This is a genomic window from Chryseobacterium gleum, assembly GCF_900636535.1.
In the GTDB taxonomy this organism is placed as follows: domain Bacteria; phylum Bacteroidota; class Bacteroidia; order Flavobacteriales; family Weeksellaceae; genus Chryseobacterium; species Chryseobacterium gleum.
The window spans coordinates 3,229,601-3,287,271 of the sequence record NZ_LR134289.1 but is presented as its reverse complement, the minus strand read 5'-3'; the positions used below and the strand labels follow the sequence as shown (position 1 = coordinate 3,287,271).

Below are 57,671 nucleotides of genomic sequence, written 5' to 3'. Positions count from 1 at the left end.
TATTGTATCTGTAGATGTTGTAGACTTCCCTGAATTAGGAATGGAAGCCGTAAGAAAAATTGAAGTAAAAGACTTCCCAGCATTCATCATTACTGATGATAAAGGCAACGATTTCTTCGCAGATCTTGCCCATTAATTAGTTTAAAATTAAAATAAATAACAAAATAGAACGCTGATCTTTTGTGTAAAAAGGAAAAAAGTTCTATTTTTGCCTAAAATCTTTAAGAGAATGATAACGATTTTATCAGCATTTTGGCCGTTCTACCAGTTCCTATGGACTGTTTTCTTCATTACTATGTTCTTAGTAGGATTCTGGTGTATTTTTATGTTCTTCGGATTAGTAATCCCAATGTGGCTAACTGAAGGTTTGAAAGAGTATTTCGGAAAAGTAAAACCTTTCGATCCTGAAGACATCAGAAGAAAGCTTATTACTGAGCAGGAAGGTGTAGAGGTTATTTATAACGAGCCTAAAGGGAACGGACCTTTCATTCACGATCACGGACATCATCATTAATTGATTGTCATTGCTTTTTCACCTGAATTCTGAAAAAGTAATATCAAAGCAAAACAACATATATGAACCGCTTAATTTTTAAGCGGTTTTTCTATTTGATATTTCCCAGGCTTCTCATGAATTTTTCTGGATTATTTTCCCCGAAAACTGAAATATTTACCAGCGACTGAATAAAAACAGGCAATATGAATAAAAATTAATCCTATATTCGATAAAAAAATAGGACATGAGAAAATTTTATTCCGTTGCTTTTCTGCTGATTGCCATGTGTGTTTTTGGACAGATCAGTTATACAATTTCACCCAATCCGTTTAATGAAACAGATGCTATTACGCTTACAGTTCCCGGAGACCAGATTGACGAATCTGCCTGGGGCGTTTCCAATAATGCCATTTACATATGGACCTGGTCTTTGGATACCAATTATCAGAACAGCCAGGATTGTCCAACCAATGGAAGCTGGAACAACTCCAATGATTTAAATAAGCTGAATTATAATGCAGCAACGGACAGCTATTCGCTTACCTTTACTCCAACTGCCTTCTTTGGTAGAACAGGAATCGGCAGGTTCGGGTTTTTATTAAAAGATAAAACAGGATCACATCAGACCTCGCCGGACATTTTTGTCAATGTGGGGATTTTAAGCTTAAGTCTTACCAATCCTCTGGCAAACAGCCTGACCTCTGTTCCGGCAGGTAATTCCATCAATATTACTGCTACAACCAATGTCAACGCAACATTTCAGTTAAAAGCCAACGGAACTGTTGTAAACTCTACCACAACACCATCTCAATCCTATTCTTACAGTTATACCGTTACTCAGGATGCAAGCATGGAGCTTACAGCAACACAGGGATCCAGTTCAAAAAGTGTCGCATTTATTCTCCAGGTTCCGAGAAATGTGGTTTCTGAAGCAATACCGAACTGGATAAAACAAGGAATCAATTATCACCCGACAGATCAGACCAAAGCAGGGCTTGCCTTATATGCTCCAGGAAAAAGTTTTGTCCATGTTATCGGAAGTTTCAATAACTGGATGGTCAATGATAATTATTTAATGAAAAGAGATACCACCAATCCTGATCTGTACTGGATTGAATTGATTGGTTTGACTCCTCAGCAGCTTTATACCTTTCAATACAGGACAAATGATCTGAGAAAAGTAGCAGACCCTTATTCACCACAAATCTTGTCTTCTTATGATGATCAGTGGATTTCAACTGCCACTTACCCGAACTTACCTGCATTTCCGGCAGGGCAGGGTTTTGAAGTTTCAACATTTAAAACCGGGCAGACAGCTTATAACTGGCAGGTGACCAACTTTCAAAGGCCGGCAAAAGAAAACCTGGTAGTCTATGAATTATTATTAAGAGACTTTACACAGGAAAAGAACTGGCAGTCATTGATCAATAAAATTTCTTATCTGAAGAATTTAAAAATCAATGCTATTGAATTGCTTCCCATCATGGAATTTGACGGAAACCTTTCATGGGGATACAATACTTCCTTCCATTATGCATTGGACAAAGCTTATGGAACTCCTGAAAAATTCAAAGAATTTGTAGACCTGTGCCATCAGAACGGAATTGCTGTTATTCTTGATGTTGCATTTAATCACGCTACGGGACGTTCCCCTTTGGTAAGGCTTTGGAATATAGATCCGGATGGCGACGGTTATGGAAATGTAGCTCCGGACAATCCTTACTTTAATCAGGTTCCGAAACATTCATATAATGTATTCAATGACTTTAACCATACAAGTCCTTCAACGCAATATTACGTTGAAAGATGCCTTCAGCAATGGCTGACAGAATATCACATAGACGGATTCCGCTGGGATCTAACCAAAGGATTCACTCAGAGCTGTTCTGAAAATGATGAAGCCTGTACCAATGCCTATCAGCAGGACAGAGTGGATATTATGAAACACTATGCAGACAGGCAATGGGCAATCGATCCGAATTCCTACATGATTTTTGAACATTTGGGAACAGATGCGGAAGAGCAGCAGTGGGCCAACTACAGAATAGCCGAAGGAAAAGGCGTTTTGCTTTGGAATAAACAGACAGATCCTTATAATCAGAATACGATGGGATATAAGGAAAACAGTAATTATGACCGTATGAACCACAGCCTTCACGGTTTTACCAACATGAGTGCTGTAGGCTATGGAGAAAGTCATGATGAAGAAAGGCTGATGTTTAAAAACCTTGCCTATGGTGCAGTAAACGGAAGTTATGATGTTAAAAATCTGAATACTGCTCTTGACAGAATGAAAACTTTCGGTGCAACTTTCTTTACTATTCCCGGCCCGAAAATGATCTGGCAGTTTGGAGAATTAGGCTATGAATTCAGTATCAACAGATGTGCAGACGGTAGTATCAGCAGTGGCTGCAGAACCGATGAGAAACCTGTTGCATTTACGCTGGGATATGATACCAATGCCAGCAGAAAAGCAGTATATGATACCTGGGCTAAAATCATTACCATCAGAAATGCCCATCAGATTTTTAAAACCAAAACATACAGCATAGAATCCAATAACCTTACGAATGACCCCAACGGGCTGATCACCAGAATTTACCTGTACGATACATCTATTACTACAGGAATAAAAAATGTTGTGGTATTGGCCAATTATACAACTTCCGCACAAAACGTGGTTCCTTATTTCCCTTATACAGGCCAATGGCAGAACCTGATGGATGACAGTATTTCGGATGTGGTTTCTACAACGGCTCCCATCACTTTGCAGCCGGGAGAATTCAGAATCTTTGGAAATTATGCAGGTGCTTTGTCTGCAGCAGATATAAATGCAGGCAACAAATTATCACTTCAGATTGCGGATAATCCGGTACAAAACGGTACGGCAAAATTAATTTTTAATAAAGTGAAAAACGGAGAAATTTCCATTTTTGATATGACCGGTAAAAGGTTGAGTTCATTCAAACTGGATAAAGAAAACGGCACATATGAGGTCAAAGTGAACTATCCAGCCGGGACCTACCTGGTACATCTGAAATCAGACACAGGAATAGCAACTCAAAAAATGATTGTTAAGTAAACTAAAAGGCAGATTTGCAGACAGCAGATCTGCCTTTTTTGTCCATTTAAAAAAATAGTCTACTTTTGCAGTAGATTTATCAAGAAAGGTGGAGGGATTTGGCCCGGTGAAACCTTAGCAACCTGCACGGTTCCGGAAGTGCGAAGGTGCTAATTCCAACCCGAGGGGAAGATAAGTGAAATGAATACTCTATATGAATCCCGTTTCTTGAAGTCTTATGTATCTGCGGAAAAGACCGCCGGATAAATTATGATCAATTGGGAAGAACAAAATGAAAAAAATAAGTACAGCTGTATTATTGCTTGGAGCAATCTGGGTTGCTGCTCAGGAGAGCGGGAATAAAGAAAAAGAAATTGAAGATATTATCATCGTTGGAAACCGTAATGTCAAAAGAACAAAGCTGGAGACACCGGTTCCGGTAGATGTTATTAATATCGACAAAATTCAGAGGAGTGCTCCGCAAATGACTGCTCAGGATCTGCTGAACTATGTGATTCCGTCATTTAATGCAGTAAGACAGTCCGCTTCAGATGGTACAGAGCATATTGACCCCGTTACCTTAAGAGGAATGGGGCCGGATCAGGTTTTGGTATTGCTGAACGGAAAAAGAAGACATACAACATCTTTGGTCAATTATCAGAACACAGTCGGGAATGGTTCTGTGGGAACAGACCTGAGTACCATCCCGGTGATTGCCATTGACAGAATTGAAGTTCTCAGAGACGGAGCAGCTGCACAGTACGGATCTGATGCCATTGCAGGAGTCATCAATATTATTCTTAAAAAGAATGCCGGGGCATCAGCAAGCCTTACCTACGGTGTAAGCGGCAGAAATGATGGCGATACGTATCAGGCAGGAGCAAACTACGGAGCTTCATTAGGAAAGAAAGACGGCTACATCAATCTTTCAATGCAGTTAAGCCACAGAGGAAAAACAACAAGAACACAAAATCATGATCTGGATATTTTCGGGGATAATTTTGCCTATGAATTTGCAGATAATCCTGAGATAGCAAGAGCAGAAGATGATGCAGAAATTCAAAAAAGAGGATTGACGCGTGATGATTTTAATTTTCAGATCGGGGATGCACAGATCAGACAGGGACAGCTATTTTTCAATGCAGAATATCCTTTTAATGACCATTTTAAACTGTATTCTTTCGGAGGATTCAGCATCAAGGAAGGAAAAGGTTTTGGTTTCAGAAGGCTTCCGAGCGAAAAATCCAATGTAGTTTCGTCCATTTACCCGAACGGTTTTCAGGCAACGCTGGCATCCCAGATATACGATGTATCTTATGCTGTTGGGGCAAAATATAATATCAATGACTGGCTTCTTGATCTTAGCAATACATTTGGAAGCAACACTTTCAATTACAATGTAAACAATACGAATAATGCTTCATTGGGAGCAAAATCTCCAACGAGTTTTTACGCCGGAGCACACAGCTTCCTTCAAAACACCATTAATCTTGACGTTTCCAGAAACATAAATCGTTTCAATATCGCCTTCGGGGGAGAATTCAGATTTGAACAGTATCAGATCAAAGCGGGTGATGAGGCTTCTTATGCCCAGTATGATATCAACGGGAACATTGCCACCGAAGGTTCTACAGTGCTCGGTGCAGGCGGATCCCAGTCCTTTATCGGATTTTCCCCGGATAATGCACTCAGGAAAGACAGACATTCCACAGCCGTATATGCAGATGTTTCCTATGATCTGGACAAAAAGTTGAACATTGATGCTGCTGCAAGATTTGAAAACTATTCAGATTTCGGAAATACCTTGAATGGAAAGCTTGCTGTACGATATGAATTTGTAAAAAATTATGCAGTAAGAGCAGCTGTGGGAACAGGATTCAGGGCTCCTTCTCTTCAGCAGCAGTATTTTAATAATTCTTATGCAGATATTTCTACTTCCGGCGAGAAGATTGTTACCAAAGGAATCTTTAGTAATGATAGCAAAGCTGCAGAAATTCTTGGATTTGATAAGCTCAAGCAGGAAACTTCAGTCAATGCAAGTGCCGGATTTACCCTGAAACCTTTAAACAATCTGACCATCACTATAGATGGATACTGGATCAAAGTGAAAGATAGAATTGTTATTACAGGAAATATAACAGATTCAAGATTATCTGACCCTGCTGTAGTAGGCAATGGAAATGAGGTTGAAAGCGGAAGATTTTTCGCCAATGCCATTGATACAGAAACTAAAGGTGTAGATGTAGTGGTCACATATGACTGGATTCTTGGTAACGGAAAATTGAATATGAATCTTGCAGGAAACTATACAGAAACAAAAATCACAGACTTTCATTTTCCGGAAAATTTAGGAACGCCTCAGGAACAGTTTTTTGGCCCGGATCAGATCAATATCATTGAAACGCTGTCTCCTAAAACAAAAGCTTCATTAGGATTAAATTATGGAATCGGGAAGTTTAATTTTCTCGTAAGAAATACCTATTTTGGCAAAGTCATAAGAGATGGCTATCCGTTTGGAGAAGTACAGGAGTTCTCTCCAAAAGTCGTTACTGACATCAGTGTTGGGTATGATATTACAAAAAGTATCAACTTTACGGTAGGAGCCAATAATATTTTTGATGTTTTCCCGGATCGCCAGATTTACAGAAATTCATACTATGGGGTATTCAAGTATGCTCCGGTGCAGATGGGAACGCTGGGAAATTATTTCTTCGGAAGACTTAATTTTAACTTTTAATCATTAAATGAGTACTACCTCACATCAGATTGGCTGGAAAACAGCTGCCGCAATTGTTGTTTCCAATATGATCGGAACAGGGATTTTTACCACTCTCGGATTTCAGCTATCCGATATTACCAATACCTACAGTATTTTCCTGCTGTGGATCATTGGAGGCATCCTGGCTCTGTTTGGTGCTTTTTGCTATGCGGAATTAGGATCACATTTTAAAGGAAACGGAGGCGACTTTATTTATCTGAAAGAAACCTATCATCCTTTATTCGGGTATCTCATAAGCTGGATTTCGCTGATTATCGGATTTTCTTCTCCTGTAGCTTTGGCTGCATTGGCTATGTCGAAATATCTTTCTGTATTCAACTATTCTTTCGGAAACGGCTTTGCTATTGCTGCTATTTTTCTGATTGCAGTTACTTTGTCATTCAGTTTGAAAACATCCAGCCGGTTTCATAACTTTTTCACTTTCATTAAGATAGCGTTTATTGTTGTACTCATTATCCTGGGCGTCTGGCTTTCAGATTCACCACAGATTGGCAGCAGTTTAAATTTCAGTGACAGCTGGCAGAATGAGATCATGCTTCCGGCTTTTGCTACATCGCTGGTATTTGTAACCTATTCTTATACAGGCTGGAACTCTGCTTCTTATATTGCAGGAGAAATTAAAGATGTCCAGAAAAATCTTCCGAAATCACTCATTATAGGAACTGTTTTCGTGACGGTAAGTTATATTCTGGTGAATTATATTATGCTGAAACATGCTCCCGTGAGTCAGTTGGCAGGAAAAGAGGATGTCATGGGAGAGGCGGCTATCAATATGCTTGGTCCTGCTTTTGGAAAAATCGTTAATATTTTCATTGCTTTGCAGCTGATTGCAACAATTAGCGGATATTTATGGGTGGGTTCAAGATTAACCCAGGCTTTTGCAAAACATACCCATATCTGGAAACCATTATCAGTTGGAAATGCAAAAGGAATTCCGGTAAGAGCCATTTTTGCTCATGCTGTGATTGCGGCTATTATTATTTTAACAGGAAGTTTTAAAGAGATTTTTGTTTACACTGCTTTTATTTTACAGCTTTTTGCAAGTCTGGCAATTTCTACCGTATTCTTCCTGAAGAAAAAGGACAGGAAAATCTTTAAATCAAATGCTTTTTACATTTTCCCGACAGTTTTTCTTTTGTTCAGTATGTATATTCTCTATTTTACATTTATTCATAATCCTAAAGAAAGTCTTATAGGACTGGGAATTATCGCTGTAGGAATTGTTTTATATCTTATTGACAGAAGGCTTTCTAAAGAATCTCAGGCTCAGTCTTAATCATAGGGAAAGACGAATTAACAAATTGGCTATTCGGCCTTTTTGCAGTTTTGTCTCCTTTTCCCCTAAAGCTCAAAAATTTATGCTGATCCGGAATTTTAATTTTGAATTAATAATTCTTATCTTTGCACCCACAAAATTTCTACAATGTCTAAATCATTAATTCCAAAATTAGAAGCTATAAAACAAAGATATAATGAGGTTGCAGACCTTATTATACAGCCTGATGTCATTTCAGACCAAAAAAGATATTCTTCTTTGAACAAAGAATACAGTGATTTGGGGAAAATTGTAAGAGTTTACGATCAGTATAAAGGGGCATTGGACAGTATTGCAGAATCTGAAGAAATCATTGCAGATGGTTCAGACAGAGACTTGGTAGATTTGGCTAAAGAAGAAAAGCTGGAAGCTCAGGCTAAAATTCCTGGACTGGAAGAAGAGCTGAAAGTATTATTGATCCCCAAAGATCCTGCCGATGATAAAAACGTTATCGTGGAATTACGTGCGGGAACAGGAGGTGATGAAGCGGCTATTTTCGTAGAAGATATCTACAGGATGTACACTATGTACTTCAAAGCCAAGGGATGGAGACATGAAGTAACAGATTCCAATGAAGCTGCAAAAGGATACAAAGAACTGATAATGAAAGTGGAAGGTGAAGGAGTTTACGGAATCATGAAATTCGAATCGGGAGTTCACCGTGTACAGCGTGTCCCTGAAACAGAATCCCAGGGAAGAGTACATACTTCAGCAATTACAGTAGCGGTTTTACCGGAAGCTGAAGAGGTGGACGTAGAGATCAACCCTGCTGATATCGAAATGCAGACTTCACGTTCAGGAGGTGCCGGAGGTCAGAACGTAAATAAGGTTGAAACAAAAGTTCAGCTTACCCACAAGCCTTCAGGACTTGTGGTAGTGTGCCAGCAGGCTCGTTCCCAGTTAGCTAACCGTGAATTGGCAATGGAAATGCTTCGTGCCAAATTATACGATATTAAACTTCAGGAAGTTCAGGGAGATATTGCTGCTCAGAGAAAAACGATGGTATCTACAGGAGACCGTTCTGCAAAAATTAAAACTTACAACTATCCTCAGGGAAGAGTGACAGACCACAGAATCAACAAGTCTATGTACAATCTTGATGCTTACATGAATGGTGATATTTCTGAAATGATTGATGCAGTAATCATGGCAGAAAATGCAGAGAAAATGAAAGGGGAAGAAGAAAATTATTAAAAATTATAATAGATAAGCAAAGCCTCTGATCCTTCAGAGGCTTTGTTTTTTAATACCAAAACATAAAATATAAACTATGAAAAATTACAAAATTATTTTGTTATTGCTGCTTACGATGATCGGGCAGAACGTATTTGCTCAGACTGAAGTAAAGAAACCGAAAGAAGCTTTTGAATTGTTCTTCGGAACTTTTGTCAACAATGATGAAACAGCTTTGAATAAGCTTAATGAGTACCTGAAACCTACCGTTGAAGGACAGAATGCTTATCAGGTAGATTTCAAGGAAACTTCCAAGGAAATGATGAATGGCAGTGTTGAAAATTTCCTTGCGGCTTTCCCCAAGGCTACCGCTGCAGCTTGCAAAAAAGAAGCAGAAGATTATTTTACTGCCATGCTTGGAAATTTTAAAACCGGAAAGCTAACGGTTAAAAATGTAAAAGTAGTCCCGAATGAATATCTTAAGGACGAAAAAATAGCAGAGATAAGTTATTCTGTGAGTTTCCTTGTCCCATCAAAATTAACACCCGGACCAAAAGGTGATCTCAATAAAATAAAACCGGAAGAACTGAAAAAATATTTGATTCAGGCTGCCCAGGACTTCAAAAATGCAGATAAAACTGTTACAACTGAACAGAATTTTAATCTTTACGAATTGAAGGAAGGAGGAAAAATATACTATTGGAACGGCAGCCCGGATGAAATTGTTACCAATCTTACCGATTTCTATTTTGAAAGTTTCGGAGCAAATGAATAGTTGGAAAATACACCTATAAAGAATGAAAGTCCCCGTTTAAAGGGACTTTTTTTATTTCACATACTTTACGTATTTTTGAGAAAACCGATCAGTATGAATTTTAAACCTATATTGTTAACTGCTGGAGTATTGTTTTCAGCATCTTTTTATTCTCAGAAAATGAATTATCCTAAAGCATTAAAAGGAAGCCAGACAGATACCTATTTCGGAACCGCTGTTTCGGACCCTTTCAGAGATCTGGAAAATGATTCTGAAGCCACTAAAAAATGGGTAGATGAAGAAGTTGCTTACAGTCAGAATTACCTTTCTAAAATTCCGTTCAGAGACAAAATTAAAAACCAATTGAAAGATATCTGGAACTACGAAAAAATTTCAGCACCTTTCAAAGAGGGAGATTATACCTATTATTATAAAAATGATGGTTTGCAGGCTCAGTCTGTATTGTACAGAACCCATAACAAAACCAATGCTACAGAAGTATTTTTAGATCCCAATAAATTTTCAGAAAAAGGAACCACTTCTCTTTCCAATCTTTCTTTCAATAAAAAAGGAAATCTTGCGGCATATTCCATTTCAGAAGGAGGCAGTGACTGGAACAAGATAATCATCATTGATGCGGTGACCAGAAAACAGATTGATGAAACATTGCTGGATGTGAAATTCAGTGGGATTTCATGGAAGGGAGATGAAGGGTTCTACTACTCAAGTTATGACAAGCCAAAAGAAGGAACCGTACTTTCCGGAATGACTGATAAGCATAAAGTATACTTTCATAAGCTGGGTACAAAACAGTCTGAAGATCAATTGATCTTCGGAGGTGATAAAACGCCAAGAAGATATCTGAGCGCAGGAGTTTCTGAAGATCAGAGATATCTTATCATTTCTGCGGCGAATGCTACCAATGGTAATGAACTGTATATCAAAGACCTGAAAAAAGGAGGAGATTTTGTACAGATTATAAGCGGATTTGATATCAATGCAAGTATTGTAGATACACAAGGCGATGATCTTTTTATTTTTACCGATAAAGATGCTCCGAATATGCGTCTGGTAAAAACAACAATAAACAATCCTGCTCCCTCAACATGGAAAGATGTGATTCCACAGACTGAAAATGTACTGGGAATTTCTTCCGGCGGAGGATATTTCTTTGCAACATACATGATTGATGCAATAGACCAGGTGAAGCAATTTGATAAAACCGGAAAACTGATCAGAGAAATTACACTTCCAGGTAAAGGAAACGTTTCAGGATTCGGAGGAAAAGAAAAGGAGAAAGATATTTATTATTCTTTCAGCAATTATATTACACCAGGTACCACTTATAAATTCAATGTAGATTCAGGAAAGTCTGAAGTATACCAGAAGCCTAAAGTGAAATTTAATCCGGACGATTATGTTTCAGAGCAGGTATTCTATACCTCAAAGGACGGCACAAAAGTTCCTATGATGATCAATTATAAGAAAGGAACTAAACTTGATGGTAAAAATCCTACTATCCTGTATTCTTATGGAGGTTTCAATATCAGTTTACAACCTTCATTCTCTGTAGTCAATGCGATCTGGATGGAAAATGGGGGTATCTATGCCGTTCCAAACATCCGAGGAGGAGGTGAGTATGGTAAGAAATGGCATGATGCAGGAACGAAGCAGCAGAAAAAAAATGTTTTTGAAGACTTTATCGCTGCTGGAGAATACCTTCAGAATAAAGGCTATACTTCAAAACAATATATGGCACTTTCAGGAAGATCAAACGGAGGATTACTGGTAGGGGCAACCATGACGATGCGTCCGGATCTGGCAAGAGTAGCCTTTCCGGGTGTAGGAGTTCTGGATATGTTGAGGTATAATAAATTTACGGCTGGTGCTGGCTGGTCTTACGATTATGGTACTGCAGAGGACAGCAAAGAAATGTTCGAATACCTTAAATCATATTCTCCGGTACACAATGTAAAAGCAGGAACTTGTTATCCATCAACAATGATTATCACCAGTGATCATGACGACAGGGTAGTGCCGGCACATTCATTCAAATTCGGAGCTGAGCTTCAGGAAAAACAGGCATGTAAAAACCCTATTTTGCTGAGAATTGAAAAGAACGCAGGTCACGGAGCAGGAAGATCAACAGATCAGGTAATCAGTGAAAATGCAGATCTTATATCATTCGCTTTGTATGAAATGGGAATAATGAAATAGATATTTAAAAATATTCCAATAAAAAGGCCGGGCATTTGCCCGGCCTTTTTTATTCCACTAAATACAAGAAAAACAGGATATTAACAGAAGTTTCATGTTTCGTTCAAAAAAATTAACTTTACGGAGACAAAATTAATTGGAATGCGAAAGACAATTTCTGTGAAAAAACCGGATTTTAGTGTATCACCTCAGGCAAGAGAGATTTACAACTTTGAAAAAGACGGACTTGAACTCAAATCATCCTATGAGAGAAAAGATGTAAAAGATGAATCATTAACACAGACTTCTCCGGGAATTGAACCTTACCTAAGAGGACCGTATTCTACGATGTATGTACAGAAACCGTGGACAATCCGCCAGTATGCAGGATTTTCTACTGCTGAAGAATCCAACGCTTTTTACCGAAGAAATCTTGCTGCCGGTCAGAAAGGACTTTCAGTGGCATTTGATCTGGCAACGCACAGAGGATATGACTCTGATCACTCAAGAGTGGTAGGAGACGTAGGAAAGGCAGGAGTTGCCATTGATTCTGTGGAAGACATGAAAATCCTTTTCAATGAAATTCCGTTAGATCAGATTTCAGTATCCATGACCATGAATGGTGCTGTACTTCCTATTTTGTCTTTCTATATCGTTGCCGCAGAAGAGCAGGGTGTAAAGCAGGAACAGCTTTCAGGTACCATTCAGAATGATATACTGAAAGAATTCATGGTAAGAAATACCTACATCTATCCGCCGGCACCTTCCATGAAGATCATTGCAGATATCTTTGAATATACTTCGCAAAATATTCCAAAATTCAATTCTATCTCTATCTCTGGGTACCATATGCAGGAAGCAGGGGCCACTCCCGTACTGGAAATGGCTTACACGCTGGCAGACGGCCTTGAATATGTAAGAACAGGAATCAAAGCAGGAATGAATGTTGACGATTTCGCACCAAGGTTATCATTCTTCTGGGCCATCGGGATGAACCATTTTATGGAAATTGCTAAAATGCGTGCCGCAAGATACATCTGGGCAACTCTTTTAAAACAGTTTAATCCTCAGAATCCGAAATCGCTGGCATTAAGAACCCATTCTCAAACATCCGGATGGTCCCTGACAGAACAGGAGCCTTTCAATAATATCACAAGAACAGCCATTGAAGCTTTATCTTCAGCATTAGGAGGAACGCAGTCTCTCCACACCAATGCATTAGATGAAGCCATTGCTCTTCCTACAGATTATTCAGCGAAAATTGCAAGAAACACACAGATCATTCTTCAGCAGGAAAGCGGGATATGTGATGTGGTAGATCCGATGGGAGGAAGCAATCTTGTAGAAAGCCTTACCCAGCAGATGATTGAAGAAGCCATGAGGTACATCGATGAGGTAGAGCAGGAAGGGGGAATGACCAAAGCTATCGAAGCTGGAATTCCAAAAATGAGAATTGAAGAAGCAGCTGCCAAAAAACAAGCTAAGATTGACAGTGGTGAAGAATTCATCATCGGAGTGAACTCATTCAAATCCTCATTAAAACAGGACCAGATAGAAATCTTAGACATTGATAATACCGAAGTTCGAAGAAAACAGATTGAAAGACTGAATACGATTAAAGCAGAAAGAAATACTGAAGCTGTTGAGCAGATCCTGAATGAAATCCGTGAAAGCGCCAAAACAGGAAAAGGAAACCTTCTGGCATTATGCATCGAAGCAGCGAGAAGAAGAGTTACCCTTGGCGAAATGAGTGATGCCATGGAAGAAACCTTTGGAAGATATAAAGCAAATATTAAAACAATCTCTGGTGTATACGCAATGAATGCCGGTAAAAACGAATACTTTGAAAAAGCGCTTCAACTGACTCAGAAATTTGAAGAAGAAGAAGGACGTCGCCCAAGGCTGATGGTTGCCAAAATGGGCCAGGATGGACACGACAGAGGTGCAAAAGTAGTAGCAACAGCATTTGCCGATATGGGATTTGACGTAGACGTTGCTCCATTATTCCAGACACCGGAAGAAGTCGCTAAACAGGCTGTGGAAAATGATATTCACATTTTAGGAGTTTCTTCATTGGCTGCAGGACACAAAACATTAGTTCCACAAGTTGTGGAAGAATTGGCTAAGCTGGGAGCGGATGATATCACCATCGTTGTAGGAGGAGTAATCCCTCAGCAGGATTATGAATTCCTGTATGCCAACGGTGCAGATTTTATTTTCGGACCCGGAACCAACCTTCCGAAATGTGCTGTGGAAATCCTGGAAAAATTTCTAAATTAATTCTTAGTAAAGAATAAATTGCATGGCTTTTGTATAGTTTAATGAAAAAATTTCATTATGGCTTATACAGTAGTTTCAGTATTTCCGGTGACTGTAGATACAGAGGAAATTAAAAAAGGATTAAAACAAAAAGGCTTTGACGAAGCAAACATCATTATTTCAAAGTCAAGAGTAGAAAGTGGAATGTCTGCTGATCAGTATCAGGAAGATAAACAGACGCAGGATTTTTTTGACTATGTTTTCGCTAACGATGCGGAAATGTTGGACGCTTACCGCAAACACAGCGTAGGCAGAAGCAATGTTATTGTTTATACCGATGATCTTGAACGGGCAAAAACTGCCAAAGAAGTATTAAATGAATATGGAGCTCTTGAAGTTTATCGCAGACCTTCAGAAAAAAGAGACAGTATTCCGGATGGCATGACAGAGCATGAATATAATGGAATCATTGCCAAAGCCAGACATAATATCTACTTCCTGGGATCAGAAAGAGTATATCATTCCAATCAGGTAAAAGGAATGGATGACGAAATGGATAGTTTAGGCTCAAAAGATTAATTTTTACAATAAATTATAAGGCTGATTATTTTTTAATCAGCCTTTTTTACTGAAAAAAAAATTTGATTATCAGAAAAATTTATATATTTGCACCTGAAAATCAAGTTTAACCAATAAAAAAACAACGAAGCAATGTTCAGAACTAAACAGAATTCTACAGTTGGATTGCCACTTATGGTGGTAAGGCTTCGCGGTTTGGTACATTCTTAGAATAACAGTACAATGAAATATCAAAACCCGAAGTCGTAGAGATTTCGGGTTTTTTATTGCGCAATATTTAAAACTTCACGTTTCCCCGAAATCTTTTTTAGTGTCATTACAGACGAAACAGGTGAATTATAGTATCACTGTAACCGTCTATTATTAATCCATTCAACTAATGCTTTAGTTGATTAAAAGTTGTGTGAGATAAAAACAAATAAGTTTTATATCACATCATACTTCTGTGAACAATGGAAAATGATAATCTTCTGTTTTCCCGCCTGAGAAGCGTGAGAAGCAGAAAAAGAACAATTAGAAAAGATGTAGAAAAGCAGATAAGAAAAAAATATCGACGTAGTAAAGAACTTTGGGAAATCAGACGAAATATCCCATGGATTCCTTTGGATAAACCTTATCAAAGAGGATTTGTACGATTCTTTGTGGTAAGGGAAGATGTCATGAGATCTAAAGACGGAGATTTCTTTGAAGGAATATTGAAGAAAATTAATACCTACATGTATTCGGAAAGCCGCCGGTTTTTGAAAAAGAAAAGAAAATTCGGGCGGAGAATATATGTAGAAAGAGTACAGAAACTCCAGCATATTTCTTCATATTCCTGGAATGACCCGAAGCTGGGACTTACAGCAAGAGAAAGACCGTATTTTTTGAGACAGGAAGAATATTGTCCGGCCCGGAAGTCTTATGTTCCTTATTACGAATTTATTGAACCCTGGAGATTTATCCTGCGTATAAGACCTAATATGATCACCCATTATAAACCTGTAGATTTTGAATTGGACAAAGAATGCGCAGAACTGGACGATTATTTATGGCAGCATAAAATTGTAGGAATTATCAACAAAACAATGTATGGTAAGTCATCTTCAGGGAAAAGAAAAAGAGAAGATATTTCACTTATCAAAAGCAGGAAATATATTACCTGCACAATGTCTGCAACAGAGATTGCAGAAAGCTTACAGGACGTATAAGTCCGACTGTTATTTAAAACAAAAAACAATGGGAAATTTAAAACTAAAAGGAAAAGATATATTAAAACTGGGCTATCCAAATAACCAAAGCGTTAATGTAGCATTGGAAGTCATGAAAAGAAATTTTGCAACCAAAAATATTCACCATGTAAGATCTCTCTTAAAGGAAATTCTGCTGAATCCGGAGAGCTTTGAAAAAGATCTCACCTTCGGGCAAATTGCAGAAACCCTGCTTTCGTCCAAAAAAACAGAAAAGAGAATGCTGAATTCACAGCGTGCCCCGTTTCAGATTTTTGGAAACAACATTTCGGAAGAGGCAAAAAATCAGCTATACACAGCATTAAAACTGCCTGTTTCTACTCAGGGAGCATTAATGCCGGATGCCCACAGCGGGTACGGTCTTCCGATAGGAGGAGTTCTAGCGGTAGAAAATGCAGTAATTCCTTACGGAGTAGGAATGGACATTGGCTGCAGAATGAGCCTCAGTATTTTGGATACACCGGTATCATATCTTGAAGGAGCAAGGGATAAGTATGAAAAAGCTCTTGCTGAACATACAAAATTCGGGATGTATGAAACGCATAAATCTCACATAGATCATGAGATTTTCGACAGGGATACATTTGATATGATTCCGATCTTAAGAAGATTAAAGGGAAAAGCCATCAAACAGATGGGATCCTCAGGCGGAGGAAATCACTTTGTAGAATTCGGAGAAGTGGAAATCACTGAAGAAGACGAACAAATTGGCCTGCCAAAAGGAAAATATCTGGGAATACTTTCTCACAGTGGCTCAAGAGGCCTGGGGGCAGAAATAGCACAGTATTATTCAAGAATGGCGACAGAACAATGTCCGTTACCAAAAGAAGCACAAAACTTCGCATGGCTTGATCTGAGTACTCATCTGGGACTGGAATACTGGACCGCAATGAATCTCGCCGGGGATTATGCTTCAGCCTGTCATGATGATATTCACAGAAGGCTCGTTAAAGCGGTTGGTGGAAGAGTAAAAGCCAGAATTGAGAACCATCACAATTTTGCATGGAAAGAAATCCATAATGGAAAAGAAGTGATTGTTCACCGAAAAGGAGCAACGCCTGCCAATGAAAATGAACTGGGAATGATCCCGGGATCCATGACAGCAAAAGGATTTATTGTGCGTGGAAAAGGAAATCCGGAATCCCTGAATTCAGCATCACATGGAGCTGGAAGAGCACATTCCAGAGGAGAATGCAGAAGCCTTTTTACCCAGCATGATATCAAAAAAGAACTGAAGCTGAAAAATGTCACCCTGATAGGCGGAAATGCAGAGGAAGCACCAATGGCCTACAAAGACATTAATGAAGTGATGAATGCGCAGAGTGAACTGGTAGATATCCTGGGAACTTTCCAGCCGAGAATTGTGAGAATGGACAGGTAGTCAACCTGATATTTTACAACTTTACAGGTTTCAAAACCTGTAAGGTTGAATAAATAAAATATTTAAAAACAAAAAAATGGGAGCACCACATAACATAAAAAGATACGGTGAAGTCTGGCCGGAATTCAGAATCCGGTTGGGACTTGAAATTTTAGATAAATTAAAAGATAAAGTCATTATATCAGGCGGCTGGGCATGGCATTTTATGTCTGAAACAGGACATACAGAATATAAGCATGCTCATGACCATAAGGATATTGATGTTTTTGTAAAAAAAGAAAATGTAGCAGATGTTGTTATTATTCTTCAGGAGGAAGGCTTTCAGAAAGTCTGGACCCGGTATGATCATCTGCCCAGTGAAGAGAACTTCCGCAGGTATGAAAAAACGGTAGAGCTTGAAAATGATAAATTCCACAGAATAACCATAGATTTTTTTGAAAGAAATGATCTTGAAACCATAAACGCTAATGGTTTTACCATTGTGAAACCTGATATTTTACTTTCATTTTACAGAAATATTCACTCCAGTGATAAGTGCTGGGCAGTGATGGCTGCAAAAGATTTATTACAAAAGGGAATAAATCCAGTTGGACACCCCTTATTAAGCAAAATGCCTATATAAAAATGGAAAAAATTATACAGATCACTTCAGGAAGAGGTCCTTTGGAATGCCAGTGGGTAGCCGCCAAAGTTCTGAAGACCTTTCTTGAAGAGGCCAAACAAAATACAATAGACTACGAAATCATTCATCGTGAAAACGGTGATGAAAACCTGACATTAAAATCTGTGACTATCCTTTTGAAAGGAAAAGAAATAAATCTTTTCTTAAAAAACTGGTTGGGAACTGTTTGCTGGACAGGAAAAAGTACATTCAGAAAACTGCATAAAAGAAGCAATTGGTTTATCGGGATCTTTGAACTGGAAAATGTAAAAATGATTGATTTCAATGAAAAAGATATCAGGTTTCAGACAGCGAGAAGCCAGGGTAGTGGAGGGCAAAATGTAAACAAGGTGAATACCGCTGTGCGGGCTACCCACATTCCCACTAATGAAACGGTCTTTGTACAGGATTCCCGTTCACAGCTGGAGAATAAAAAGCGATCCGTTATCAGACTTAAAGAAAAGGTAATGGCCGTTTATATCCAACAGCTGGAAAGAAAGATGAAAGATACATGGTCCCTTCAGATGCAGGTAGAACGCGGAAATCCGGTCCGTACATTTTCCGGGACGGATTTTAAAAAGAATTATAAAGACAGGACATTCAAAAAACAAAGGAATGCCTTGAAAAACGAACTTAAAAACTATAGAAATGACCTTAACTAAAAGTAAATATTATTTTGAAGCATTAGACTACTTTCCTTTCAACCTTTCCGAATGTATTGATGCGCTGAACTATGCGTTATCTTACGAACCAGAAGACGCAGACAGCCTCTGTCTGATGGGAAGAGTATATTCCGAAGAATTAAAAGATTATGAAACGGCAAAGAAATATTTCGATGAAGCGATGCAGAATAATATTGGAAATGTCAATACTCCCAAGTATTATATTGAATGTCTCCTGAATAATGAAGATTATGACGAAGCCGGAAAATTAATTGAATTTGCCCTGAAACTAAAAGGAATTGACAAATCAGAAATTCTGAATTGCCGGTCTCTTATGCAGGAAAGAAACTTTGAGTATAAACAGGCTTTAGCAACGCTTAAAGAAGCCAAAAGATTTGCTTACAGCAGAGCAGCGCTGGATATACTTGAAGAAAGAGAAAAATTAGTCAAAGGAAAGGCAACCAGAACAAGAACTGTAAAAAAGGCAGAATAATCTGTTTTACCATGGTATAATTAAGAAAATAAGCTTTCTATTGAAAGCTTATTTTTTATTTACAGAAATCAGATAATCGTACACCATTTGATGTTGGTCATCCGTCAGCTTGGCTTTTGGAGCCATTCTGCTTAACGTATTGATCCATCCTTTGTCATCATGCTTCGTAGGTTCCGGCAGTTTATGACATTTTGCACAGGAATTTTCGAAGATCGTTTTTCCTTGCGCCAATTGCTCAGATGAGGTATACTTTGGCCCTGTTACAGCCACACTTTTTGGTCCGCATGATACCAGAAATGCTGATGTTGCGAAACCGGCTAAGATGATTTTTTTCATACTATTTTTGTTTGTTGATTACTTCTTCACAGAAACAATATAGTCATAAACCCATTGATGCTGTTCATCCGTCAGTTTAGCTTTTGGCGCCATCGAATTCATGATTCCTACCCATTGCACAGGATTATGTGAAGCAGGATCCGGTAATTTATGGCATCTTCCGCAGGAATTTTCAAAAATGGTTTTCCCCTGAGCAATCTGTTCTGCAGTAGACGTTGCAGCGCCTGCAGTAGCAGTGGATGTAGCAGCTTTCGGCGTACAGGAAACCAGCAGAATAGCAGTTAACGAAGCCGCAGCAATAAGTTTTTTCATGTTTCTTTTTTGATATATAACAAATGTAATAAATTCCTTAAGCCGTTGATACAGGGTGTTGTAGTTTTAATTTAGAAGAAATAAAAATTGAACTGATGAAGAATCGTCAGTATCAGATCAGGCAATTTATGCCTTTTGTCCTGTCATTATGAGGCAGCTATTGATCATTCCCATTTTAATTATTAATTTTGAAACAATGAAATTTTCTACAGAAGAGCTAATAGACGGAATACAGTCAGGAAACAAACGCCTGATTGCAAAAGCTATTACATTGGTTGAAAGTAAAAAAGCAGAACACAGAGTACAGGCAGAGGAGCTTCTGAAGAAGATTATGCCCCTTACCGGAAACTCTGTGAGGGTAGGAGTCACCGGAGTTCCGGGAGCTGGAAAATCCACTTTTATAGAAAATTTTGGAAGGTTGGCTATTGCTCAAGGAAAAAAAGTAGCTGTTTTGGCTATTGATCCCAGCTCGGCAATCAACAAAGGAAGTATTCTAGGGGATAAGACCAGAATGGAAGAGCTTGCCAAAGAAGAAAATGCCTTTATACGTCCTTCCCCAAGTTCAGGCTTTTTGGGCGGAGTAGCCAATACTACTTTTGAAACCATGATGATCTGTGAGGCCGCAGGGTATGATTATATTTTAATAGAAACCGTTGGAGTAGGACAATCAGAAGTACTGGTTGCCGATATTACCGATGTTTTCTTATTCCTTAAAATCATTGGAGGAGGAGACGAGCTTCAGGGCATAAAGCGTGGCATCATGGAAATGGTAGACGTTATTTTCATCAATAAGGTAGACAAAGACAATCTTCAGAAAGCAAAAAATACAAGGCTTGAATTAAAAAGAGCTTTAGACTTTATTCCTCCAAAAGAAAAAGGATGGAAAATCCCTGTTTTATTAGGCTCAGCCCTTCACAATGAGGGATTGCAGGAAGTTTATGATAAAATTTATGAGTTTATTGATCTGAAAAAGAAGAGCGGCCGTTTTGACGAAATCCGTGTTCAGCAGGCTGAAAAACGCTTCGAGTACTGGGTGCAGGAATATATTTTGTCACTCATGAAAAAGAGCAATGCTGTAGAAGAAGCTTATCATATGCACAAAAAAAATGCTTCAGCGATGGTTTCCAATCCAAGTACTGAAGCAAAATTATTTGTTGAAAAATTTTTATCTAATGAAAACAGAGACTAAGGTTTGTCCTTTTCCTGTTTAACCTCAGTTTTAGAGATATAACCATCATAAGAAATAGGTTGCCTGTCATTACTTCTCATAGAAACGAAAGCTTTGCCATTTTTAAAGATCTCAATATTGATTTCATCAACAGTTCTTACATCTTTTGGCTTGAACTTTAAAGTCCATTTTCCCTTTTTATTCTGAGTTTTAGTTACTGTAAAATCTTTTGAAGTAAATCGGTAGCTATTATCACTTGTATTTCCATAAGTTGGGTTGAACAGCCTTCCGAAATAAGGTAGAACTACATCAAGCGTATTTTTACTGACATCAATGGTATAATCTCCATTCAGATTAAGCATTCTCGTTGCAGTGGCATTAGGCATTGAATTCATGACATTAATAACATCATAATTCGTAGGATTGGCTCTTTGTGCATAGAAGGTAAACTCCTGTGAATCAACCAAAGCACTCACCATTTTCGGATCTGAAGCCCCCTGTGACGCACAGCTCTGAAAGAGAAACAGGAATCCAAAAATCATCAGTAAAGAAATATACTTTTTCATAATGAGATAATTATTAAATTTAAACAGCAAAATGTATGCAAATATATTCTTTCCGGAATATTTTGGAATAAAAATTGTTAAGGTTGAATTATTAACACTCAAACTATGAAAGTTACACATCTATTTGGAATAGGAGCTATTGCTCTGTCGGCTGTTGCCTGTACTACAAACCCGATTACAGGAAGGTCTTCTTTACAGCTGGCCAACAATTCGGAAATTTTAACAATGTCTTCGCAGGAATACAGAACGACATTGTCTAAAGGTAAAGTAATTACCGGTACGGCAGATGCAAAGAGAGTGGTAAATGTAGGAAACAGAATTAAAAATGCAGCAGAAAGATATTATCAGAGTATTGGAAGATCAGCAGATCTTGCCAACTACAGCTGGGAATTTAATCTGTTGCAGAGCAACGAGCTGAACGCCTGGTGTATGCCTGGCGGTAAAGTAGCGGTTTATACCGGAATATTACCGATAACAAAAGACGATAACGGTCTTGCAGTAGTAATGGGACATGAGGTCTCCCATGCACTGGCAGGTCACGGAAACGAAAGAATTTCTCAGGCAATGGTAGCTCAGTACGGAGGTGCTATCCTGGGAGGAACCATCTCCAATGCACAATGGGCCAGCGTTTTCCAGAAGGTATATCCTATCGGGTCACAGGTGGCTTTACTGAAATATGGAAGAGGGCAGGAATCTGAGGCAGATGAAATGGGACTTTACCTGATGTCTATGGCCGGATATGATCCGAGAGCCGCCATTCCTTTCTGGAACAGAATGGAAGCCGCTTCTTCAGGAGCAAGACAGCCTGAATTCTTATCTACCCACCCAAGCCCGGAAACAAGAATTTCAGATATCAATAAAGATCTTCCGAAAGCTTTGGAATATTATAAGGCTGCGGGAGGAAAATTATAATTAGAATTTTAATCTTGAGTAAGGCCTTATTAAATTTTTAGTAAATTTGGTAAGGCTTTTTTATATAACCACTAAACACAATATTATGAAGAGTTTATCAATTACCGGACTTATACTTCTGGCTGTTTCTGCATTACTTTTCTATTTAACAACTGATTTTGCCGTAGAGCAGATAAAAATTTCTCACATTATGGGAATGATGGCTGGTGTCGGCATTGGGCTTATCATCGGAGGAATGGTTGGATATGTAAGTAAAGGAAGCGCTATCAGAGCGGAACAGAAGAAAAAAGAATTCAAGCAACTGCAGAAAGACAAAGAAGAGCTTGAAAAAAAGGCTGCAGAAATTGCAAAGCGTCAGGCTGAACTTGAAGAACAAAATAAAAACCCTCAAATATAAAATCTGAGGGTTTAAAGTTGTTATTTTCGATATCAAATTAAAATTTATATCCTAAACCTACCATAAACAGGTTAGGTCTGTTATCATATCTGATTTCCGAACCGGAAACCTTGTTGATAAAATTTCTCTGATCTTTACTGAAAGCGCCTTCATATTTAGCATTTACAATAAGCTTTTTGATTTCAAGCTGAGCACCAAACTGGTATCCTACTGTAAAATCATTTTTGGCATTTTCTTTAAAATCGTTGTAAGTATTGTCTTTATTTAAGTTAAAACTTCCCACAGGACCTACAAAAACACCCAGCATATTTCCCAGAAGGTTATATCCTAAAAGAACCGGCACATCAATACGGTTGCTTTTTACATCAAATGTAGTATTTTCTGTAGTAAACTCATTTTTAAAATGAGTATAGTAGATTTCCGGCATCACAAACAGGGATGTAGGAAGGCCCACTTTTAATGAAAGTCCCACATTGAACCCTACATTGTTTTTACCAGTCCCCTGGATAGCATCATTCACTGTTCCTTTGATGTTAGACCAGGAAGGAGAGCCCGTCGGAAAAATTAAGTTAGCTTTACCCGCCAGTGAAATCTGTGCAGAAGCCCACATTGAAAATCCTAATAACGCTATACTAAGTACCTTTTTCATTATCGTCTATTTTTGTATTTGTCGTTTCAATCGTCTTATTATTCTCAAGTAAATATTCTCTCAGCTCCTTAAACAGTTCTGAAGAATAAACGAAGTCAATCAGGTTTTTATTGCCTGCAGTAATCAGAATGTCTTTGTTACCTTCCCATTCTTTAATTCCCAGTCTTAGGTATACAATTTTCTCGCCAATTGTCATTACAGAGTTCATATCGTGGGTATTGACGATGGTAGTGGTATTGTATTCTTTTGTGATTTCATACAGAAGATCATCTATTACCTTTGAGGTATAAGGATCAAGTCCGGAATTGGGCTCATCACAAAACAGATATTTGGGATTATTCACAATGGCTCTTGCAATAGCAACCCTTTTCTGCATTCCTCCTGAAATTTCAGAAGGGTATTTTTTTTCGGCTTTATCAAGATGTACTCTTCCTATTACTTCAAAAACCCTTTTCTTTTTCTCCCGGTAGGTAAGATTGGTGAACATGTCAAGAGGGAACATGATATTTTCTTCCACAGTTAAAGAGTCAAATAATGCACTCCCCTGGAATACAGTCCCGATTTCTGAGCGGAGATGCTGCTTTTCATCCCTTGTCATGGTATTGATATCTTTTCCGTCAAACAGGATTTCCCCTGATGAAGGCATATATACATTCAATAAACTTTTAAGAAAAACAGTTTTTCCTGAGCCACTCTGTCCGATGATCAGGTTTACCTTTCCTTTATCAAATGAAGTTGAAATTCCCTTAAGTACTTCAACATCTCCAAAACTTTTCTTAAGATCTTTTACCTCAATCATCAGCTTAATATTAATTGGGTTAAAATTAATTCGGAAATGATAATGAATACCATTGTCCACACTACCGCCTGTGTACTGGCTCTACCTACTTCCAGCGATCCTCCTTTCACATTGTATCCGAAATAAGAAGGTACAGTAGCAATGATGAAGGCAAAAACAGTTGTTTTGATAAATGCATAATAGATGAACAGATTGGGCATATACATTTGAATTCCCACAATATAGTCGTTCTCTGTCCAGTTACCGGTCAGAATTCCTGCAATATATCCTCCGCCGATACCAAATACAATACTGATGGCAATAAGAAGAGGGTTAAAGAGAACACAGGCAACAATTTTAGGGAAAATCAGAAAATTTGGTGAGTTGACCCCCATGATGTCCAGGGCATCAATCTGTTCGGAAACCCTCATCGTTCCAATACTGGATGCAATATAGGAACCTACTTTACCTGCCAGAATGAGACTGATAATGGTTGGCGAAAACTCCAGAACCAATACTGCTTTTGTAGCATATCCTACAAATGAAGTAGGAATAGGAAATGATGAAGCATCAAAGTTATTGAACATTTGAATGGCCACTACAGCCCCCACAAATATTGATGTGAAGACTACAAGCCCGAAAGAATTTACTCCCAAATCATTAATTTCTCTCATAAACAGCTTCCAGAAAACTCTCATTTTCTGAGGTTTCTGCAGGGATTTTCCTAAGAGGATAATGTACTCCCCTACCGCTGTGAAAAACTTTTTTAACATACTGCTAAATTAGACTTTTTTATTTAATTGGGCTAGAGTCAGGGATAAGACTAGAGCCTGGTTTTGTGTTAAAATTTATTCTACCGTAACCTGGTCTGTTTTCTTATTTTGCATTTTTATCTCCTCCGATGACCAAAAAAGTAGTTTTTAAAATAATAACAAGATCAAGTACAAAACTCCAGTTTCTTACATAAAAAGCATCGGCCAGAACCCTTTTCTTCATCTCTACTTCCACATCCCCGAAGTCACCACGCAGTCCGTTTACCTGTGCAAGTCCTGTAATACCCGGACTAACCATACTTCTTAAGCTGTATCTTCCGATTTTTGGTTTATAATAATTGTCAACCGACAACATGTGCGGGCGGGGACCTACCACAGACATTTCTCCTTTCAGAACGTTAATAAACTGAGGAAGTTCATCAAGACTGGTTTTTCTTAAAAATTTCCCTACTCTGGTGATTCTGGAGTCATTCAAAGATGTGGTTTTGGTGGTAGATTCATCATTGACAACCATTGTTCTGAATTTGATACAATTAAAAACTTCTTCGTGAAAGCCATATCTTTTCTGAAGGAAAAAAACAGGTCCTTTGGAAGTAGTTTTGATTAAAATGGCAATAATAGGGAAGAGCCATGAACAGATAAAAACCAAAATAATAACAGAAAAGACAATGTCAAATGTTCTTTTCATCAGATAATTAGAGTAATAATCCAGCGGATACCGGGCCTGGTTAAGTACCGGCTGAGTCTGTATATATCCAAGATCATAAAGGAAGAAATCGCTTTGTGTAATACTTGGTATGAGTGAAATATGAATCTTGTTATCTTCTGCCAGTTTAAAAATTTCGTTTTCCATGTTTTCATCATACGAGTTTTCCATTGATAAAAACAAGGTATGGATCCCGTTCTTTTTCCAGAAAGCGATTAATTCACTGAGGTTAAGCTCAGCATGTCCGTATTCAAATATTCTGTATCCATAATCTTTACGCTCAGTAAAAATATTCTTGAGAATTTCTGTGGAATGGCTGTCCCCCAAAAACATGACATTCCTGTAATTGGCTCCAAGGGATCGTATATACTTGATGGCGAAATAGATCAATGATTTCACCAAAAAGATGAAAATAAAAAGGTAAAGTGAAAGCCAGTAAATATCCGAATTGAAAAATACATTTTTACTAACCTTTCCTATAAGCAGAACACCAAGTATAAAAAAAAGGAAATGAATTAAAAGACGTTCAAGAAACAAGGTATAGGTAAGGTTCCTCGGGATATTGTATATTTTTGTTCTGCCGCTGAGAAGCACCCAGAATAAAAACAACAGAATCAGAGAAAAAATATTCTGATACCAGGTTTCTCTATGGTATTTTAAACTTTCGTTTCTGGTTATAAAAAAGAATATGAAGATAGATGCAATAACCATGAGGTCAAGCAACATAATGATCGATTTCAGGTATCTAGAGTATCGAATTCTCTGCATCTATCGGTATTATAGCGAATAACACCAGCTAATTTACACTTTTTTACGGGATATTCAGATATTTATGAGTCTGAACGGATGCCTGCCATTCAGGGTGTTCCAGGATGAAATCTGTGATCTTCGGATACATGTCATTTCTCTTGCTCCATTCACTCTGAAGATAAAGCTTACAGTTTTCAGAAACTTTTGCTGCCTGCTCCTGAGCAAACGTAAAATCATGATGATTGAAAATAATTACTTTAAGCTCATTGGCCTTTTGATAAATTTCTTCTTTCGGAAGACCTGTTTTCTTCGGTGAAAGAGTAATCCAATCCAGATGTCCGCTCATAGGATAGGCTCCTGAAGTCTCAATATGGATCGTACATCCCAATTCTTTCAGTTTGGATGTCAGGATGTCCAGATTCCACATTAAAGGCTCACCGCCGGTCAACACAATTGTTTTACAGTGTCTGGCAGCCGTTTCTGCAATTTCTTCTGCATTCATAAGAGGGTGAAGCTCAGGGTCCCAGCTTTCTTTTACATCACACCAGTGACATCCTACATCACAACCTCCCAGCCTGATAAAATAGGCGGCTTTTCCGGTATGTGCCCCTTCTCCCTGTAAAGTGTAAAAATGCTCCATCACAGGGAGCATTTTACCTTCTTTTAATAAAATATCTTCTTCTTTATTCATTTTAAAATTAGTCGTTATAGACCGAAGTTTTGTAAGCAATGATGGTATTTTTCATCAACATTGCTCTCGTCATTGGGCCTACACCTCCAGGTACCGGAGTGATCCAGCTTGCTTTTGCTGCACAGCTGTCAAAATCCACATCACCTGCAAGGTAATATCCTTTTGGAGAGTCGTTGTCTACTCTTGTAATACCCACATCAATAATTACGGCTCCTTCTTTGATCATATCTCCTTTTAAGAAGTGAGGATCTCCTAAAGCGGTAATAACGATATCTGCTTTTTTGGTGTATTCTTCGATGTCTTTTGTATATGAGTGTGTAAGGGTAACGGTAGAGTTCCCAGGGAAATCTTTTCTTCCCATAAGAATACTCATCGGTCTTCCTACAATTTTACTTCTTCCGATAATTACACAGTCTTTCCCTTTCGTTTCAATATTATATCTTTCCAATAATGTTAAAATCCCGAAAGGTGTTGCCGGTAAGAAAGTATCCATCTCAAGGGCCATTTTCCCGAAATTTTCAGGATGGAAACCATCCACATCTTTTCTCGGATCAATTGCATTGATGATCTTCTCCTGGTCAATCTGATCCGGTAAAGGCAGCTGAACGATAAATCCGTCTACTGCTTTAGACTTGTTAAGCTCGTCAATCTTTTCCAATAGTTCAGATTCAGAAACTGTGCTTGGAAATTTTATTAAGCTGGATTGAAATCCTACTTCTTCACAGTCTTTCACTTTGGAGTTTACATAAGCCTTGCTTGCTCCGTTATTTCCTACAAGAATAGCCACCAGATGCGGTGCTCTTCTTTTGCTTTCCAGAATCTTTTCTACTTCAACCTTGATCTCCGCTTTAATTTCCTTGGATACTTTAAGTCCGTCAAGAATTTCTGCCATTTTTACTTTTTTACTTTATAGATTTACTTTTACTTTCTTTTTTACTTACTATTTGTTTTTCTTATAGTAATTGATCAATCCGTTGGTAGAACTGTCGTGAGAGCTAATTGTTTCATTGTTCTCAAGCTCAGGAAGAATTTTATTGGCTAATACTTTTCCTAATTCCACTCCAAACTGGTCAAAGCTGAAAATATTCCAGATTACACCCTGAACAAAAATTTTATGCTCATATAAAGCAATCAGTTGTCCTAATGAAAAAGGAGTTAATTCTTTGAATAATATAGAGTTAGTCGGTGTATTTCCGTGGAAGACTTTAAAATTGATAAGTCTGTCTATTTCCTCATCAGATTTGCCTGCATTTCTAAGTTCTTCCTCCACTTCTTCTTCCAGTTTTCCGAAGGCAAGTGCTTCAGTCTGAGCGAAAAAGTTGGCCAATAATTTATCCTGATGATCAGAAACAAGGTTCGGGCTTTTAGCATAAGCAATAAAATCTGCCGGAATCAATTCTGTTCCCTGGTGAATCAATTGATAAAATGCGTGCTGTCCGTTTGTTCCCGGCTCTCCCCAAATGATAGGTCCCGTTTCATATTCCACAAATTCACCGTTTCTGTCAACACATTTTCCGTTACTTTCCATATCTCCCTGCTGAAAATACGCTGCAAATCTGTCAAGATATTGAGAATAAGGAAGAATTGCGTAAGTAGTTGCTGCATAGAAATTACGATACCAGATTCCTAAAAGACCCATTAATACAGGAATATTTTCAGAGAATTCTGCTGTCTGGAAGTGCTGGTCAGTATCATAAGCACCTCTCAAAAGCTGTTCAAAGTTTTCGTATCCTACAGAAAGAACAATACTTAATCCGATAGCACTCCAAAGAGAATATCTTCCGCCAACCCAATCCCAGAATTCAAAAATATTTTCTTCTGCAATTCCGAATTTCTTAACTTCTTCAATATTGGTAGATAAGGCAACAAAATGCTTCGCCACATCTTCCTGTTTTCCCGCCTTCAGGAACCAGTCTTTCGCTGAATGCGCATTCGTCATCGTTTCCTGGGTTGTAAAGGTCTTGGAAGCAATGATGAATAAAGTGGTCTCCGGATTCAGATTTTTCACCACTTCTGCAATATGATTTCCATCCACATTGGAAACAAAGTGAGTGTTTAGTCTTGTTTTAAAATGCTTTAACGCTGAACAAACCATCACAGGACCCAAATCTGACCCTCCGATACCGATGTTGACTACATCTGTGATCTCTTTGCCGCTGAAACCTTTATGCTCTCCTGAAATAATTTTTTCAGAAAAAGATTTCATATGCTCAAGCACTCGTTTGATCTGTGGTTTGATGTTTTCTCCATCCACAAGGATTTCACGGTCAGAAAAATCTCTCAATGCTGTGTGCAACACCGCTCTTCCTTCTGTTTCATTGATCTTATCTCCGGAGAACATTTTGGAAATGGCATCTTTCAGCTGACATTCTTCTGCCAATTGTAATAAAAGATCTTTTGTTCTTGAGTCAATTAAATTTTTGGAATAATCAAAAAGGTAGTTGTCCTTTTGCAGGGAAAACTCATTAAAACGGTTCGGGTTATACTGGAAAAGAGTTCTAAGGTCAAAGTCATTTCCACCGAAGTGCTCGTCAAGTGCTTTCCAGCTGTTGGTTTGTGTTGGATTTATTTTTGATAGCATATTACAGAATTTTTATCATTCAGAAGATCATGTATTGGATGAAAATTGCTAATAATCCATAATCATTTATTTCTGATTTGCAAATTTACGGAAAAATAAAACCTCAGATAAATTTGAAGATGATAAATAACAATTTTTTAAAAAAACAAAACCCCGGAGATACTCTGAGGTCTTATGGCAAGTCTTTTATGATGGGCGCCGGGCATTATTCATCCATTTCATTCAGAATATTTTCCAACTGTTTAGCGCTTCTACCATAGATGTATTTTGTCCACAGAACAATGCTTGTAATGATTGCCAAAGTTCCGATCAGCACTAAGATGATCAACCCCTGCTGATGAGAAGAAGTAAGCTCTGCCAATGATTTTCCCTGTTTTTCCATCGCATTATAAATAATCAGGCCTGCCGTTACCAGAAAATGAGGGAGCAGTAAAAATCCGAATGACTGGTATCGTTCCATATTCAGGCGCAGCTCATGATATATTTTCCAGAGGCTGTTTTTCGTGTTTCCTGTATAAAGCTCTGTCTCTCTGTAAAATTTATAAAATCCAGACAGATAGTAAGACGATATGACAACCATTACCGTATAGGAAACATAATAAATAATGTACTGTGAAGACGGAAACTGAAATTGAAGAGGAAACAAGCCAATGATAATGATGGCAAGAATCTGCATGGGAAATTCTCTTTTCATATTTTTCTGAATCTTTTCTATCGGGTGTTTACTTTCCTTTAATTGCTTTATGCTGTCAGGAATATGGACATCGCTGTTTTCTTTATTCCACTGTTCTTTTAATTCATCAAAATTCATAGCCTGATTTTTTTATGATTTGCTGTATTTTTTCTTTTGTTCTGCTAAGTTTCACGCGGGCATTGCCTTCACTGAGTCCCAGATTGTTTCCGATTTCTTTATGTGACATTCCTTCCATGAAATAAAATATGACGGCTTTTTCCAGAGGATTAAGTTCCTGAACAGCGCTGTAGAAAATTTCCAGCTGCCTGTCTTTGGCAGGGTTGTAATCTTCCTGTTGTACTTCAAAGTGATGAGGAACTTCCGTATGGCTACCGGATCTCTGTTTTTCCTTTTTTAAATAAGTAATAGCGGTGTTGATGGCCACCCGGTACATCCAGGTTGAAAACTCACTGTTCCCTTTGAAGTTCTGATAGGATTTCCAAAGCTGGATAAGGATTTCCTGCTGAAGGTCTTCCTGGTCTTCTACAGAATCAGCATAGATCCGTGAGGCTTTGTATACAATGCCTTTGTGCCGGTTAATAAGCTTTAAAAAAGTAGTTTCAGTTGGGTTACTCACAATGGATTCACGGTTGGGTTACTGTTATAAGTCTGATATAGGGTTTACAGTGTAATTTTTTGACTAATGCTGAGACTTCCAAATTATTAAATTTTTCATAGTATTAATTTTTTGATTTTCTGTTCTTTTAAAAAGTTGGTAAAACAAATAAGTTAATCGTTACAGTTTTTTTTCAAAAAAATAAAAACCTCCCGGAAAGGGAGGATGTAAAATCTAAAATTATGATGATAACCAATTGGTTAGTAGTGCTTTGTTATTCCTGTATTTTTGAATGTTCCGGTTTTGAAACTTTTCTTTTTCTTAAAAAATAGATAATAGCAGCTGCAATTAATAAGATCGGCCAGATGTTGATAAGAGCAACTATGATTCTCTGAATCAGATAGAATCCGTATACAAAACCATCTTTAGCGTCATAGATAAAATTGTATCTGTATTTATTGTCAATGCTTGTGGTGTTGGTTACTGCTATTTCAGCAATACGCAACTGGGGTTCTTTGATGTAGATATCAATAGTGCTGTATTTCAGATTGTCTGCCATATTCATACTTGCCAGCTTTTGGGCATTCCCTTCAGACATATTCCCGTCATCCATATTCACTTTATCTTTATTTGTTTTCAGCTTGCTGATATTTTCAGAGGTCTTTTGATTTCTTTTCCCTTCCAGTTCAGAATATTTGATGTTGGCAGTTACATCCTCCGCATTAATGGATCTTGAATTAAGGAATAATTTGTTCGTATTGATGGCTGTTAAAAGCTCTCCCAGTTTTTCTGTGGGAATACGAACCTGCATTGTGTTTTCCGTTTGGTATTTTTTTACCAGCATAGCTTCTTCGTCGGAAGTATTGTAAGTGTTTTCAGAAACCACATTACTCTGAAGATTGCTTTTAGTAACAAAACCACCAAGTTCCTGTACGGATTTTTCAATAGCAATTGTTGCATTATACACATCTTTTACTTCCATATTCACATCCGCAGTTTTGATAAACTGTTTGTCTTTTATTTTCATACTGGCTGCAGATGATATACTGTCTGAAACAACAGTGACAGCTGAATCAGCAGTGGCATAAGCATCAAGATCGGTGGTGGTGGCTTCTCTTTTTTTACATGAATAAATTCCTAATAAAAGAACGGCTGACAGAGATAATTTAATGTAAGTGGTTTTCATAGCGTTGATTTTAAATGTTTGCTTGAGTCAAAGTTCAGTCAGGATCTTTTGTAACGCTTGAAAATCAAAAGTAAAAAGGTTGTAAATAATATTTTCAGTTTTAATGAATTGAAATTTAGTATTTTGTAAAATAGACTTAGGCTTCAGTCATTGCTTTCGGAGCAGTTTTTGCTTATCTTTTACAAACCAAAACTACAATTTATCACTATGTCAAATACTTTTTCCAAAATCAGAAACGCAATAGGATTATTCACATCCATAGATTTTGATCAGCTGAGTGCCATTTCTCAAAAAGTGGATCTGCCAAAACTGATGCATAATTTTTCAAAACTGGACGATAAACAGCTTTCCGGGTTGATGAAAATGCTTGATCCGGATAAGAAAAAGAAAGAACTTCCTCCTATTGACGGGGATTTTTATGATATCTACCATACTCTTAGTCCCGAACAGCGTGAAATTCAGCTGAAAGTAAGAGCATTCATGGAAAAAGAAGTCAAACCTCTTGTCAATCATTACTGGCTCAGGGATGAATTTCCTTTTGAACTGATCCCGAAGTTCCAGAAACTTGATATCTGTGGAGTTACTTATCAGGGTTATGGCTGCCCGGGAATGCCTTTCCTGATGGAAGGTGTCATAGCAATGGAAATGGCCAGAATTGATGCTTCAATTGCTACTTTTTTTGGAGTACAGTCAGGGTTGGCAATGGGTTCTATCTATATCTGCGGGTCAGAAGAACAGAAGCAAAAATGGCTTCCGCAAATGCAGAAATTTGAAAAAATTGGAGCTTTCGGGCTTACAGAGCCGGAAGTAGGTTCCGGGGCGGCAGGCGGACTTACGGTAACCTGCAGAAAAACACCTGAAGGCTGGGTGCTTAACGGTCAGAAAAAATGGATTGGTAACGCCACTTTTGCTGATTTGGTTATTATCTGGGCAAGAGACTTGGATAGCGGAGAAGTAAAAGGATTTATTGTGGAAAAAGATAATCCCGGATACTCTGTGGAAAAAATCAAAGGGAAAATGGCTTTAAGGATTGTCCAGAACGGATTGATCACCTTAAAAGACTGTTTGATCACTGAAGAAAACCGTCTGCAGAATGCCAATTCCTTCAAAGATACGGGAAAAGTACTGAGAATGACGAGAGCCGGAGTGGCATGGATGGCAACGGGCTGTGCAAGAGGGGCTTATGAAAGTGCACTCGATTATACCAGAAAAAGAGAACAGTTTGGAAGACCTATCGCTTCGTTTCAGATGATTCAGGGGCATCTGGTAGAAATGCTGTCTAATCTTACTGCCATGCAGACCATGGTATTCAGATTATCTGAAATGCAGGATGAAGGAATTTTAAAAGATGAACATGCTTCACTGGCAAAAGTCTTCTGTACACTGAGAACAAGAGATATTGTTTCCCGAGCCAGAGAAGTGATGGGCGGAAACGGAATTCTGCTTGAATATGATGTCGCGAGATTTGTTGCTGATGCAGAAGCTATTTATTCCTATGAAGGAACAAAAGAAATCAATTCGCTCATCGTTGGACGATCGATTACAGGTTTCAGTGCTTTTGTATAAGCAATAGGTAGCAGATAACAGATAATAGGTTACAGGTACTAATAGACTCCATGTGAAGTTTACTGGTAATGTAACTTATTACCTGCAATCTTATGAAACTAGGTGTTTGTATTTTTCTTTATTGTCAATAATCATCCAAAGGTTGATCAGGAACATCACTCCGGCAATACCCATTCCCATCGGAGATTTGTCCAAAGTGAAAACGTGAGCCACAATTCCTACCATAACAGGTAGAATAACAATGGCACCCAGCGCTCTGGTTTTTGGGAAAATAAACAGTAATCCGCCAATTACTTCTACAGTACCTACCAGTGGCATCAGCCAGCTGATTTCTCCAAAGGCAGCGAAAAGTTTCATTTGTTCAGGAGTAGGTTTCTCCATTGGCATATAATTAAAGAACTTGTTTAATCCGGCATTAATAAACATAAGCCCGAAAAGTAAGCATAAGATAAATTTTATTACTTTCATGATTGATGATTTTACATCAAATGTAAAATAAAAATAGAATATTTTGTTATTTATTTAACATAAAATGTAAAATCATTTGTTGATGTACGTTAGTTAATGGGTTATGTGTAATTTTATTCTGTATCTTAAGTGCAAGTCCCGGAGGAAATCCCGAAGGCCCGACTTATGGATACTGCCCGGATAACCCATCTTATATTCTCTGTACAGAAACATGTCCAAATGGAACGAGCCCGTTGTGCCCTCTTCCATAATACAATAAAAAAGACTGCCTAGAAAAGGCAGTCTGCTTATTTAAAACCTAAATTTATGAGCAGGAATATGGCAATTATTACTTATTGCATATTACTTATTACTCATATTTTAGTCCATTTCCTTAAGCGTAATATTCTTGGAAATCTTATAACTTTTCTTTTTCTTATCAGGCTTCTGTTCTTCACCGAGTAATCTTCCCCAAGGTTTAAGATCATCTACTCTTTCACAGATAATTTTAATAATGGCAATGGCCGGAATACACAGGAACATTCCTGCAATTCCCCAAAGATGCTCTCCCAGAAGAATACCGATAAAGGAAAATAAAGCATTGATTTTTACTTTTGAGCCCACTACAAATGGCAGAACAATATTTCCGTCTACAGCGTGAATAGCAATATACCCCAAAGCAACATAAATACATGTTGAAGGCGTAGAAGTGGCAAACGCTATAAAGCAGGAAATTAAAAGAGAAATAAAAATTCCAAGATATGGAATGACGTTCAGTAAACCGGTCAAAACTCCTAAAAGAATGGCATATTTTACTCCCAGAACAGTAAGGAGAGTAGAGGTTAGAACGGAAACGATAATCACCTGAAGGAACAGTCCGAAGATGTATTTCTTGGTCATGATACGGATCTCATTCACCGCTTCCTGCACGCTTGCTTTATGTCTTTCATTAAAAACCGTAACAATGAAATTATTTAAAAGTCTTCTGTAATTTAAAATAAAGATAAAAAACAGCGTGAAAAATATAATAAATCCAAATCCTGTTGAAAAAATCCCGAAGGTAAATCCTAAAATTACCCCTGAAGAAGATAACAGTTTATTCAAGCCCTGGTTGATATAATCCACCTGCTCATCCACTTTTACATTGAAAGTTTTGGAAACCCAATGCTGAAGGCTGTTAAAAACAGTAGTAAACTGCTCCTGAAGATGAGGAAGATCTTTACTGAAATCAGATAGCTGGTTGGTAAAGAAATAGATAATACCACACAAAATCATCAGCATAATGAACACGGAAGTCATTGTGGACATTGACCTTGGAAATCTTAATTTTCTTTCCATGAAAGTGGCTGCCGGTAAAAACAGCATAGCCATAAGGAATGCCAGGAAAAACGGAGCTAAAATACTCTGGCCTAATGCCAGAAGATAGCCAAGTCCAATGATGGAAACCACCACAAGTGTAAGCTTGACAAGGAAAGGAAGTCTAAGAAAATTCATAATCTATAAATGTGCAGTGTGGAATAAAAATAAGAAAAAACCTGCGCGAATAAAAATTTTTATTCAATTCTAAAGGATTTTCTTGTATTGAAGCAAATTGTATTCCACAGGCTGGAAAAATTGTACTTTTCACGTTCAAACAGAAACACGCTCTGATATTCAGAACGTGTTTCATATTGAGAAGTTGATATGTTATAAGTTGTTTTATTCTTCGATAGCGATGTCTATGACTTCCTCCATTCTGTTGACGTAATGCACTCTCAGATTTTTCAGATAATCCTTTTTGATTTCTTCTACATCTTTTCTGTTGGCTTCACAAAGAATAACATCTTTGATTCCTGCTCTTGTTGCTGCTAGAAGTTTTTCTTTGATTCCGCCTACAGGAAGTACTTTTCCTCTCAGTGTAATTTCTCCTGTCATAGCCAGGTGAGGTTTTACTTTCTTGTTTTTAAATGAAGAAACCATTGAAGTCAGCATGGCAATACCTGCAGATGGCCCGTCCTTAGGCGTTGCACCTTCAGGAACGTGTACGTGAATATTTTTTTTATCCAGGTCTTCCTGTGGAATTCCCAGTTCGTCATGCTTCGCTTTAATATATTCAAGGGCAATGGTAGCTGATTCTTTCATTACCGTTCCCAGATTTCCGGTCATTGTTAATGCTCCTTTACCATTGCTTAGGATACTTTCAATATAAAGGATATCTCCTCCTACACTTGTCCATGCAAGACCTGTTACAACACCAGGAACTCCGGTGATTTCAGATAAGCTTTTCGGTCTTGGTACCCCAAGAATTTCGTCTACTTTTTCAACTGAAATTTTTGGATCATATTCTTTTAGCAGAGCGGTCTGTAGTGCTACCCATCTTGCAACCGCAGCAATTCTCTTCTCGAGCGTTCTTACACCGCTTTCCGAAGTATGAGCTTCTATAATATGTTTTAGCTCAGCATTTCCGAGTTTAAATGATTTTGCATCCAGACCATTTTCATCCTGTTGTTTTTTGATCAAATGTCTTTTGGCAATCTCGATTTTTTCCTCCAGCGTATAACCGGCAATCTGAATGATCTCCGTTCTGTCCAGAAGAGGAGTCTGTATCGTTGAAAGTGAGTTGGCTGTAGCAATGAACATTACTTTTGACAAATCGTAACCCATTTCCAGGAAGTTGTCGTAGAAGGATTTATTCTGTTCAGGATCAAGAACTTCCAGTAGTGCTGAGCTAGGGTCTCCATGAAGTCCCTGTCCGATCTTATCAATCTCATCAAGAACAATAACCGGATTTGAAGTACCGGATTTTTTGATAGACTGTAAAATTCTGCCCGCCATAGCTCCGATATAGGTCTTTCTGTGTCCGCGGATTTCGCTCTCATCGTGCAGACCGCCTAAGGATAATCTTACATATTTTCTTCCTAAAGCGTCTGCAATAGATTTCCCTAAAGAAGTCTTACCAACACCCGGAGGACCTACCAATAACAGAATAGGAGACTTCATATTGTTTTTCAATTTTAAAACAGCCATGTGCTCCAGGATTCTTTTCTTAATATCTTCCAGTCCGAAATGCGCTTTATCAAGCACTTTTTCAGCTTTTGCGATGTCAAAAATATCTTTTGTATAGGTTTCCCAAGGAAGATCCGTAAAGAAATCCAGGTAGTTTCTCTGTACGTTATAGTCCGGAGAATTAGGATTCTGACGCTGAAGTCTGCTGATTTCTTTCTGAAAATGTTCTTCTACTTCCTTGCTCCATTTTTTGGTTTTAGCTTTTGCAATAAGATCTTCAACATCACTTTCAGGTCCTCCACCCAGTTCTTCCTGAATGGTTCTGATCTGCTGATTCAGAAAATATTCTCTTTGCTGCTTGTCCAGGTCTTTTGAAGTTTTCTGGTGAATCTGGTTTCTCAGTTCCAGCTTTCTGAAGTCTTCATGCATCATTTCATAGCACTGGTTAGCCCTCGTCATCAGACTTTTCTCTTCAAGAAGTTTTTGCTTCGCTACTGAAGAGAAATTAGCATTGGTACAGATGAAATTCAGAAGATCATCATTATTGTTAATATTTTTGATCGCGAAGTTAGCTGCATTAGGAATATTAGGATCCAGCTCAATGATTTTTAAAGCAAGGTCCTTGATGTTCTCCAGTAATGCTTCATACTCTTCCTGATCTTTAGGACGGGTATCCTTTAATTTTGATATTTCTGCTTTGAAATAAGGCTGGTTGTCAACAATTTTTTTGATCTTAAACCTGTGAAAACCTTTGGTGATAGCAGTAATATTACCTTCCGGAAGCTTAATAATCTTAATGATTTTCGCTAATGTCCCGACGGTATAAATATCTTTTTCGGAAGGCTGCTCCAGATCCGAATTTTTCTGGCTTACAATTCCAATGAAATCTCCGTTCTTCTGCGCTTCCTCAAGCAGCTGTATTGATGTCTTTCTTCCTGCGGTAATGGGAATTACCACGTTGGGGAACATTACCATATTTCTTACAGGAAGGATAGGGAATATTTTTTGTTCGGAATTTTTATCAGTCTCTGCGAAATCTGAAAGATTGATTTCTTCAGTCACGATATCAAATCCGTCACTAATCATTTCTTCTAAACTAATATCTTCAAATTCTGTCATAGTCAATCGAATGACAAATTGTCATTTTCGTTTTTTATCGTTAAAGGGAATTTTTACAATACGCGCTGAAAATGTGTGGCATATTATAATATTCTAAAAATGCACAATACTTATGCCATTTGTTTTTTACTTAAAAATACGGTCAAAATTTCCTTTTTTAGATAATCTTTGCATTAAAAATCAAAATAAAGCAGTTCTGTTTCTGTAATTTCTTAAAAATGTGTATTTTCGCAAACTGATAAAAAACTATAATTTATAAAATGGCAATTTTAGGACAGATTAGGAGTAAGCCTTGGCTTTTAATGGGAGTAATAGCCTTAGCGCTTTTGGCGTTTTTGGTGAACCCGGATAGTATCGACAAGGTTTTTGGTAAGAATCCTGATGTTTTAGGAAAAGTAAATGGTGAGAAAATCACCCGCGAAGAGTTCAATGATCAGCTTTTCGTGTTGCAGCAGCAGGCTGAACAGCAAGGTCGTCCGAAAAACGGTCTTGAAGAGCAGGCATGGCAGTTACTTGTACAATCTAAACTTATCAAACAACAGTTTGAGAAGCTGGGCTTTGAAATGACTGATGATTATTTCTGGAACCAAATCCAGTATGATCAGATGTTCGCTCAGAATCAACAGTTCTTTGATGAGAAAGGTAACTTTAAAACTCAAGAGCTTAAAAAAGAAATTGAAACATTACAAAACACCAACCCTCAGGGATATGCTCAATGGCTGAAAACCAGAAAAACAATTGAGTACAGACTGATGGCAAGACAGGTGTTTACTAATCTTTCAGCAGGTATCACTACAGGTAAGAAAGAAGCTGAGGAACTGATGAAGCAGAGAGATCAGCTTGCAGATATCGACTTCGTGAAAGTGGATTATGCAGCATATCTTCAAAAAACAAAGATCAATGTGACTACACAAGATCTTGCTGATTACATCAAAAAGCATCCTGTAATGTTCAAAGCTGAGCCAAGCAGAAATATAGGTATTGTATTTTTCCCTTCCAAGCCTAGCGCAGCAGATGATGCAGCAGCCTTGAAAGAAATTACAAAATTATATTCAGGAGGTACAGATGCAAGCGGAGGTACTGAAAACTTCCAGAATACTAAAAACGACTCAATGTTTGTAACTGCAAACTCTGATGCGCCATTCAACCCTCAGTATCTGAACCCAGCTCAATTGCCTCCAACGATCAAAGATCAGATCACTTCAGCAGCAGTAGGTCAGACTTTTGGTCCTTATAAAGAACAAGATGTATATGTAGTCTCTAAACTGGTAGGTAAAAGGCCTTCAGATTCTACATTATCAAGACATATCCTTATTGCATTCAAAGGAAGCCCTGCAGGGGAAGGGGTAACAAGAACCAAAGAACAAGCTAAGAAATTGGCAGACTCCATCGGTGCTATTGTAAAAGCTACTCCTGCTAAATTTACAGAATTTCTTAAGCTTTCCAGCGATCCGAATTCTGCAGCTCAAGGTGGTAGCCTTGGATGGACAACTCCGGAAACACCTTTCGTTCCTGAATTCCTTGCTTACCTTGCCAACAATCCTAAAGGAGCAACAGGGGTGGTAGAAACTCAGTTCGGTTATCATATCATCAATATTGAAGATAAAAAATCAGGATCAATGGGGTATAAAGTTGCCAACCTTGTAAAAGCAATTAAACCTTCAGATGCTACTGAAGCTGAAACAGACAAAAAATCAAGAAAATTCATTCAGCAGGTTCAGGGGAAATCTTTCAACGATTTCGTGAATATTGCCAAGAAAAATAATTACCAGTTCTCTAATCCGAAAGCGGCTAAAAGATTTGAAGGTCAGCTTCAGGGCTTAGGTACCGAAAAAGATGCAGATATCCTTACATGGGCTTTTGATAAGAAAAGATCAAAAGGAGATACTGAATTATTTACAGTAGACGGAACAGGTGATAAAATTGTAGTTTATCTGAACGGAAAACAGGAGGCAGGTCTTGCTGATCCTGAATCTGTGAGAGATCAGATTGAAGTTATCGTTAAAAATAAACTGGCAGCAAAACAAATTTCTGAAAAAATTGCAGCAGCAAAAGCTTCAAACTTAGATCAGATTGCTAAATTATTTGCGGCTCCAAAACAATCAGCTCAGGTGAACTTGTTGAACCCTTCAGTAGCTGGTGCTATGGAACCTAAAGTTGCCGGTGCAGCATTCGGTGTTGCAAAAGGTAAACTTTCTAACCCGGTTGAAGGTGGGACAGGAGTTTATGTTCTGATCAAAAAATCAGAAACAGTGAACAAGCAGCCTGGAGATCTTAAGCAGTTTACAGAATCTCTTACACAGAGAAGTGCAGGAATGTTCGGACAGGCTTGGATGAAGAGCCTTCAGGACAATGCAGATATCGAAGATTACAGAATCGAGATCTGGAACAAGCTGGGAAATCAGCAACAATAAGAAATTCATTTCAATGATATAAAAAGCGACAAATTTTTTTGTCGCTTTTTTTGTATTTAACGCAGAATAATAAAGGAAAAGATTTATTTAAAATGTATTATATTTGCTTATTAGAAAAAAATTAGCAAGTGAAGTTCAGTAAAGAATTAAAAGCTGGTGTGATCGCACTTCTAGCTATCGTAGGCTTTGTGGTATTGTTTCAGTTTATGAAAGGGAAAAGCCTTTTTACTACCGACAATATATTTTACGCAAAATATGACAATGTAGAAGGTCTGGCGCAGTCTGCGGCAGTTTCTATCAATGGTCTTAAAGTAGGGCAGGTAGACAAGATTATTCCTATCACCTCAAAAGATGGAAAAATTAATTTTGTTGTAAAAGTTACTGTCGACAATAAATTTGAATTTTCAAAAAACTCATCACTGGAGATCTTTGAGCCGGGATTAATGTCCGGTAAAGAAATGAGAGTAAACCTTATGTATGGAGGACCGACTGCAAAAGACGGCGATACATTGAAAGGAGCTTTCAAACTGGGAACGCTGGGAAGCCTTTCTTCTCAGGTAGGTCCTGTAAAAGATCAGTTACAGGTGGTTCTTCATAGAGTAGACTCCCTGATGGCTAATGCAAATCAGGTTTTCGATGCTCAGAACAGAGCTGAAATTAAAGCTTTGTTAGCGAACCTTAATAAAACGGTTGGTGCATTACAGGCTACAGCAGGAAGTGTAAACAATCTGGTAGGACATAATGATCCAAAACTGCAAAAAGTGCTGGATGATGCAAGCCTTACCATGCAGAGCGGAAAAGTAACATTAGATAAATACGGGCATCTTGCAGAAAGTATTGACACTAAACAGTTGAATGCTACCATTGCAAGTTTAGATGCTACAGTAGGAAAATTGAATCAGGTGATTGGAGGTATTGATAAAGGAGAAGGAAGTTTAGGTAAACTGATGAAGGATGACCAGCTTTACAATAACCTGAATTCAGCTTCTTCCAATCTGAACACATTAATCGAAGATATGAAAGCGAATCCGAAGAGATATATCAACTTCTCGGTTTTCGGTAAAAATAACAAAGACTAATACGCCTTATGCAGTACATCGATAACATTATTTTCCTGATTTTATTAGTAGCCGGATTTGGGCTGTTTGCCAAAAGCCTGCAGAAGATCTACAGAAATATCAGGCTGGGTCGTGAAATCAATAGAAGTGACAGAAAATCTGAACGCTGGAGCACCATGGCCAATGTGGCTATGGGACAGAGTAAGATGGTAAAACGTCCTGTTGCAGGAATTTTACACATTTTTGTCTATGTTGGTTTTATTATCATTAATATAGAACTCATTGAAATAATTGTTGATGGACTGTTTGGGACTCACCGGTTTCTGGCCTCGGTTTTGGGACACGGATTTTACAGCTTCTTTACAGCTACATTAGAAGTCCTGGCACTTCTGGTTGTAATTGGGGTCGTAATATTTTTCATCAGAAGAAACTTTTACGGGGTTAAAAGATTAACAATGAAGGAACTTTTCGGATGGCCGAAAGAAGATGCCAACTGGATTCTTATCATCGAGTTTGCCCTGATGATGGCTTTCTTTAAAATGAATGCTTCAGATTTTATTTTACAGTCGAGAGGTGTTTTACCAGTACATGGAAGCTTCCCGATCAGTGAAATGACATTTGTTCCGTTTTTGGAAATCTTCAATTTTGATAACGGATTTTTGATGTTCACAGAGAAAGCTGCCTGGTGGTTCCACTTTGTAGGGATTCTTTTCTTCATGAACTATCTGTATTACTCAAAGCATTTACACATTATTCTTGCGTTTCCGAGTACATGGTATGCCAATCTTGAGAAAAAAGGGAAATTCAACAATCTTGACTCTGTAACAAAAGAGATCAAATTAATGATGGATCCGAATGCAGATCCTTACGCTGCACCGGCTGAAGGTGCAGAAGCTGATGTCCCTTCAAAATTCGGAGCTGAAGATGTTTTTGATCTGAATCAGGTACAATTGCTTAATGCTTATTCATGTACAGAATGCGGACGTTGTACTTCGGTGTGTCCGGCCAATATTACCGGTAAAAAACTTTCTCCGAGATTGATCCTGATGAAAACAAGAGACCGATTGGAAGAAGTAGGAAGAAACATCGATAAAAACGGAAAATTTGTAGACGACGGTAAAAAACTGTTAAACGATTATATTACCAAAGAAGAACTTTGGGCCTGTACAACATGTAATGCATGTACAGAAGCCTGTCCGGTATTGCTTGATCCGCTTTCCATTATTTTTGAAATGAGAAGATTCCTTGTGATGGAACAGTCCGCTGCTCCACAGGAACTGAATCTGATGATGACCAACGTGGAAAACAATGCTGCTCCATGGCAATACAATCAGGCAGACCGTCTGAACTGGGCATCGGAAAACTAAATAATTAATCAATTTGAAAGTTTGGAAATTGATGCCCGTTGATATCATTTTCAAATTCTCAAATTCTCACATTTTCAAATTGAAAAAGAAATGGATTTCAATATAAAAACAATGGCAGAATATGCTGCCGAAGGAAAAGCACCTGAAGTTTTATTTTGGGTTGGATGTGCGGGAAGTTTTGACGACCGTGCAAAGAAAATTACAAAAGCCTTCTGTAAGATATTAAATAAAATAGGAGTTGAATTTGCTGTTCTGGGACAGGAAGAAAGCTGTACCGGAGATCCTGCGAAAAGAGCAGGAAACGAATTCGTTTTCCAGATGATGGCGCTTACCAATATTGAAGTATTGAATGCTTACGAAGTAAAAAAAATCGTCACGGCTTGTCCGCATTGTTTTAATACTCTTAAAAACGAATATCCAAGCTTAGGCGGGCACTTTGAAGTGGTTCACCATACACAGTTCCTGAAGAGTCTGATGGAAGAGGGAAGACTGAAAATTGAAGGAGGTGCATTCAGAGGGAAAAAGATTACCTTCCATGATCCATGCTATCTGGGCCGTGCCAATGATGAATATGAAGCTCCGAGAATGCTTCTTGAAAAGCTGGATGCAGAGCTTGTAGAAATGAAACGCTGCAAAACCAATGGTCTTTGCTGTGGAGCAGGAGGTGCACAGATGTTTAAAGAACCTGAAAAAGGAAATAAAGACATCAATATTGAAAGAACAGAAGAAGCTTTGTCTTTTGAACCTAAAGTAATTGCTACAGGATGTCCTTTCTGTAACACCATGATGACAGACGGGGTAAAACACTTTAATAAAAATACTGAAGTTGCCGTAAAAGATATCGTAGAACTTCTTGCTGAAGCAGAAGACTTATAATTGTAATCCTATACAGGTTTATGAAGATGAAATGGAGACTCTCCTTTTTGTTTATCACTTCGATACTTGCTCTTCTTACATTCTGGAACTATCAGAACAGAGTATATGACTGGGACATGCCCGGGTACATGGGATGTATGTACACCTCCGAGTTTCCGGATTCACCGGATAAAGTTCGGATCATTACGTATGAGGAAATAAAAAAAGAGGCGCCCGCAGAACATTATACAGACATCATCGGAATAAAGCAATGGGACATTCCCAGGCAGTATTTCGTAAAAAATACACAATCTTTTACAGAACAATTACCCTATTTTCAGATTAAAGTAGGGTATATTCTTGTCATAACCCTTTTTTATAAGCTCGGATTTTCATCTCCAATGGCAGTGCTTTTTACCAGCCTTATTTCTTATTTTTTTTCAGGATTATTATTCTTTTATATTTTAAAGCTTCTATTCCCAGAGAAATACTGGCTGGCAATAATATTAACGGTTGCTGCAATGCTTTTACCACCCATGACTTACATGTCCAGAGTTTCTACACCGGATATGTTTATCTTTCAGTTTATGCTGATCTTTATTATTGGTTTGATCAAACAATGGAATAAATGGGGAATGTTTGTACTTTTATTTGCCATTACCTTTATCCGCCCGGATTATATTACATTCACGCTCACTTATATTATCGCTGTTTTCTTTTTTCAATACTTTCAGAAGAAGAAATTTGATGTTTCCTATATTGCACAGGGAACAGTTCTTCTGGCGATGTATCTGATAATTATTAAATTTTACCATTACCCGGGCTGGAAAGATCTTTTTTATGATACGTTTATTGACAGAAGACCTATTATTTCCACGCATCCAATTGATGTTAGCTTAAAAGATTATCTGAGTATTATTTACATCAAAATCATTTATTTTAAAAAAGTTACCTTATCAGTAGCTGTTATGATTGGAATTATCTTCTGGCGCTCTAAAGACACATGGGTAAGAATGATTTCAGTTCTGTTTCTTGTCAATGTTTATATCAAATTTTTCTTCTTTCCGCAGTCGGCAGCCTTAAGATTTTTCTTCCCGTTTATCTTTCCACTTTTCATTATGATGCTCTATGTGCTGAGCAAGAAATACAATGATCTTAAACTCAGGAAAATTGCGTAATTTTGCCTTTAAGATAATAAGGATTTAAAATCAATAGTAAAACAATATCTTACTCAGTGATGAGCATTTGAAATTGATTTTAATATTCTGATAAATAAATATTTACATTATGAAAATCGAAGAATCTAATATTGTAGAAACCAACGACTACAGAGTCATTATATATCCGGCTTCAAGACCTTTTGAAACCAAAGAAGCAAAAGCCATTACTGAGAAATTATTTGATTTCCTTGCAACATGGGCGGCTCATGGAAAACCACTTTCTTCTTCATTTAAAATTGAAAAAAATCAATTTATCATCGTTTGCGTAGATGAAGAAAAAGAAATGGCTTCAGGTTGCAGCATTGATGCCCTAGGAAAAGTAATGAGAGAAATTGATGAAGAATATCAGCTGGGTCTTTTCGACAGAATGAAAGCAAGTTTTGTGGAGAATGGTGAAGTAAAAACTTTAAAATTAATGGATTTCAAAACAAAACTGAGAAACGGAGAACTTTCAGACGATATTCAGGTTTTTGACTTCTCCAAGAACACTTATCTGGATTTTTTAAGCCACTTCCTTCTTCCTTTAGAGAAAAGCTGGGCAGCCTCTATAAAATAAAACGCTGTAAGCTTAATACAGCAGAATCATCATAAAGTGGAAAATATATTTCCACTTTTTTGTTTTAATGTATCTTTGTGTAGATTCGAGTAGAAACTAATGCCTAAAGTACTTTTTTTAACAACATCCCATAATTACAATGATGACCGTATTTTCTATCATCAGGCAAAGGCTCTTAGAGATGAGGGGTTTGAAGTAAAAATATGTAGTTTATATACGCGTTACAACGGTATTATTGATGGCATTGACATAGAATCTTACGATGTGCTGGAAGAAAGTATTGAAAAAAAAATGGAAACTTTCAGGAAGGTTTGCCATACGTTTCAGCCTCAATGCATCATTTGCTCCGAACCCCTTGCAGTGGTAGCAGTAAGGAAATTTGTAAAACAGTTTAAAGCGGTTTGTATTTATGATGTTACAGAATGGTATCCTTCCATGTCTATGCTCAGAAAGTACCGTTTTCCTGTTAAAATTTTTCAGGCTGTAAAGTTTTCTCTTGTGCAGTTGTATGCAGGTTTTTTAGGTACTCATTTTATTTTTGGTGAAGCAACCAAGAAATTCCCTTTAGCCTATTTTTTCGGATTTAAAAAACAGATGATTCTTCCTTATTACCCGGATGCTCTTTACATCAGAGAAAGTGTTAAACAACTTGAATCGGGTAGAATTACCCTTTGCTATACCGGTCAGATTTCTAAAGATAAAGGGATTGATAACTTTTTTAAGGCTGTAAATAAACTTCGTCAGAAAGCTTCTTCACTTCATATCAGAATCCTGATTATCGGGTCCGCTGGAGAAGAAAATGATAAGCTTTATTTTTCCTCATTGTTGAAGAAATATACTTTCGATGATATTGAGATCAGAAAACCAACGGCTTTTGAACAGTTTACAGAAGAATTGGCTGATGCAGACATTTGTTTTGATCTTCGGGAAATCAACTTTGAAAACAACCATTCTCTGCCGATAAAGCTGTTTTATTTTATGGGAGCGGGAAAACCGGTAATGTATTCAAATCTGAAAGGGATACGGAAACATATGGGGGAGCTTTCTTTTGGAAGTCTCGTAAATCCTCATGATGCTGATGGGATTTCAGATATTATTATTAATTATATCATGAATCCTGAGTTGTATCACGCTCATGCGCTCAATGCTGGAAAAGAATTTAAAGAAAAATATAATTGGGAGATGATAAAAGATTCCTTCGTTGATTTTGTGAAAAAATCCATTGATAAATAATCATCATGCAGCTTACTATCATTAAAACATTTGTCTCACGTTTTCTTATTCTGATCCTCAGTTTCGGACTGGTGATCTATTCTACGAATATGTGGGGAAGTGAGGGTAAGGGAACTATTTCCATTGTAACTGCCAATGCAGCTGCAGTGAGTTTCTTCAGTAATATTTTTTCAGGAAGCAGTGCTTCTTATTTTGCTTCAAGATTTAAAATAGAAAAAGTTTTACTCTATGCTTATCTCTGGTCGGTTCTGACAGGACTTTTAATCCCTTTTTTATTCAGTCTGGCTTCTATTCAGGGTGAATATCTTTTCTATCTTATCGGGATTTCAGTGTTTTCTTCACTTTTATCTACGAATATCAGTTTATTTATTGGCACACAGGATATTAAAAAGTTCAATGTGTATACTGTTCTGCAGCAACTTGTACATATTGTATTTATTGGAATATTGGTTTATCTGTTCGGAAAGAAAGATGTATCTGTATATTTTCTCGCCCAGATGGGTTGCCTGGCACTTCTTTTCCTGACCAGTTTTTTTCAGATTATTAAAAAGTGTAAGATTTCCGAAATAACATTCTGTAAAGATGTAGGTAGGAATATGTTTGAATATGGCTGGAAAACCCAGTTGAGCGCTTTTGTTCAGTTTCTCAATTACAGACTTTCATTTTATTTTCTTGAACATTTTGAAGGCATTGCCAGCGTAGGGATTTTTTCCATAGGAGTTACTTTTTCAGAAGCTATATGGACCATTACCCGCAGTATCGCTGTGATTTTATACTCAGATGTAGTCAATTGCAAAAGCAGGGAAGAATCTATAGGAAAGACTAAAGAATCTTTAAAGCTGACTTTTTTTCTGATGATAGGTTTTGTACTGGGAATCATGATCATACCGTCTCAGGTTTACGAATTTATTTTCGGGAAAGAATTCAGAGATACCAAAGAAATAATGCTTCTTTTATCACCGGGAATTTTTGCCATTGCGGTAAGTGATATGGTGGGACATTACTTTTCAGGTATGAGAGATTTAAAGATTCTCAATATCAAATCGATTGCAGGTCTGGCGGTTACCGTTGTACTGTCTTTCATAATGATACCCAGATGGGGAATTTTGGGAGCCTGTATAGCAACTACATCATCCTATTTTGTTTCAGCCTTGCTGTTGTTCATGAAATTTTATAGTTCAACTCCGTTTATTTTGAAAGACTATATGATTTCAAAAGAGGAAGTACAGCTTTTAAAGCAAAAATTTTTAAAGAAATAATTACTTCCGGCACATCTATAAAATAAAGTCATTTTCCTATTTTTACAAATCTATTAACTCTTTACTATGTGCGGAATCAGCGGTTATTATTCATTTCATAAAAGTATTTCCTCTACAAATATTCTGGAAATGAATCAGGCCATCAGACACCGCGGGCCGGATGATGAAGGATTCTGGATGTATAGTAACGGAGAGGGAGTTTCTTTTTCAGGGAATGATTCCACACAAAAAATTAAAGAACAGTTTCCGGTTTTAAAAGAGGAGAATTCTGATATTGCTCTAGGTTTCCGTAGATTATCCATTATTGATCTTTCTGAAAAAGGTCATCAGCCCATGCTGTCAGAAAATGAACAGATTATCATTACGTTTAATGGTGAGATTTATAATTTTAAAAAGTTAAGGAAAGAACTTGAAAGTTTCGGGCATGTTTTTCGAAGTACTTCTGATACTGAAGTTATTCTCAAGGCATATGAAGAGTGGGGAACTACAGTTTTTGAAAAGCTGGATGGTATGTTTGCTGTTTGTATTGTGGATCTTATCTCGCAAAAACTTATCCTGGCAAGAGACAGGGTAGGAATGAAACCTTTATTTTATCATCAGAGTGAAAAGGGGCTGGTTTGGGCATCGGAAATAAAAGCATTACTCAAAAATGAGTTTGTAAAGCCAGAAATCAACTGGAATGGAGTATATACCAATTTCCTTTTTCAGACCACGTTAGCTCCGCAAACCTGTTTTCAGCATATTTTTTCTCTGGAACCGGCTTCTTTTATGACGGTTGATTTAAAGAATCAGAACATCACCAAAGAGAAGTTCTGGAATCTGCCTCTACCTTCTGAGAATATTTCTGAAGAAGAAGCTGTAAAAAAGATAGATAAGCTTCTTTCCGAAAGCATATCAGAACAATTATATGCAGATGTTCCTGTAGCCGTGATGATGAGTGGAGGAATAGATTCTACATTAATTGCCTATAAATCAAAATCTTACAATGCCGATATTAACGCCTACACCATATCATATCCGTTTTCAGAAGAAGAAGTGAAAAATGCGGCTTTAGCTGCTCAACACTTTGGTGTTTCACATGAGGTGAAAGAAGTGAGTGATGAAGAAGCGCTTGAACATCTTAAAGAAAATATCCAGCATTTTGAAGAACCCTACAGCAGTTTTGAAGTGTTAATCAATGCGGCAAAATATGCACACGATAAAAATTTTAAGGTCTTACTGAGCGGAAATGGTGCCGATGAGCTTTTTGCAGGCTATTCCCATACACTAAAGCTCAACAGATGGCTTTTCATGAGAAATTTTAATTGTATAAACCCTTTCATTTTTACAAAAGACAAGTTTTCACAGCGCTTAAAAAACTATTTTTCTCAGGATAATATGTTTGATTTTTTCAGGCAGAGCCAGATCAGTATGAGGCCTTTAGAAGTTAAAAGTGTCATAAAACAGGAAATTTATAATACAATTGATCCGGATCTTTCAAAATATCATCTTTCGGAAACAAAAAACTATTCCGGTTATTTTGAATATGATATGAAATACTCGCTTTCATCCCATCATGTTTTCCGTGATGACCTGAGTGCCATGAAATACAGTGTTGAATTTCGTTATCCTTATCTGAGCAACAGCCTGATAGATTATGTAGCGGCACTGCCGGAGAACATCAGATTTAATGGAGCTCAGAATAAACCTTTATTACGTAAAACTGCAAAAAAATATCTTCCGGAATCAGTTTTGAATATGCCTAAAAAAGGATTTTCATTTCCTGTCAATTATTTCATTAAAAACGAAAAAAAAGTAAGAGACTTTATCGTTGAAAATCTTGAAAGCTTAAAAAGGAGAAATTTCTTTAATGCTGCAGTGATTGACGAATGGTGGAATCACCAGGAACATGAGTATGATTGGGTGAAAATATGGCAGCTGGTTACTTTTGAGCTATGGTATCAGAAATATTTTGAAAAATAAAGAAGGTGCCTAAAGATTAATATTTTACCTTTGTAGCTATGATGAAATATTTTTGGAGTATACTTGTTGCGGTTTTTGCACTCATAAGTTGCAAAAGTGATGATGATTCTTTGCAGAGAATAGATCAGGTACTGAATATATACATGAGGAACAGTGCCGGGCAGGATTTGCTGAACAGTAAGAAAGCAGGATCTTATACAGGATTTTCCGTCAATGATATTTTTGGGGCCAAAGATAATTCTCCGGTAAGCATTCCATTGAAAATGACTACAGATTCAGTGTTTTATATGGAATATCTGGCAGGTGCCAAAAGAAGACGTCTGGACTCTATAAGCCCTGATAATCCGGGAACAGGTACCTCTTACTATTCCAGGATGCAGATGACGTTTACAAAAAATACTAATGTAAATGATAATGTTATAGGCACGCTGGAGGTTCAATATCGTAATACACCTACCGTATTTCAGGTTTCAAAAGTATTGTATAACGGAAACGTGGTGTTTTCAAAAGATGCAGATGCTCCTACTTCGATAAATACCGTTACGATCACAAAATAATTTTTAAATTTGTACAAGTGTTAGCTGATTGTAAGCTAACCATCTAATATTTAACATCTAAATAAAATGTTACAAGTCAATTTTTTGCGCGACAATAAGGAACGCGTTTTAGAAGGTCTTAAGAAAAGACAATTCAAAAATCTTGAGTTGGTAGACGAGGCTATCGCTGCCGACGACGAAAGAAAAAGAATCCAGTTTGAACTAGATTCCCAGCTTTCCGAAATCAACAAAATTTCGAAAGAAATCGGACTTTTGATGAAAGAAGGGAAAAAAGAAGAAGCGGAATCGGCAAAATCTAAAACAGCACAGTACAAAGAATCGAGCTCAGAATTGAAATCTCAGTTGGAAGTAAAGGAAAACGACTTACTGAATATCCTGTACCAGCTTCCAAACATTCCAAATGCATTGGTAAAAAGCGGTGCTTCAGCTGATGACAATGAAATCATTTTCCAGTCTCATCCTGTAGAAGGGCTTGGTGAAGGAGCAATTCCACACTGGGAACTGGCAAAAAAATATAATCTTATCGATTTTGAACTGGGAGTTAAAATTGCCGGAGCAGGTTTCCCTGTTTATTTAGGAAAAGGAGCAAGATTACAGAGAGCTCTGGTTCAGTATTTCCTGGATAAAAACGTAGAGAAAGGCTATACAGAAGTGAATCCTCCTCACGTTGTGAATGAGGCTTCAGGTTTTGGAACCGGACAGCTGCCGGATAAAGAAGGACAGATGTATTATATCAACGAAGATAAATTATATTTGATTCCTACGGCTGAAGTTCCGGTAACCAACCTTTACCGTGATGTTCTTTTTGATGAAAAAGATCTTCCGGTTAAAAATACAGCATTCTCTCAATGCTATAGAAGAGAAGCGGGAAGTTACGGAGCCCACGTAAGAGGATTGAACCGTCTTCACCAGTTCGAAAAGGTAGAAATTGTAAGAATTGAGAAACCGGAAAATTCTTATGCTGTGCTGGAAGAAATGGTAGAACACATCAAAGAAATTCTTACAGATCTTGAGCTTCCGTTCAGAGTATTAAGACTTTGTGGTGGTGATACAGGTTTTGCCTCTGCAATGACGTATGACTTTGAAGTATGGAGTGCAGCTCAGGAAATGTGGCTGGAAGTAAGCTCTGTGTCTAACTTTGAAACCTTCCAGGCCAACAGGTTGAAGTGCCGCTACAAAGCTGATGGTAAATCTCAATTGGTACATACATTAAACGGTTCTGCAATGGCATTACCAAGAATTATGGCAGCATTGCTGGAAAACAACCAGACAGCAGATGGAATTAAGCTTCCAAAGAAGATTGCTGAATATGCAAGATTTGATGTGATTAACTAAACAAATCTTCTGATTGAATATATAATAAAAAACCACCGGAATCCGGTGGTTTTTACTTTATTCTGTAACGATAATAATCTTTTTATCAGCGTTTTTAAGTTTTGTATTCTTATCATAAATGGCTTTCAGATCATATTCTATTCTTATGGAATGATCATCAATCTGCTTCACCCAGTCATGCTTTCCTGAAATTGATTTTATAGGATTCTCAAATTTTAAGGTAGTACCGATCTCTTTGAAAAACATGACCATCATACCTGCTATTTTTTCAGCTTCTTCCTTTGAGCTTTTGGTCTTGATAGCTTCTTCAATACTTTTTAAATTTAAATTTTCAGTATCAATGGTGAGGGTTTTTCCGTCCCAGCTGTTATAAATATTTTGATCCAGAGGAATTTTTTCAGTTTTGGTAAAGTTTTTCAGTGCTTTATAATCGTCCGGAGCAAAGTGTTCCATTTTAAAAGAAAATCCTGCCAGTTTGTTGTTTTCTTTTGCAGATTTCATGAAGATTTTTTTCATGATCCTCACTGAATCCGGATTTTCAGTTTTTAATTTTCCTTCTTTTTTGGCAAGATCATACATACTTGTCCAGACAGTTGGAAGTTTATCCACTTCTTCAAATTCTTTTTGTTTCAGCGAATCCGGCGTCATAGCCATCATTTCTGCCATAAACTCCCTCGTATCGATATCAGTAACAGAAGTAGAAGCGGCATCCCTATGATAGACAATTTCAGAATTCACACTGCAGGATTGCAGCATAAAAAGGCTTATTAAAAATAAGACAACAGTTTTCTTCATGGTTTATGTAAATACAAATTTAATGGCAGTTAACAGTTCCGTTGGGATCTTTAACAATTGTCATGGCTTCTGCTTTCGGAGAAACGTAAGGAATTCCCAGTTCAAGACCTCTCAGAATGAATAATCCTCCAAGAATAATCATAATTACCGGAACAGCTTTCAAAACTTTTATCCTGAAGGCCTGATTCATAAGATTTCCGACCAGAACAATGGCAAACATAAAGGGAAGGGTTCCTAATCCGAATAAAGCCATATATAACGCTCCCTGCCATATTCCTCCTCCCGCAAGGCTGGCGGTAAGGGCCATATAGACCATTCCGCACGGTAAGAATCCATTAAGAAGCCCTGTAGTAAATCTCGAACGGTAATCTGCCTTCTGAAGAAGTCTTCCCAGATTCATTTTTACGCTGTACAGGAATTTAGAAAGAAAAGGAATCTTTGAAGCAAAATCTTTTCCTCCAAATGAAAATACAGCCATAATGATCAGAAGGACTCCGGCAGTAATGGTCAGATATTTCTGAAAGCCTGCCATTTCAAATCCTTGTCCGATGATCCCCAGAAGCGCACCTAATAATGAATAGGTGAAAATTCTTCCGAACTGATAGGTAAGGTTCTGAAGGTAGAAATTGGCAGCCTGTTTTTTGGTTAATCCCATCGATAAAGCAATAGGTCCGCACATTCCGATACAATGAAAACCGGAAGCAAAGCCTAATGCAATAGCCGACACAATAAGTCCTATTTCCATATCACGTCATAATCCATTCTGTAGTCTGTTTTTTCTTTCGTCCAGCTCAGTCTTAATGTATAATTTCCTACTTTCAATACCTGTGCAGGAATTGTGAAAGACTGCGCGGCGTCAAGCTGTACAGATTTTTTGATATCTAAATTCTGGTCGTCGGTTCTGTTTAAAACAAATTTTACCGTAGTATTAGAGTTGTTATAATCTTTTGGGAAAGTAATTTTAATTCCTTTGGTATCCTGGCTGTAAACAGGTTTTTCCTGTAATTCGTCAGCTTTTTTCTTCGCATCAATTACATCCTGGTATTTTAATTCCTCTTCATAATAATTATCGGTTACCATTTCCGAATTCTTCTGTCCGTTCGGAAACAGGAACATCATGGATAATATAAAAACTATGAATGCAAGTAATGCAATTACAACACCGTGTCCCCAACTAAAGTTCTTCATTTTTTTCTAAAATTAAAATTGCAGTTTGAATGGCCCCTCAAAATAAGTCTGATAAGAATCAATCAGTTTACCTTTCATATCATACACACCAATCGTGATATTCTGTTTAGAAAGTTTCATTTCATTTTCCGGGAAGCTGATATTAATTGTTCCTTTTGAAATTTTATCTCTGTCAACCTGAATCTTGCTGGATGCACTGTAAGTAATTTCACCATGCGCCGGATCGATTACTTTGATGGTAACTATTTTCTTGTCATTCGTTTTATTAAGGAACGTATAATTATAGGTATTGGTAATTTTACCGTCTCGTACAAAGAATGTGCTTCCCGCCGGCTTAATGAATTTAGCTTCCATTTCACCACGACTGTAAAGAAGATATCCTAAGAATCCTACAAGAAGGAGTAAGAATATGGAGAAACCTTTCATTCTGCCTGTAAACTTAAACTGGGTTTGTTTTTCAATTTCGTTTTCAGAAGCATATCTGATTAATCCTTTCGGAAGGCCTACTTTCTCCATGACTTCATCACAGGCATCGATACAAGCTGTACAGTTGATACATTCCAGCTGCTGTCCGTCTCTGATGTCAATTCCGGTAGGGCAAACCACTACACACTGATGGCAATCAATACAATCACCCTTTCCGGCAGCTTTCCGGTCTTCTCCTTTTCTCCATTTCGCTCTGTTTTCTCCTCTTTTGAAATCGTAGAAAACGTTGATCGTATCTTTGTCGATCAATACTCCCTGAAGTCTTCCATAAGGACATACCAATGTACAAACCTGTTCTCTGAACCATGCAAATACAAAGTAGAATGCCGCAGTAAGAAGGATCATTACAATGAAATTGGTAGGATGGGCAAATGGCCCTTCTCCAACAATCTTAAATACCTCTTCATATCCAACAATGTACATGAACATAAAGTGGGTGATGATCAGTGATATTATGATATATACCGTCCATTTTAAACTTCTCTTCCAGATCTTCTCACTGTTCCACTCCTGTCTGTCCAGCTTCATCTGCTTATTTCTGTCACCTTCAATCAGGTATTCTATTTTACGGAAGATAGATTCCATAAAAATTGTCTGAGGGCAAATCCACCCGCAGAAAATTCTTCCGAATGCAATCGTAAAAACAATAATAAAGATTAAAGATGCGATAGCACCTAAAGTGAGGATAAAAAAGTCCTGTGGATAGAAAGGCTGTCCGAAGATGTAAAACTCCCTGTCTATAACATTGAACATCAATAATGGGTTACCATTGATTTTGATGAACGGTAATGTAAAATAAATAATTAATAGTAAATAGCTTACAATATTTCTATAGTTGGTATATTTCCCTTTAGGTTTTCTTGGAAATACCCATTTCCTTTTTCCGGATTGCTCCATTGTCCCTATAGAATCTCTGTAAGTTTCAGGGTCCAGAACCTGTCCCTGTCCGCCTCGTACTTCTATTTCTTCTATGTCTGACATATGTAATAGGTTTTAAAAAAGAAAAAACATAATTCGTTACTATTTTAATCTAATAACAAATTATGTTTTTTTCATATGTTTCTAATTTTTTAAATTATTCTTTTTCCCAATGTGCTTCAGTTCCCTGAGGAGCTGCTCCTCCCTGAGCCGGAGTCACTGGTGGTTGTTCCTGATTGATGTGATATACATAGGCTGCAATCTTTTCAATCTCTGCACCTGAAACTTCTCCGTTTTTACCGAAAGGTCTCATCGCAGGGTTGGTAGGAGAACCATTCCAGTCCATATGGAATACGTTTTTGAATAATGTCTTCTCAGGCTGGTTGATCCAGTAGTTATCAGTAAGGTTTGGTCCAATACCTCCACTACCATCTTCCTTGTGACAAGATGCACAGTTTGTTTTAAATAATTCTTTACCTTCTGCGATATTATCCGCTGAATACTTAGCTGTTTCAATGGTTACAGGAGGCTGAGATTTCTGATATTCTTCAATACTTGCCAACTGCTCTTTATATTCTTTTTCATATTCGCTTAACGGGTGAGCGAAGTCTGTAAAAGAGTATGCTGCAATATATACAATACAAAAAGCGGTCCCAAAATAGAATAAACCTACCCACCATTTTGGTAATTGGTTATCCAGCTCCATAATTCCGTCGAAACCGTGATCGATAAGGATATCCTTTTCTTCAGAAGCAGATTGCTTTTTGAATGCACTTTGGTACAATCTTTTGAAATAAGGAACTTTCTTTTCAGCTAAATAAGCTGCCTTTTCTTCAGGAGATAATTTCTTGAATTTGTTGTTCTCGATAAGGTCCCCGATGGCTCCATGAATGTAAGCAAGGATCCCAGCGATCACAACAGTTCCCCAGAAGTAAGGTGAAGAAAGGAACGCGTAGCTCTGTACAAATAAATAATAAAAAACTATTAAAAGTCCGATTATTATTAAGATGTTTATAACAACAGGTGTTCTTTGTTTCATAAAAAATAGTTTAATTTTTTAAATTAAAATCGTCATCTTCATCATCCCCAAGAGGAGCCTCTTCTTCTTCTTTGTAATATTTTTTAGGTCTGCTAAAAACATAGATTACCAAAGCGATGAAGAACAGCATAAAGAAAATCAGAGCCAGTGTCTGGTAGAAGCCAGCATTTTCTGTATTGGATAATATATCTTTAAAGTTCTGAGGAATCATATGAACCTTTTAATGTTTAGTTATTACTTGCTGTTTTGATTTCAGTTGTTTTGATATCTGTACCTAATCTCTGAAGATAAGAAATAAGAGCTACAATTTCTTTTTTCTCTAATTCTCCCTGAGGTCTCTTAGCATAAGCCTGTTTAAGGTCATTTGCTTCAGAGAAGATATCTTTTACAATTTTTGCTGATTGGTTGTTAGCCCATTTGTCTGCAGAGTCGATTTCAGCCTTTGTATAAGGTACATCGAATACATTCTTCATCAGCTTCATTTTGTCTACCATCTTGGTTCTGTCTAAGTCAGTAGCAATTAACCAAGGGTAACGAGGCATGATGGAACCTGCAGAAGTAGATCTTGGGTTATACATGTGCTTGTAGTGCCAAGAACTTGGGTTTTTACCACCTTCTCTATGTAAATCCGGTCCTGTTCTCTTAGAACCCCATAGGAATGGTCTGTCGTATACGAATTCTCCGGCTTTGGAGTATTGTCCGTTTTTACCGTTAAATCTAACGATCTCATCTCTGAACGGTCTTACCATCTGAGAGTGACAAGCGTTACATCCTTCACGGATATAGATATCTCTACCTTCTAGTTCCAGTGGTGAATAAGGTTTCACCGCAGAAATGGTAGGTACACTTTTCTTAAGAGATAGTGTAGGGATAATTTCAATTGAACTACCGATAGATATTGTGATGAAAGATAGAATTCCTAATAATACAGGAGTTCTTTCTAACCAAAGGTGAGTACCTTCTCCTTCTTTTCTGTTCTTACTGATGTTTGCCAACGCAGGAGCTTCAGCAGGAACATCTTTCTGGAATGATCCTTTTCTTACCGTAGCAACTACGTTTACGATCATTAAGATGGCTCCTGAAATATAGAATGCACCTCCTAAGAATCTCATTTTGAAGTAAGGGATAATTGCAGTTACAGTATCCAGCCAGTTTTTCCATAATAGGGTTCCGTCCGGGT

Annotated in this window: 53 protein-coding genes and 1 riboswitch (2 of these 54 running past the window's edge); of the genes, 30 read left to right on the top strand and 23 right to left on the bottom strand. The window is 37.6% G+C overall.

What is annotated here, in order from left to right:
- The 15 genes from EL165_RS14930 to EL165_RS14860 all read left to right on the top strand — a co-directional run.
- Positions 1–136, top strand: partial view of a fumarate hydratase gene (locus EL165_RS14930; RefSeq protein ID WP_002983962.1) — the 3' portion only. The gene continues 1,472 nt to the left of window position 1, outside the view; only the last 136 of its 1,608 coding nucleotides appear in the window; its start codon lies off the left edge, out of view; its stop codon occupies positions 134–136.
- A gap of 93 nt (positions 137–229) precedes the next feature.
- On the top strand, positions 230–514 hold the full coding sequence (locus EL165_RS14925) for a hypothetical protein (protein WP_002983960.1): 285 nt from the start codon (positions 230–232) through the stop codon (positions 512–514).
- Between the two features lie 226 nt (positions 515–740).
- Entirely contained in the window at positions 741–3,578 is a 2,838-nt protein-coding gene (locus tag EL165_RS14920) for an alpha-amylase family glycosyl hydrolase (RefSeq protein WP_002983959.1), read from the top strand.
- Between the two features lie 73 nt (positions 3,579–3,651).
- Positions 3,652–3,756: riboswitch (SAM riboswitch) on the top strand.
- Between the two features lie 93 nt (positions 3,757–3,849).
- Positions 3,850–6,294: a TonB-dependent receptor plug domain-containing protein gene (locus EL165_RS14915; RefSeq protein WP_002983957.1), complete on the top strand. Its 2,445-nt coding sequence runs from the start codon at positions 3,850–3,852 to the stop codon at positions 6,292–6,294.
- A 7-nt stretch (positions 6,295–6,301) separates the two neighbouring features.
- Positions 6,302–7,612, top strand: coding sequence for an APC family permease (locus EL165_RS14910; RefSeq protein ID WP_002983955.1), 1,311 nt, complete (start codon positions 6,302–6,304; stop codon positions 7,610–7,612).
- A gap of 147 nt (positions 7,613–7,759) precedes the next feature.
- Positions 7,760–8,845: a peptide chain release factor 1 gene (prfA, locus tag EL165_RS14905; RefSeq protein WP_002983952.1), complete on the top strand. Its 1,086-nt coding sequence runs from the start codon at positions 7,760–7,762 to the stop codon at positions 8,843–8,845.
- A gap of 76 nt (positions 8,846–8,921) precedes the next feature.
- A complete protein-coding gene (locus EL165_RS14900) occupies positions 8,922–9,599 on the top strand; it encodes a hypothetical protein (RefSeq protein WP_002983950.1) in 678 nt (225 codons plus the stop codon).
- A 93-nt stretch (positions 9,600–9,692) separates the two neighbouring features.
- Positions 9,693–11,795, top strand: a complete 2,103-nt coding sequence (locus EL165_RS14895) for a prolyl oligopeptidase family serine peptidase (RefSeq protein WP_041462116.1) — start codon at positions 9,693–9,695, stop codon at positions 11,793–11,795.
- A gap of 141 nt (positions 11,796–11,936) precedes the next feature.
- Complete coding sequence (scpA, locus tag EL165_RS14890; RefSeq protein ID WP_002983947.1) at positions 11,937–14,054, top strand: methylmalonyl-CoA mutase; 2,118 nt, start codon at positions 11,937–11,939, stop codon at positions 14,052–14,054.
- A 57-nt stretch (positions 14,055–14,111) separates the two neighbouring features.
- Positions 14,112–14,612, top strand: coding sequence for a hypothetical protein (locus EL165_RS14885; protein ID WP_002983945.1), 501 nt, complete (start codon positions 14,112–14,114; stop codon positions 14,610–14,612).
- A gap of 452 nt (positions 14,613–15,064) precedes the next feature.
- Positions 15,065–15,802: a hypothetical protein gene (locus tag EL165_RS14880; RefSeq protein WP_002983943.1), complete on the top strand. Its 738-nt coding sequence runs from the start codon at positions 15,065–15,067 to the stop codon at positions 15,800–15,802.
- A gap of 28 nt (positions 15,803–15,830) precedes the next feature.
- Positions 15,831–17,222, top strand: coding sequence for an RtcB family protein (locus EL165_RS14875; protein WP_002983942.1), 1,392 nt, complete (start codon positions 15,831–15,833; stop codon positions 17,220–17,222).
- A 76-nt stretch (positions 17,223–17,298) separates the two neighbouring features.
- A complete protein-coding gene (locus EL165_RS14870) occupies positions 17,299–17,844 on the top strand; it encodes a nucleotidyltransferase family protein (protein ID WP_002983940.1) in 546 nt (181 codons plus the stop codon).
- A 2-nt stretch (positions 17,845–17,846) separates the two neighbouring features.
- The gene (prfH, locus tag EL165_RS14865; RefSeq protein ID WP_002983938.1) at positions 17,847–18,545 is read left to right on the top strand and encodes a peptide chain release factor H; all 699 of its coding nucleotides are present in this window, start codon (positions 17,847–17,849) and stop codon (positions 18,543–18,545) included.
- A complete protein-coding gene (locus EL165_RS14860; protein ID WP_002983937.1) occupies positions 18,532–19,038 on the top strand; it encodes a tetratricopeptide repeat protein in 507 nt (168 codons plus the stop codon). The genes prfH and EL165_RS14860 overlap by 14 nt, the downstream gene beginning before the upstream one ends.
- 48 nt (positions 19,039–19,086) lie before the next feature.
- Here EL165_RS14860 and EL165_RS14855 read toward each other — a convergent pair whose 3' ends face one another.
- Together EL165_RS14855 and EL165_RS14850 are read right to left on the bottom strand one after the other, a co-directional pair.
- Entirely contained in the window at positions 19,087–19,374 is a 288-nt protein-coding gene (locus EL165_RS14855) for a c-type cytochrome (RefSeq protein ID WP_002983935.1), read from the bottom strand.
- An 18-nt stretch (positions 19,375–19,392) separates the two neighbouring features.
- On the bottom strand, positions 19,393–19,686 hold the full coding sequence (locus EL165_RS14850; protein WP_002983933.1) for a c-type cytochrome: 294 nt from the start codon (positions 19,684–19,686) through the stop codon (positions 19,393–19,395).
- Positions 19,687–19,882: 196 nt separating this feature from the next.
- Here EL165_RS14850 and meaB point away from each other — a divergent pair, with 196 nt between their 5' ends.
- Positions 19,883–20,875, top strand: a complete 993-nt coding sequence (meaB, locus tag EL165_RS14845) for a methylmalonyl Co-A mutase-associated GTPase MeaB (RefSeq protein WP_041462115.1) — start codon at positions 19,883–19,885, stop codon at positions 20,873–20,875.
- Here meaB and EL165_RS14840 read toward each other — a convergent pair.
- A complete protein-coding gene (locus EL165_RS14840) occupies positions 20,872–21,420 on the bottom strand; it encodes a DUF4251 domain-containing protein (RefSeq protein WP_002983929.1) in 549 nt (182 codons plus the stop codon). The genes meaB and EL165_RS14840 overlap by 4 nt on opposite strands.
- A 105-nt stretch (positions 21,421–21,525) precedes the next feature.
- On the opposite strand from EL165_RS14840, the gene EL165_RS14835 reads away from it, so the two are divergent.
- The gene (locus tag EL165_RS14835; protein ID WP_002983927.1) at positions 21,526–22,332 is read left to right on the top strand and encodes a M48 family metallopeptidase; all 807 of its coding nucleotides are present in this window, start codon (positions 21,526–21,528) and stop codon (positions 22,330–22,332) included.
- An 85-nt stretch (positions 22,333–22,417) separates the two neighbouring features.
- Entirely contained in the window at positions 22,418–22,729 is a 312-nt protein-coding gene (locus EL165_RS14830; RefSeq protein ID WP_002983926.1) for a hypothetical protein, read from the top strand.
- A 37-nt stretch (positions 22,730–22,766) separates the two neighbouring features.
- Here EL165_RS14830 and EL165_RS14825 read toward each other — a convergent pair whose 3' ends face one another.
- From EL165_RS14825 to EL165_RS14780, 10 genes are all read right to left on the bottom strand, one after another.
- Positions 22,767–23,378 (bottom strand): outer membrane beta-barrel protein, encoded by a 612-nt coding sequence (locus tag EL165_RS14825; protein WP_002983924.1) that lies wholly within the window; start codon positions 23,376–23,378, stop codon positions 22,767–22,769.
- Positions 23,362–24,177, bottom strand: coding sequence for an ABC transporter ATP-binding protein (locus tag EL165_RS14820; protein ID WP_002983922.1), 816 nt, complete (start codon positions 24,175–24,177; stop codon positions 23,362–23,364). Before EL165_RS14820 ends, EL165_RS14825 begins: the two co-directional genes overlap by 17 nt.
- On the bottom strand, positions 24,177–24,929 hold the full coding sequence (locus EL165_RS14815) for an MlaE family ABC transporter permease (RefSeq protein WP_002983919.1): 753 nt from the start codon (positions 24,927–24,929) through the stop codon (positions 24,177–24,179). The genes EL165_RS14820 and EL165_RS14815 overlap by 1 nt, the downstream gene beginning before the upstream one ends.
- 103 nt (positions 24,930–25,032) lie before the next feature.
- Positions 25,033–26,403 (bottom strand): exopolysaccharide biosynthesis polyprenyl glycosylphosphotransferase, encoded by a 1,371-nt coding sequence (locus EL165_RS14810; RefSeq protein ID WP_041462085.1) that lies wholly within the window; start codon positions 26,401–26,403, stop codon positions 25,033–25,035.
- Between the two features lie 43 nt (positions 26,404–26,446).
- Positions 26,447–27,076 carry a 7-carboxy-7-deazaguanine synthase QueE gene (locus tag EL165_RS14805; protein WP_002983917.1) on the bottom strand — a complete coding sequence of 210 codons (630 nt, stop codon included), beginning with the start codon at positions 27,074–27,076 and terminating at the stop codon, positions 26,447–26,449.
- A 7-nt stretch (positions 27,077–27,083) separates the two neighbouring features.
- Positions 27,084–27,968, bottom strand: coding sequence for a bifunctional 5,10-methylenetetrahydrofolate dehydrogenase/5,10-methenyltetrahydrofolate cyclohydrolase (locus EL165_RS14800; protein ID WP_002983915.1), 885 nt, complete (start codon positions 27,966–27,968; stop codon positions 27,084–27,086).
- Positions 27,969–28,016: 48 nt separating this feature from the next.
- Positions 28,017–29,657, bottom strand: a complete 1,641-nt coding sequence (gene pgi / locus EL165_RS14795) for a glucose-6-phosphate isomerase (RefSeq protein ID WP_002983914.1) — start codon at positions 29,655–29,657, stop codon at positions 28,017–28,019.
- A 205-nt stretch (positions 29,658–29,862) separates the two neighbouring features.
- On the bottom strand, positions 29,863–30,468 hold the full coding sequence (locus EL165_RS14790; protein WP_002983912.1) for a hypothetical protein: 606 nt from the start codon (positions 30,466–30,468) through the stop codon (positions 29,863–29,865).
- On the bottom strand, positions 30,458–30,967 hold the full coding sequence (locus EL165_RS14785; protein ID WP_002983910.1) for an RNA polymerase sigma factor: 510 nt from the start codon (positions 30,965–30,967) through the stop codon (positions 30,458–30,460). Before EL165_RS14785 ends, EL165_RS14790 begins: the two co-directional genes overlap by 11 nt.
- A 253-nt stretch (positions 30,968–31,220) precedes the next feature.
- Positions 31,221–32,132, bottom strand: coding sequence for a DUF4349 domain-containing protein (locus EL165_RS14780; protein WP_002983908.1), 912 nt, complete (start codon positions 32,130–32,132; stop codon positions 31,221–31,223).
- Between the two features lie 207 nt (positions 32,133–32,339).
- Here EL165_RS14780 and EL165_RS14775 point away from each other — a divergent pair, with 207 nt between their 5' ends.
- Positions 32,340–33,698 (top strand): acyl-CoA dehydrogenase family protein, encoded by a 1,359-nt coding sequence (locus tag EL165_RS14775; RefSeq protein WP_002983906.1) that lies wholly within the window; start codon positions 32,340–32,342, stop codon positions 33,696–33,698.
- 90 nt (positions 33,699–33,788) lie between these two features.
- Here EL165_RS14775 and EL165_RS14770 read toward each other — a convergent pair whose 3' ends face one another.
- From EL165_RS14770 to lon, 3 genes are all read right to left on the bottom strand, one after another.
- Positions 33,789–34,166 (bottom strand): DoxX family protein, encoded by a 378-nt coding sequence (locus tag EL165_RS14770; protein WP_002983904.1) that lies wholly within the window; start codon positions 34,164–34,166, stop codon positions 33,789–33,791.
- A 360-nt stretch (positions 34,167–34,526) separates the two neighbouring features.
- The gene (locus tag EL165_RS14765; RefSeq protein ID WP_002983902.1) at positions 34,527–35,639 is read right to left on the bottom strand and encodes an AI-2E family transporter; all 1,113 of its coding nucleotides are present in this window, start codon (positions 35,637–35,639) and stop codon (positions 34,527–34,529) included.
- A 204-nt stretch (positions 35,640–35,843) separates the two neighbouring features.
- A complete protein-coding gene (gene lon, locus EL165_RS14760; protein ID WP_002983900.1) occupies positions 35,844–38,249 on the bottom strand; it encodes an endopeptidase La in 2,406 nt (801 codons plus the stop codon).
- Positions 38,250–38,509: 260 nt separating this feature from the next.
- Here lon and EL165_RS14755 point away from each other — a divergent pair, with 260 nt between their 5' ends.
- The 11 genes from EL165_RS14755 to serS all read left to right on the top strand — a co-directional run bounded on the left by EL165_RS14755 (position 38,510) and on the right by serS (position 52,065).
- A complete protein-coding gene (locus EL165_RS14755) occupies positions 38,510–40,663 on the top strand; it encodes a SurA N-terminal domain-containing protein (RefSeq protein WP_002983899.1) in 2,154 nt (717 codons plus the stop codon).
- A 128-nt stretch (positions 40,664–40,791) separates the two neighbouring features.
- Positions 40,792–41,742 carry an MlaD family protein gene (locus EL165_RS14750; RefSeq protein WP_002983898.1) on the top strand — a complete coding sequence of 317 codons (951 nt, stop codon included), beginning with the start codon at positions 40,792–40,794 and terminating at the stop codon, positions 41,740–41,742.
- A gap of 8 nt (positions 41,743–41,750) precedes the next feature.
- On the top strand, positions 41,751–43,088 hold the full coding sequence (locus tag EL165_RS14745) for a 4Fe-4S dicluster domain-containing protein (protein WP_002983896.1): 1,338 nt from the start codon (positions 41,751–41,753) through the stop codon (positions 43,086–43,088).
- 90 nt (positions 43,089–43,178) lie between these two features.
- On the top strand, positions 43,179–43,964 hold the full coding sequence (locus tag EL165_RS14740) for a (Fe-S)-binding protein (RefSeq protein WP_002983894.1): 786 nt from the start codon (positions 43,179–43,181) through the stop codon (positions 43,962–43,964).
- 26 nt (positions 43,965–43,990) lie between these two features.
- Positions 43,991–45,121: a hypothetical protein gene (locus tag EL165_RS14735; RefSeq protein ID WP_126358651.1), complete on the top strand. Its 1,131-nt coding sequence runs from the start codon at positions 43,991–43,993 to the stop codon at positions 45,119–45,121.
- Between the two features lie 109 nt (positions 45,122–45,230).
- Entirely contained in the window at positions 45,231–45,719 is a 489-nt protein-coding gene (locus tag EL165_RS14730; RefSeq protein WP_002983890.1) for a hypothetical protein, read from the top strand.
- Between the two features lie 99 nt (positions 45,720–45,818).
- Positions 45,819–46,952 (top strand): glycosyltransferase, encoded by a 1,134-nt coding sequence (locus EL165_RS14725; RefSeq protein WP_002983888.1) that lies wholly within the window; start codon positions 45,819–45,821, stop codon positions 46,950–46,952.
- A gap of 5 nt (positions 46,953–46,957) precedes the next feature.
- Complete coding sequence (locus EL165_RS14720; RefSeq protein ID WP_002983886.1) at positions 46,958–48,211, top strand: lipopolysaccharide biosynthesis protein; 1,254 nt, start codon at positions 46,958–46,960, stop codon at positions 48,209–48,211.
- 66 nt (positions 48,212–48,277) lie between these two features.
- A complete protein-coding gene (gene asnB / locus EL165_RS14715; RefSeq protein ID WP_041462084.1) occupies positions 48,278–50,173 on the top strand; it encodes an asparagine synthase (glutamine-hydrolyzing) in 1,896 nt (631 codons plus the stop codon).
- A gap of 38 nt (positions 50,174–50,211) precedes the next feature.
- Positions 50,212–50,730, top strand: coding sequence for a hypothetical protein (locus EL165_RS14710; protein WP_002983883.1), 519 nt, complete (start codon positions 50,212–50,214; stop codon positions 50,728–50,730).
- Positions 50,731–50,796: 66 nt separating this feature from the next.
- Positions 50,797–52,065, top strand: a complete 1,269-nt coding sequence (gene serS, locus EL165_RS14705) for a serine--tRNA ligase (protein WP_002983881.1) — start codon at positions 50,797–50,799, stop codon at positions 52,063–52,065.
- 57 nt (positions 52,066–52,122) lie between these two features.
- Here the strand turns inward: serS and EL165_RS14700 are convergent, their stop codons facing one another.
- The 7 genes from EL165_RS14700 to ccoN all read right to left on the bottom strand — a co-directional run.
- On the bottom strand, positions 52,123–52,860 hold the full coding sequence (locus EL165_RS14700) for a hypothetical protein (RefSeq protein ID WP_002983879.1): 738 nt from the start codon (positions 52,858–52,860) through the stop codon (positions 52,123–52,125).
- A gap of 19 nt (positions 52,861–52,879) precedes the next feature.
- Positions 52,880–53,605, bottom strand: coding sequence for a sulfite exporter TauE/SafE family protein (locus EL165_RS14695; RefSeq protein ID WP_002983877.1), 726 nt, complete (start codon positions 53,603–53,605; stop codon positions 52,880–52,882).
- Positions 53,596–54,048, bottom strand: a complete 453-nt coding sequence (locus EL165_RS14690; RefSeq protein ID WP_002983875.1) for a FixH family protein — start codon at positions 54,046–54,048, stop codon at positions 53,596–53,598. Before EL165_RS14690 ends, EL165_RS14695 begins: the two co-directional genes overlap by 10 nt.
- A 12-nt stretch (positions 54,049–54,060) precedes the next feature.
- Positions 54,061–55,515 carry a cytochrome c oxidase accessory protein CcoG gene (gene ccoG, locus EL165_RS14685; RefSeq protein WP_002983873.1) on the bottom strand — a complete coding sequence of 485 codons (1,455 nt, stop codon included), beginning with the start codon at positions 55,513–55,515 and terminating at the stop codon, positions 54,061–54,063.
- A 94-nt stretch (positions 55,516–55,609) separates the two neighbouring features.
- Positions 55,610–56,491, bottom strand: a complete 882-nt coding sequence (locus EL165_RS14680) for a cbb3-type cytochrome c oxidase N-terminal domain-containing protein (RefSeq protein ID WP_002983871.1) — start codon at positions 56,489–56,491, stop codon at positions 55,610–55,612.
- Between the two features lie 10 nt (positions 56,492–56,501).
- Entirely contained in the window at positions 56,502–56,702 is a 201-nt protein-coding gene (locus EL165_RS14675; protein ID WP_002983870.1) for a cbb3-type cytochrome oxidase subunit 3, read from the bottom strand.
- Between the two features lie 16 nt (positions 56,703–56,718).
- Positions 56,719–57,671, bottom strand: the end of a protein-coding gene (gene ccoN, locus EL165_RS14670) for a cytochrome-c oxidase, cbb3-type subunit I (protein ID WP_002983866.1). The gene runs 1,309 nt beyond the window's last position; 953 of the gene's 2,262 nt are visible here — the last part of the coding sequence; the start codon falls outside the window, past its right edge; it ends in the stop codon at positions 56,719–56,721.

What these genes read in the sequence shown, in the direction of transcription:
- EL165_RS14895 (WP_041462116.1), top strand. Translation starts at nt 9,693, where the DNA reads ATGAATTTTAAACCTATATTGTTAACTGCTGGAGTATTGTTTTCAGCA.
- EL165_RS14830 (WP_002983926.1), top strand. Translation starts at nt 22,418, where the DNA reads ATGAAGAGTTTATCAATTACCGGACTTATACTTCTGGCTGTTTCTGCA.
- EL165_RS14855 (WP_002983935.1), bottom strand. Translation starts at nt 19,374, where the DNA reads ATGAAAAAAATCATCTTAGCCGGTTTCGCAACATCAGCATTTCTGGTA.
- ccoG (WP_002983873.1), bottom strand. Translation starts at nt 55,515, where the DNA reads ATGTCAGACATAGAAGAAATAGAAGTACGAGGCGGACAGGGACAGGTT.
- EL165_RS14825 (WP_002983924.1), bottom strand. Translation starts at nt 23,378, where the DNA reads ATGAAAAAGGTACTTAGTATAGCGTTATTAGGATTTTCAATGTGGGCT.
- prfA (WP_002983952.1), top strand. Translation starts at nt 7,760, where the DNA reads ATGTCTAAATCATTAATTCCAAAATTAGAAGCTATAAAACAAAGATAT.
- meaB (WP_041462115.1), top strand. Translation starts at nt 19,883, where the DNA reads ATGAAATTTTCTACAGAAGAGCTAATAGACGGAATACAGTCAGGAAAC.
- EL165_RS14710 (WP_002983883.1), top strand. Translation starts at nt 50,212, where the DNA reads ATGATGAAATATTTTTGGAGTATACTTGTTGCGGTTTTTGCACTCATA.
- EL165_RS14790 (WP_002983912.1), bottom strand. Translation starts at nt 30,468, where the DNA reads ATGAATTTTGATGAATTAAAAGAACAGTGGAATAAAGAAAACAGCGAT.
- prfH (WP_002983938.1), top strand. Translation starts at nt 17,847, where the DNA reads ATGGAAAAAATTATACAGATCACTTCAGGAAGAGGTCCTTTGGAATGC.
- EL165_RS14675 (WP_002983870.1), bottom strand. Translation starts at nt 56,702, where the DNA reads ATGATTCCTCAGAACTTTAAAGATATATTATCCAATACAGAAAATGCT.
- EL165_RS14900 (WP_002983950.1), top strand. Translation starts at nt 8,922, where the DNA reads ATGAAAAATTACAAAATTATTTTGTTATTGCTGCTTACGATGATCGGG.
- EL165_RS14700 (WP_002983879.1), bottom strand. Translation starts at nt 52,860, where the DNA reads ATGAAGAAAACTGTTGTCTTATTTTTAATAAGCCTTTTTATGCTGCAA.
- EL165_RS14740 (WP_002983894.1), top strand. Translation starts at nt 43,179, where the DNA reads ATGGATTTCAATATAAAAACAATGGCAGAATATGCTGCCGAAGGAAAA.
- EL165_RS14815 (WP_002983919.1), bottom strand. Translation starts at nt 24,929, where the DNA reads ATGTTAAAAAAGTTTTTCACAGCGGTAGGGGAGTACATTATCCTCTTA.
- EL165_RS14925 (WP_002983960.1), top strand. Translation starts at nt 230, where the DNA reads ATGATAACGATTTTATCAGCATTTTGGCCGTTCTACCAGTTCCTATGG.
- EL165_RS14695 (WP_002983877.1), bottom strand. Translation starts at nt 53,605, where the DNA reads ATGGAAATAGGACTTATTGTGTCGGCTATTGCATTAGGCTTTGCTTCC.
- EL165_RS14755 (WP_002983899.1), top strand. Translation starts at nt 38,510, where the DNA reads ATGGCAATTTTAGGACAGATTAGGAGTAAGCCTTGGCTTTTAATGGGA.
- EL165_RS14875 (WP_002983942.1), top strand. Translation starts at nt 15,831, where the DNA reads ATGGGAAATTTAAAACTAAAAGGAAAAGATATATTAAAACTGGGCTAT.
- EL165_RS14725 (WP_002983888.1), top strand. Translation starts at nt 45,819, where the DNA reads ATGCCTAAAGTACTTTTTTTAACAACATCCCATAATTACAATGATGAC.
- EL165_RS14775 (WP_002983906.1), top strand. Translation starts at nt 32,340, where the DNA reads ATGTCAAATACTTTTTCCAAAATCAGAAACGCAATAGGATTATTCACA.
- pgi (WP_002983914.1), bottom strand. Translation starts at nt 29,657, where the DNA reads ATGCTATCAAAAATAAATCCAACACAAACCAACAGCTGGAAAGCACTT.
- EL165_RS14850 (WP_002983933.1), bottom strand. Translation starts at nt 19,686, where the DNA reads ATGAAAAAACTTATTGCTGCGGCTTCGTTAACTGCTATTCTGCTGGTT.
- asnB (WP_041462084.1), top strand. Translation starts at nt 48,278, where the DNA reads ATGTGCGGAATCAGCGGTTATTATTCATTTCATAAAAGTATTTCCTCT.
- EL165_RS14915 (WP_002983957.1), top strand. Translation starts at nt 3,850, where the DNA reads ATGAAAAAAATAAGTACAGCTGTATTATTGCTTGGAGCAATCTGGGTT.
- EL165_RS14735 (WP_126358651.1), top strand. Translation starts at nt 43,991, where the DNA reads ATGAAATGGAGACTCTCCTTTTTGTTTATCACTTCGATACTTGCTCTT.
- EL165_RS14920 (WP_002983959.1), top strand. Translation starts at nt 741, where the DNA reads ATGAGAAAATTTTATTCCGTTGCTTTTCTGCTGATTGCCATGTGTGTT.
- EL165_RS14730 (WP_002983890.1), top strand. Translation starts at nt 45,231, where the DNA reads ATGAAAATCGAAGAATCTAATATTGTAGAAACCAACGACTACAGAGTC.
- EL165_RS14885 (WP_002983945.1), top strand. Translation starts at nt 14,112, where the DNA reads ATGGCTTATACAGTAGTTTCAGTATTTCCGGTGACTGTAGATACAGAG.
- EL165_RS14690 (WP_002983875.1), bottom strand. Translation starts at nt 54,048, where the DNA reads ATGAAGAACTTTAGTTGGGGACACGGTGTTGTAATTGCATTACTTGCA.
- EL165_RS14880 (WP_002983943.1), top strand. Translation starts at nt 15,065, where the DNA reads ATGGAAAATGATAATCTTCTGTTTTCCCGCCTGAGAAGCGTGAGAAGC.
- EL165_RS14910 (WP_002983955.1), top strand. Translation starts at nt 6,302, where the DNA reads ATGAGTACTACCTCACATCAGATTGGCTGGAAAACAGCTGCCGCAATT.
- EL165_RS14770 (WP_002983904.1), bottom strand. Translation starts at nt 34,166, where the DNA reads ATGAAAGTAATAAAATTTATCTTATGCTTACTTTTCGGGCTTATGTTT.
- scpA (WP_002983947.1), top strand. Translation starts at nt 11,937, where the DNA reads ATGCGAAAGACAATTTCTGTGAAAAAACCGGATTTTAGTGTATCACCT.
- EL165_RS14870 (WP_002983940.1), top strand. Translation starts at nt 17,299, where the DNA reads ATGGGAGCACCACATAACATAAAAAGATACGGTGAAGTCTGGCCGGAA.
- lon (WP_002983900.1), bottom strand. Translation starts at nt 38,249, where the DNA reads ATGACAGAATTTGAAGATATTAGTTTAGAAGAAATGATTAGTGACGGA.
- EL165_RS14835 (WP_002983927.1), top strand. Translation starts at nt 21,526, where the DNA reads ATGAAAGTTACACATCTATTTGGAATAGGAGCTATTGCTCTGTCGGCT.
- EL165_RS14680 (WP_002983871.1), bottom strand. Translation starts at nt 56,491, where the DNA reads ATGAAACAAAGAACACCTGTTGTTATAAACATCTTAATAATAATCGGA.
- EL165_RS14860 (WP_002983937.1), top strand. Translation starts at nt 18,532, where the DNA reads ATGACCTTAACTAAAAGTAAATATTATTTTGAAGCATTAGACTACTTT.
- EL165_RS14805 (WP_002983917.1), bottom strand. Translation starts at nt 27,076, where the DNA reads ATGAATAAAGAAGAAGATATTTTATTAAAAGAAGGTAAAATGCTCCCT.
- EL165_RS14820 (WP_002983922.1), bottom strand. Translation starts at nt 24,177, where the DNA reads ATGATTGAGGTAAAAGATCTTAAGAAAAGTTTTGGAGATGTTGAAGTA.
- EL165_RS14745 (WP_002983896.1), top strand. Translation starts at nt 41,751, where the DNA reads ATGCAGTACATCGATAACATTATTTTCCTGATTTTATTAGTAGCCGGA.
- serS (WP_002983881.1), top strand. Translation starts at nt 50,797, where the DNA reads ATGTTACAAGTCAATTTTTTGCGCGACAATAAGGAACGCGTTTTAGAA.
- EL165_RS14840 (WP_002983929.1), bottom strand. Translation starts at nt 21,420, where the DNA reads ATGAAAAAGTATATTTCTTTACTGATGATTTTTGGATTCCTGTTTCTC.
- EL165_RS14780 (WP_002983908.1), bottom strand. Translation starts at nt 32,132, where the DNA reads ATGAAAACCACTTACATTAAATTATCTCTGTCAGCCGTTCTTTTATTA.
- EL165_RS14720 (WP_002983886.1), top strand. Translation starts at nt 46,958, where the DNA reads ATGCAGCTTACTATCATTAAAACATTTGTCTCACGTTTTCTTATTCTG.
- EL165_RS14800 (WP_002983915.1), bottom strand. Translation starts at nt 27,968, where the DNA reads ATGGCAGAAATTCTTGACGGACTTAAAGTATCCAAGGAAATTAAAGCG.
- EL165_RS14810 (WP_041462085.1), bottom strand. Translation starts at nt 26,403, where the DNA reads ATGCAGAGAATTCGATACTCTAGATACCTGAAATCGATCATTATGTTG.
- EL165_RS14765 (WP_002983902.1), bottom strand. Translation starts at nt 35,639, where the DNA reads ATGAATTTTCTTAGACTTCCTTTCCTTGTCAAGCTTACACTTGTGGTG.